At 71.3% G+C, this 57671-nt stretch carries 51 protein-coding genes (1 of these 51 running past the window's edge); 23 read left to right on the top strand and 28 right to left on the bottom strand.

The window, feature by feature from the left end; translation table 11 throughout:
- The 4 genes from KVT45_RS42535 to KVT45_RS42520 form a co-directional block, all read right to left on the bottom strand.
- On the bottom strand, positions 1–1427 hold the beginning of the coding sequence (locus KVT45_RS42535; RefSeq protein WP_217554851.1) for a caspase family protein. 3973 nt of this gene lie to the left of the window's left edge; the window shows 1427 of its 5400 coding nt (coding positions 1–1427); the start codon lies at positions 1425–1427; the stop codon falls past the left edge of the window.
- Positions 1428–1451: 24 nt separating this feature from the next.
- Positions 1452–2327, bottom strand: coding sequence for an alpha/beta hydrolase (locus KVT45_RS42530; protein ID WP_217554850.1), 876 nt, complete (start codon positions 2325–2327; stop codon positions 1452–1454).
- 67 nt (positions 2328–2394) lie between these two features.
- Positions 2395–3012 (bottom strand): TetR/AcrR family transcriptional regulator, encoded by a 618-nt coding sequence (locus KVT45_RS42525; protein ID WP_217554849.1) that lies wholly within the window; start codon positions 3010–3012, stop codon positions 2395–2397.
- 64 nt (positions 3013–3076) lie between these two features.
- Entirely contained in the window at positions 3077–3685 is a 609-nt protein-coding gene (locus KVT45_RS42520) for a hypothetical protein (protein ID WP_217554848.1), read from the bottom strand.
- 183 nt (positions 3686–3868) lie between these two features.
- On the opposite strand from KVT45_RS42520, the gene hmgA reads away from it, so the two are divergent.
- From hmgA to KVT45_RS42500, 4 genes are all read left to right on the top strand, one after another.
- Positions 3869–5224, top strand: a complete 1356-nt coding sequence (hmgA, locus tag KVT45_RS42515) for a homogentisate 1,2-dioxygenase (RefSeq protein ID WP_217554847.1) — start codon at positions 3869–3871, stop codon at positions 5222–5224.
- A gap of 26 nt (positions 5225–5250) precedes the next feature.
- Positions 5251–6000, top strand: a complete 750-nt coding sequence (locus tag KVT45_RS42510) for a GntR family transcriptional regulator (RefSeq protein WP_217554846.1) — start codon at positions 5251–5253, stop codon at positions 5998–6000.
- A 12-nt stretch (positions 6001–6012) separates the two neighbouring features.
- Positions 6013–7164 carry a type ISP restriction/modification enzyme gene (locus KVT45_RS42505; RefSeq protein ID WP_217554844.1) on the top strand — a complete coding sequence of 384 codons (1152 nt, stop codon included), beginning with the start codon at positions 6013–6015 and terminating at the stop codon, positions 7162–7164.
- 91 nt (positions 7165–7255) lie between these two features.
- A complete protein-coding gene (locus KVT45_RS42500) occupies positions 7256–8452 on the top strand; it encodes a CaiB/BaiF CoA-transferase family protein (protein ID WP_217554843.1) in 1197 nt (398 codons plus the stop codon).
- A 23-nt stretch (positions 8453–8475) separates the two neighbouring features.
- Here the strand turns inward: KVT45_RS42500 and KVT45_RS42495 are convergent, their stop codons facing one another.
- From KVT45_RS42495 to KVT45_RS42485, 3 genes are all read right to left on the bottom strand, one after another.
- On the bottom strand, positions 8476–8745 hold the full coding sequence (locus tag KVT45_RS42495; RefSeq protein WP_217554842.1) for a hypothetical protein: 270 nt from the start codon (positions 8743–8745) through the stop codon (positions 8476–8478).
- Between the two features lie 137 nt (positions 8746–8882).
- Entirely contained in the window at positions 8883–9695 is an 813-nt protein-coding gene (locus KVT45_RS42490) for an anti-sigma factor (protein ID WP_217554841.1), read from the bottom strand.
- Positions 9692–10234, bottom strand: a complete 543-nt coding sequence (locus tag KVT45_RS42485) for a sigma-70 family RNA polymerase sigma factor (protein WP_217554840.1) — start codon at positions 10232–10234, stop codon at positions 9692–9694. The genes KVT45_RS42490 and KVT45_RS42485 overlap by 4 nt, the downstream gene beginning before the upstream one ends.
- 206 nt (positions 10235–10440) lie before the next feature.
- On the opposite strand from KVT45_RS42485, the gene KVT45_RS42480 reads away from it, so the two are divergent.
- The 4 genes from KVT45_RS42480 (at position 10441) to KVT45_RS42465 (ending at position 17009) form a co-directional block, all read left to right on the top strand.
- Positions 10441–11970, top strand: a complete 1530-nt coding sequence (locus KVT45_RS42480) for a DUF4331 domain-containing protein (RefSeq protein WP_217554839.1) — start codon at positions 10441–10443, stop codon at positions 11968–11970.
- Positions 11971–12147: 177 nt separating this feature from the next.
- Complete coding sequence (locus KVT45_RS42475; protein ID WP_254648157.1) at positions 12148–13557, top strand: lipopolysaccharide assembly protein LapB; 1410 nt, start codon at positions 12148–12150, stop codon at positions 13555–13557.
- 29 nt (positions 13558–13586) lie between these two features.
- A complete protein-coding gene (locus KVT45_RS42470) occupies positions 13587–15356 on the top strand; it encodes a nickel transporter (protein ID WP_308311031.1) in 1770 nt (589 codons plus the stop codon).
- Between the two features lie 45 nt (positions 15357–15401).
- On the top strand, positions 15402–17009 hold the full coding sequence (locus KVT45_RS42465) for a protein kinase (RefSeq protein WP_308311030.1): 1608 nt from the start codon (positions 15402–15404) through the stop codon (positions 17007–17009).
- A gap of 31 nt (positions 17010–17040) precedes the next feature.
- Here the strand turns inward: KVT45_RS42465 and KVT45_RS42460 are convergent, their stop codons facing one another.
- The gene (locus KVT45_RS42460; RefSeq protein ID WP_217554832.1) at positions 17041–17844 is read right to left on the bottom strand and encodes an SGNH/GDSL hydrolase family protein; all 804 of its coding nucleotides are present in this window, start codon (positions 17842–17844) and stop codon (positions 17041–17043) included.
- A 326-nt stretch (positions 17845–18170) separates the two neighbouring features.
- Between KVT45_RS42460 and KVT45_RS42455 the strand changes: the two genes are divergently transcribed.
- The 6 genes from KVT45_RS42455 (at position 18171) to KVT45_RS42430 (ending at position 26844) form a co-directional block, all read left to right on the top strand.
- Positions 18171–19379, top strand: coding sequence for a S8 family peptidase (locus KVT45_RS42455; protein ID WP_217554830.1), 1209 nt, complete (start codon positions 18171–18173; stop codon positions 19377–19379).
- 246 nt (positions 19380–19625) lie between these two features.
- Positions 19626–19979, top strand: coding sequence for a hypothetical protein (locus KVT45_RS42450; RefSeq protein WP_308311029.1), 354 nt, complete (start codon positions 19626–19628; stop codon positions 19977–19979).
- A gap of 422 nt (positions 19980–20401) precedes the next feature.
- Positions 20402–21223 carry a glycosyltransferase family 2 protein gene (locus KVT45_RS42445; protein ID WP_089102995.1) on the top strand — a complete coding sequence of 274 codons (822 nt, stop codon included), beginning with the start codon at positions 20402–20404 and terminating at the stop codon, positions 21221–21223.
- Positions 21220–22239 carry a glycosyltransferase family 2 protein gene (locus tag KVT45_RS42440; RefSeq protein WP_217554828.1) on the top strand — a complete coding sequence of 340 codons (1020 nt, stop codon included), beginning with the start codon at positions 21220–21222 and terminating at the stop codon, positions 22237–22239. The genes KVT45_RS42445 and KVT45_RS42440 overlap by 4 nt, the downstream gene beginning before the upstream one ends.
- Positions 22236–23036, top strand: a complete 801-nt coding sequence (locus KVT45_RS42435) for a polysaccharide deacetylase family protein (RefSeq protein ID WP_217554827.1) — start codon at positions 22236–22238, stop codon at positions 23034–23036. Before KVT45_RS42440 ends, KVT45_RS42435 begins: the two co-directional genes overlap by 4 nt.
- On the top strand, positions 23029–26844 hold the full coding sequence (locus KVT45_RS42430; RefSeq protein ID WP_217554826.1) for a lipopolysaccharide biosynthesis protein: 3816 nt from the start codon (positions 23029–23031) through the stop codon (positions 26842–26844). The genes KVT45_RS42435 and KVT45_RS42430 overlap by 8 nt, the downstream gene beginning before the upstream one ends.
- A 35-nt stretch (positions 26845–26879) precedes the next feature.
- Here KVT45_RS42430 and KVT45_RS42425 read toward each other — a convergent pair whose 3' ends face one another.
- Entirely contained in the window at positions 26880–28304 is a 1425-nt protein-coding gene (locus KVT45_RS42425) for a xylan 1,4-beta-xylosidase (protein WP_217554825.1), read from the bottom strand.
- 197 nt (positions 28305–28501) lie between these two features.
- On the opposite strand from KVT45_RS42425, the gene KVT45_RS42420 reads away from it, so the two are divergent.
- Together KVT45_RS42420 and KVT45_RS42415 are read left to right on the top strand one after the other, a co-directional pair.
- Positions 28502–29596, top strand: coding sequence for a DUF5925 domain-containing protein (locus KVT45_RS42420; protein WP_217554824.1), 1095 nt, complete (start codon positions 28502–28504; stop codon positions 29594–29596).
- Between the two features lie 19 nt (positions 29597–29615).
- Complete coding sequence (locus KVT45_RS42415) at positions 29616–30386, top strand: DUF72 domain-containing protein (protein WP_217554823.1); 771 nt, start codon at positions 29616–29618, stop codon at positions 30384–30386.
- A 388-nt stretch (positions 30387–30774) separates the two neighbouring features.
- Here KVT45_RS42415 and KVT45_RS42410 read toward each other — a convergent pair whose 3' ends face one another.
- The gene (locus KVT45_RS42410) at positions 30775–31146 is read right to left on the bottom strand and encodes a GntR family transcriptional regulator (RefSeq protein ID WP_217554822.1); all 372 of its coding nucleotides are present in this window, start codon (positions 31144–31146) and stop codon (positions 30775–30777) included.
- 69 nt (positions 31147–31215) lie between these two features.
- Here KVT45_RS42410 and KVT45_RS42405 point away from each other — a divergent pair, with 69 nt between their 5' ends.
- Complete coding sequence (locus KVT45_RS42405) at positions 31216–32145, top strand: GNAT family N-acetyltransferase (protein ID WP_217554820.1); 930 nt, start codon at positions 31216–31218, stop codon at positions 32143–32145.
- Entirely contained in the window at positions 32126–32626 is a 501-nt protein-coding gene (locus KVT45_RS42400) for a DUF402 domain-containing protein (RefSeq protein ID WP_217554819.1), read from the top strand. Before KVT45_RS42405 ends, KVT45_RS42400 begins: the two co-directional genes overlap by 20 nt.
- A gap of 34 nt (positions 32627–32660) precedes the next feature.
- On the opposite strand, the gene KVT45_RS42395 is transcribed toward KVT45_RS42400, so the two are convergent.
- On the bottom strand, positions 32661–33275 hold the full coding sequence (locus KVT45_RS42395; protein ID WP_217554817.1) for a class I SAM-dependent methyltransferase: 615 nt from the start codon (positions 33273–33275) through the stop codon (positions 32661–32663).
- Between the two features lie 140 nt (positions 33276–33415).
- On the opposite strand from KVT45_RS42395, the gene KVT45_RS57855 reads away from it, so the two are divergent.
- A complete protein-coding gene (locus tag KVT45_RS57855; RefSeq protein ID WP_302832631.1) occupies positions 33416–33550 on the top strand; it encodes a hypothetical protein in 135 nt (44 codons plus the stop codon).
- A gap of 22 nt (positions 33551–33572) precedes the next feature.
- Here KVT45_RS57855 and KVT45_RS42390 read toward each other — a convergent pair whose 3' ends face one another.
- A complete protein-coding gene (locus KVT45_RS42390) occupies positions 33573–34022 on the bottom strand; it encodes a GNAT family N-acetyltransferase (RefSeq protein ID WP_217554815.1) in 450 nt (149 codons plus the stop codon).
- A 183-nt stretch (positions 34023–34205) separates the two neighbouring features.
- On the opposite strand from KVT45_RS42390, the gene KVT45_RS42385 reads away from it, so the two are divergent.
- Positions 34206–35135: a lytic polysaccharide monooxygenase gene (locus KVT45_RS42385; protein WP_217554814.1), complete on the top strand. Its 930-nt coding sequence runs from the start codon at positions 34206–34208 to the stop codon at positions 35133–35135.
- Between the two features lie 73 nt (positions 35136–35208).
- Here KVT45_RS42385 and KVT45_RS42380 read toward each other — a convergent pair whose 3' ends face one another.
- Together KVT45_RS42380 and KVT45_RS42375 are read right to left on the bottom strand one after the other, a co-directional pair.
- Complete coding sequence (locus KVT45_RS42380; RefSeq protein ID WP_217554813.1) at positions 35209–36069, bottom strand: triacylglycerol lipase; 861 nt, start codon at positions 36067–36069, stop codon at positions 35209–35211.
- A 169-nt stretch (positions 36070–36238) separates the two neighbouring features.
- Entirely contained in the window at positions 36239–36685 is a 447-nt protein-coding gene (locus KVT45_RS42375; RefSeq protein ID WP_217554812.1) for a MarR family winged helix-turn-helix transcriptional regulator, read from the bottom strand.
- A gap of 85 nt (positions 36686–36770) precedes the next feature.
- Here KVT45_RS42375 and KVT45_RS42370 point away from each other — a divergent pair, with 85 nt between their 5' ends.
- Positions 36771–37145 (top strand): cupin domain-containing protein, encoded by a 375-nt coding sequence (locus KVT45_RS42370; RefSeq protein ID WP_217554811.1) that lies wholly within the window; start codon positions 36771–36773, stop codon positions 37143–37145.
- A gap of 321 nt (positions 37146–37466) precedes the next feature.
- Here KVT45_RS42370 and KVT45_RS42365 read toward each other — a convergent pair whose 3' ends face one another.
- Positions 37467–38090 carry an NAD(P)-dependent oxidoreductase gene (locus KVT45_RS42365; RefSeq protein ID WP_217554810.1) on the bottom strand — a complete coding sequence of 208 codons (624 nt, stop codon included), beginning with the start codon at positions 38088–38090 and terminating at the stop codon, positions 37467–37469.
- A gap of 101 nt (positions 38091–38191) precedes the next feature.
- Here KVT45_RS42365 and KVT45_RS42360 point away from each other — a divergent pair, with 101 nt between their 5' ends.
- Positions 38192–38578: a helix-turn-helix domain-containing protein gene (locus KVT45_RS42360; RefSeq protein ID WP_217554809.1), complete on the top strand. Its 387-nt coding sequence runs from the start codon at positions 38192–38194 to the stop codon at positions 38576–38578.
- Between the two features lie 337 nt (positions 38579–38915).
- Here the strand turns inward: KVT45_RS42360 and KVT45_RS42355 are convergent, their stop codons facing one another.
- The 12 genes from KVT45_RS42355 to KVT45_RS42300 all read right to left on the bottom strand — a co-directional run bounded on the left by KVT45_RS42355 (position 38916) and on the right by KVT45_RS42300 (position 55071).
- Positions 38916–39896 (bottom strand): ImpB/MucB/SamB family protein, encoded by a 981-nt coding sequence (locus KVT45_RS42355; protein WP_217554808.1) that lies wholly within the window; start codon positions 39894–39896, stop codon positions 38916–38918.
- 14 nt (positions 39897–39910) lie between these two features.
- Positions 39911–43363 carry a DNA polymerase III subunit alpha gene (locus tag KVT45_RS42350; protein ID WP_217554807.1) on the bottom strand — a complete coding sequence of 1151 codons (3453 nt, stop codon included), beginning with the start codon at positions 43361–43363 and terminating at the stop codon, positions 39911–39913.
- 437 nt (positions 43364–43800) lie between these two features.
- Positions 43801–44880, bottom strand: coding sequence for a S1 family peptidase (locus tag KVT45_RS42345; RefSeq protein ID WP_217554805.1), 1080 nt, complete (start codon positions 44878–44880; stop codon positions 43801–43803).
- A gap of 261 nt (positions 44881–45141) precedes the next feature.
- On the bottom strand, positions 45142–45969 hold the full coding sequence (locus KVT45_RS42340; RefSeq protein ID WP_217554804.1) for a slipin family protein: 828 nt from the start codon (positions 45967–45969) through the stop codon (positions 45142–45144).
- A gap of 133 nt (positions 45970–46102) precedes the next feature.
- Positions 46103–47002, bottom strand: coding sequence for a S1 family peptidase (locus KVT45_RS42335; protein WP_217554803.1), 900 nt, complete (start codon positions 47000–47002; stop codon positions 46103–46105).
- Between the two features lie 249 nt (positions 47003–47251).
- On the bottom strand, positions 47252–48031 hold the full coding sequence (locus KVT45_RS42330) for a DUF1684 domain-containing protein (protein WP_217554802.1): 780 nt from the start codon (positions 48029–48031) through the stop codon (positions 47252–47254).
- A gap of 127 nt (positions 48032–48158) precedes the next feature.
- Positions 48159–48974 (bottom strand): LLM class flavin-dependent oxidoreductase, encoded by an 816-nt coding sequence (locus KVT45_RS42325; protein WP_217554801.1) that lies wholly within the window; start codon positions 48972–48974, stop codon positions 48159–48161.
- A gap of 112 nt (positions 48975–49086) precedes the next feature.
- Positions 49087–50859 (bottom strand): FAD/NAD(P)-binding domain-containing protein, encoded by a 1773-nt coding sequence (locus tag KVT45_RS42320; RefSeq protein WP_217554800.1) that lies wholly within the window; start codon positions 50857–50859, stop codon positions 49087–49089.
- A gap of 586 nt (positions 50860–51445) precedes the next feature.
- Positions 51446–52048: an ATP/GTP-binding protein gene (locus KVT45_RS42315; protein WP_217554799.1), complete on the bottom strand. Its 603-nt coding sequence runs from the start codon at positions 52046–52048 to the stop codon at positions 51446–51448.
- Positions 52032–52382, bottom strand: coding sequence for a DUF742 domain-containing protein (locus tag KVT45_RS42310; protein WP_217554797.1), 351 nt, complete (start codon positions 52380–52382; stop codon positions 52032–52034). Before KVT45_RS42310 ends, KVT45_RS42315 begins: the two co-directional genes overlap by 17 nt.
- Positions 52379–52807 carry a roadblock/LC7 domain-containing protein gene (locus KVT45_RS42305; protein WP_217554795.1) on the bottom strand — a complete coding sequence of 143 codons (429 nt, stop codon included), beginning with the start codon at positions 52805–52807 and terminating at the stop codon, positions 52379–52381. Before KVT45_RS42305 ends, KVT45_RS42310 begins: the two co-directional genes overlap by 4 nt.
- Positions 52804–55071 (bottom strand): nitrate- and nitrite sensing domain-containing protein, encoded by a 2268-nt coding sequence (locus KVT45_RS42300; RefSeq protein ID WP_217554793.1) that lies wholly within the window; start codon positions 55069–55071, stop codon positions 52804–52806. Before KVT45_RS42300 ends, KVT45_RS42305 begins: the two co-directional genes overlap by 4 nt.
- A 698-nt stretch (positions 55072–55769) precedes the next feature.
- Here KVT45_RS42300 and KVT45_RS42295 point away from each other — a divergent pair.
- Complete coding sequence (locus KVT45_RS42295) at positions 55770–56210, top strand: cell division protein SepF (protein ID WP_217554791.1); 441 nt, start codon at positions 55770–55772, stop codon at positions 56208–56210.
- Positions 56211–56247: 37 nt separating this feature from the next.
- Here KVT45_RS42295 and KVT45_RS42290 read toward each other — a convergent pair whose 3' ends face one another.
- A complete protein-coding gene (locus KVT45_RS42290) occupies positions 56248–57441 on the bottom strand; it encodes an acyl-CoA dehydrogenase family protein (RefSeq protein WP_217554789.1) in 1194 nt (397 codons plus the stop codon).
- Between the last annotated feature and the right edge of the window lie 230 nt (positions 57442–57671).

Raw genomic sequence — 57671 nt, 5'->3', positions numbered from 1 at the left:
GCGTCGGCGGGGAGCCGGGCGGCGATGTGCGGGCGGGCGCCGACCAGGAGGCGTACCGGCAGGCGGCGAGCCGGGTCGGTGAGCGGGGCGATGAGTTCGTCGACGGCCTCGTGCGGCGCCAGGGCCTCGTCGAGGGAGTCGAGGAGGACGACGAGCGGGCGGGTCCGGGTCTGGAGGTGCGCGGCGAGGGCGCCCAGCGAGTCGGCGGCGCAGCCCGCGGCGGCGGAGAGGGCGTCCAGGAGCTGCCGGGTGGAGAGGTGGCCGGCGTTGACGCGGACGTCGATGTCGTCGGGCCGGGGCAGCACGGGCGGCAGCTCCTGGCGGGGCACGGCGGCTGCGCGCTGCGGGTCGGTGAGGACGGCGGCCATGCCGAGCAGCGAGGACTTGCCGGACCCGGGGTCGCCGGTGACCACGCAGAGGCGTTCCTCGGTGCGGCGCGGGTCGAGCCAGGTGGTGAGGTCGCCCAGGGCGGCATGGCGCCCGGTGAAGTCCCAGACCTCCTCGGTGGGGACGTCGGTGCCCCGGGCGCGGGGCAGGAAGAAGCCGCGCATGTCCTGGTCCCGGGTCTCGCGTTCGCGGGTGCGGACGGCGACGATCCGGTCGATCTCGTCCAGCTTCAGCCCGGCCGCGTCGGGGATGTGTCGGGGGTTGGGCAGGAAGGCGGGGATGTCCCCGGTGGCGTGGGTGAGGGACCAGACGGGGCGCTGGGAGGGCGGGACCTCGGGGTCGACGCTGATGGCCGCCATGACCTGGTCCAGGCCGATCCGGTCGGGCGTGTGACCGGCGACGGCCTCGCGCCGTACGGCCCGGTCGAAGGCGGCGGCCAGGGCGCCGGACCAGGTCTCCTCCTTGCGGCGGGAGGACGCGACCAGGACGAGCCCGGTACCGCCGTGTCCGGTGACGGGTTCCCGGAAGCGCCGGTCCTCCAGGGCCCGGCGCAGCGCCCGGTCCGTGCCCTCCTCCGCGTAGCAGGCGTCGATGAGGACGAGCAGGCGTTCGACGGCGGTGTCCTCCCACAGGTACGACACCAGGTCCTCTGCGGGCAGGGCGGTGCCGCGCAGGTCACGTGCGTCGCTGTCGTGCAGCAGCAGGTAGTGGCGTCCGCTGTGCTCGGCGGTGACGCCGTGCGTGGCGAGATAGAGGACCACGTAGTCCTCAGGACCGCGGTCCGGGGCGGTGGCGAACGCCCTCAGCGCGTCCTGGAGTTGACGGCGGGTCGGATCGAGGGCGAGGTCCGCGCCCCGGCGGTAGCCGAGCGGCCCGAGGAAGAGTTCCTCGATCCGGCGCACGTCGTCGGCCAGTTCGGCGCGTTCCGCCTCGGGGTGCGCGGCGACGGAGGTGACGGCGGCAGCGATGAGGAACCGGCGTGAAGCACCCGTGGGGGTGCGGGCGGCCGTCGCCTCAGCGGGGTCCGGCGCCGCGCCCACGGTCCACCGCCCGGCGTCTGTCGCTCATGCCCCGGCCTCCCCCGTGTCCCGGCAGGCCTCCTCCACCGCCCGGCCCGCCTCGGCGGTGTTGAGATACCTCGTCGCGTCATGGGCCCGTGCCCCGTTGTGGACCACCTCACACCTGACCCGCTCGCCGAACAGCGGCCGCAGGTCCTTCACCAGGGCGACGACATCACCCTCGTCCGCGATATTGGTCCAGTACCGTACGGAACCGGGCCAGTCGCCGGGCGAGCCCGTGGTGCCGACGCGCAGCCGGTCGAAGACGAGGTTGCGGATGCCCAGCGGCGAGCCCAGCGTCAGCAGGGCACGCACCGGCCGGTCCGGGTGGGCGCACAGTGCCTCGTAGGCGACGACGCTGCCCAGGGAGTGGCCCACGACCACCCGGGTGCGTTCCGTGATCGCGTCGGCGACCCGCTGCTGGACGGCGTCGTGCAGCTCCGGGTCGCACAGGTAGCGGCGGACCTGCCTGAGGTCGAGGACCAGGCCGCGGAGCGCGACACCGGCGAAGAACCGGGAACGGCTGAGGGCGCCCAGGGCTCGCTGCACGGCCCGCGGGGTGCGGGCCAGGGTACGGGAGTCGGGCGGCAGCACCGCGGCGTCTGTGCGGGCCGCCTCCGCCCACCATGCCAGCAGCAGTTCGGTCTCGATGCCGTCCTCGACGTCGGAGGCGTCCAGGGGCGGGTCGCCGAGTGCGAGAGTGCGGCCCGGCGGGCGGAACAGGTCGCCGTAGAAGACACAGCGCACGTCGTCCGCCGCGAGGGCGGTGGTGGCGCCGGCCCGCAGCAGGCCGTCGGAGAGCGCGGGGTGCCAGGAGCCTCGCAACTCCTGCTCCCCGGTGTGCTGTTGCCCTATGCCGTGGATGCAGACCACCCGAGCCATGGCGTTCCCCCCGTGCGCGACCCAAGCGCCGGATCACCTTAGCAACGGGGCGGCTGCGGGAACCTGGTCAGTCCAGAACTCGGGCCAGATAAGCCCGCAGGAGTTCCCGCGTCTCCGCGATGATCTTCTCGTCGCCCTCCGGGGCCATCCGGAAGGACAGGTGGACCAGGGCGTCGGCGGACTCCACCGCCACCAGGAACGTGCGGCGCAGCGCCTCGTCGGGGGCGCGGCCGACGTACGCCGCCAGCAGGTCGGTCAGCCGGTCGGCCACCCGGTGGTTCGGCTCCGCGTCGCGGGCGCCGACCGGGATCTGGTTGCCGAAGTCGACGAGGGAGAAGCCGGGGGCGGTGCGTTTCATGGCCAGGTACTCGTCGAGCACCGCGTCCATCGCCGTCCGCCAGTCGCCCTTCGGCGCTTCCTTCAGCCGCTCGGTGACGCGCTCGGAGTAGCGCTCCAGGTTGCGCTGGGCGAGGGCGTCGGCCATCTGCCGCTTGTTGCCGAAGAAGCGGTAGACCGAGCCGATGGGCACCCCGGCGCGCACCGCGACGGCCCGGGTGCTCAGCTCGTCGTAGCCCACCTCGTCGAGGAGGTCGGCACAGGCGTCGAGAATCCTGGTCAGCCGTTCGGCGCTGCGGCGCTGCACGGGCGCTTTGCGAAGCGATGTCGCTTGGGGCACGGGCTTCATGATGCCTTTCCGCCGGGATCAGGTGAACCTCGCCCCCCAGTACGCGGACGGATGGCCCATGCACTCATCCGGCGTCCGGGCTGCTCGCGGCGCTGCCGGCAGAGGTGGAGGCGGCGGTGGCGGGGGCGGTGGGAGTAGCGGGCGCGACCCCTGATGCCGACGGCGACGCCGTCTCCGCGCCCGACGCCGTGACGTCCGCCGTGCTCTCCACCGGCTTGCCGCGCACGGCCCATACCGTGCCGTCGTCCGCGTAGAGCCGGGCGGTGATGTGGTGGGTGCCGTGCGGGACGAGGCCCGCGGGCAGGTGGTACGCGGAGGAGCGCAGCCGTGTCACCAGGCCGCCGTCCACGAAGAGGTAGGCGAGGCCGCGGCCGACGACCGCCTTCGCCGCGGTGCCCGCCGGGGAGAAGCGGAAGCGGTGCACGTCGAGCCGGACGTCCCAGCCGCCGGCCGAGTCGGGGGTGACCACCGTGCCCACCTCGGGCGCCTGCTTCTTGTCCAGCTCGCGGTAGTGGCGCCCGCTCTCGTCCGTGTCGTCGAGGATCTTGCCCACCGGCGAGGGCGACCCCGCCCCCCGCTGCCCGTGCGCCTCCCCGGTCCCGCACCCCGCCGCCGCGACCAGCAGCAGCACGCAGACCGCGAGCGCCCCCGGCAGTCCACGCGTCCACGACATGCCCGGGAGCGTAGAACAGCGCGCCGCAGACCGGATCCCCCTGAAGTCGGGTTCTCGCCATACCCCGCTCGGATGATCCCGGCCCTCTTGCACCCACCCCCGCGCAATCCTACGGTGATACATAGGAATCGATGGCACTCAGGTATCGATGGCACTCGGGTTCAGCAGGTTCAGGGAGCGATCATGAGCGATGGGGGTACCTCCCGCGCGGGCGCGTTCGAGCGCGGGGAGGCGCGGAAGACCGCCGAGAGGCTGTCGTACCTCTCCGGGTTCGGCAACGAGCACTCCTCGGAGGCGATGCCGGGCGCCCTGCCCGAGGGCCGCAACTCCCCGCAGCGCGCCCCCCTCGGCCTGTACGCGGAGCAGCTCAGCGGTACGGCCTTCACCGAGCCGCGGGCCCACAACCGCCGCTCCTGGCTGTACCGGATCCGCCCGTCGGCCGCTCACCCGGCGTTCACCCGGGCCGCCGACAACGGCGGACTGCGCACCGCGCCCTTCACGGACGTCGCCCCGGACCCGAACCGGCTGCGCTGGAACCCCCCGCCGGAGCCGCCGCCCGGCACGGACTTCCTGGCCGGCCTGTGGACCCTGGGCGGCAACGGCGACGCGACCCAGCGCACCGGCATGGCCGTGCACCTCTACCACGCCGACGCCTCCATGGAGCGGGTCTTCTCCGACGCGGACGGCGAGCTGCTCATCGTCCCGGAGCGCGGCGGACTGCTGCTGCGTACCGAGTTCGGCCTGCTACATGTGGAGCCAGGACATGTGGCGCTGATCCCCCGTGGGGTCCGCTTCCGTGTGGAGCTGCTGGAGGCCACGGCCCGGGGTTATGTGTGCGAGAACTACGGCTCGCCCTTCCGCCTCCCCGACCTGGGCCCGATCGGCGCCAACGGCCTTGCCAACGCCCGGGATTTCCTGGCCCCCGTCGCCGCCTACGAGGACGTGGAGGGCCCGGTGGAGGTGGTCAACAAGTTCTGCGGCAACCTGTGGACCGCCACATATGACCACTCCCCGCTGGACGTGGTCGCCTGGCACGGCACACATGTGCCCTACGCCTACGATCTGCGCCGCTTCAATGTGATCGGCACCATCTCCTACGACCACCCCGACCCGTCGATCTTCACGGTGCTGACGTCACCCTCCGACACCCCCGGCCTGGCCGGCGTCGACTTCGTGGTCTTCGCGCCGCGCTGGCTGGTGGGCGAGAACACCTTCCGGCCGCCGTACTTCCACCGGAACGTGATGAGCGAGTACATGGGGCTCATCGAGGGCGCATACGACGCGAAGGCCGAGGGCTTCGTGCCGGGCGGCGGGTCGCTGCACAACATGATGTCGGCGCACGGTCCGGACCGGGAGACGTTCGACCGGGCGAGCGCGGCCGAGTTGAAGCCCCAGAAGGTGGACGACGGCCTTGCATTCATGTTCGAGACCCGCTGGCCGGTGACGCTCACCCCGCAGGCGGCGACCGCCGGACACCTCCAGCAGCGCTACGACGACGTGTGGCAGGGCCTGGAACGCCACTTCCGTCCCTTGCACTGAAGATCCCCCACCGGTACGGATGACCCGTGACCTCCTTCGCCCCGGACTCGATCGTCCTCAACCGCAAGCTGCCGCTCTGGTACCAGGTGTCGCAGTCGCTGCGCGCCTCGATACTCGGCCGCTCGCCCCGGGACCCGCTCCGGCTGCCCACCGAGGAACAGCTCGCCGAGCACTACGGCGTGAGCGTGCTGACCATGCGGCAGGCGCTGAAGGAGCTGGAGGACGAGGGCCTGATCAGCCGGCACCGCCGCCGCGGCACCTTCATCGAACCGGACGCCCGCCGGGGCACCCCGGTACGGCTGCTCGGCTCGGTGGACGCGATCGTGGCCCAGCAGTCCGGGATGACGGCGGAGCTGCTGGACCACGGCACGGTACCCGTCACCGGCGAACTCGCCGACTACTTCCCGGACCTCGCCGAGGTGGCCGCGTACCACCGGCTGCGCAGTGACGAGCAGACCGGCGAGCCCACCAACCACGCCCGCAACCACGTCCGCCCCGAACTGGCCGAGCGCATCGACCCGGAGGACCTCGCCCGCCGGCCCATGACCAAGGTGCTCCGCGACCTCGTCGGCGCGGACATCAGCCGTATCACGGACACAGTGCAGGCCCGGCTGGCCGACCCGGAGACCGCCCGGTTGCTCCAGGTCCCCCTCCTCAGCCCGATCCTGCACTACACGGGCGTCACCTACGACACCGCCGGCCGGGTCCTGGACCTGGCGGTCATCCACTACCGGGGCGACCGTTTCTCCTTCACGGTCACCCTCGACGCCACCTGAACTCGTCGTACGATGCCGGGCGTGACGCACGACGACGCTCCGCTGCTGGCGGACCTCATGCCGTGGTCCGTCGCACCACTACGGCTCGGCCGGGGGTGGCCGACGGCCCCCGGCGCGGCGACCCTGAAGGCCCGCTGGGACGCCCTTCTCAAGGCCGAGGGCCCCGACCGCGAGACCCTGTTCGAGCCGACCCGCTCCCGCACGGTCCACTCCGCGGTCGCCCAGCTCCCCGGCCGGCCCAGCGGCACCGCACCGCTCGCCGAGGCGTCGGGCCCCTGCCCGGACCCGATCCGCGTCCTGGCCGCCCCCTTCGACGAACAGTGGCTGATCCCGGACCACCGCCTGATCGACACGGCCCGCCCGGAGTTGTGGCGGGTGGCCGACGACCACCAGATCTTCGCGGTGGAATCGGCGGAGGGCATGCCGTTGCTGGCGACCTCCCTCCCGCCCACCCTGCGCGCGGGCCGGATCCGCCCGCTGTACCGCCGGCCGGGGGGCGCGGAACCGAACCTGGCCCCGGGCCTGCTGGAGCACCTGGCCGACCGGCTGGGCCGGGGGGTGTCCCCACCGGACGTCCTGGCCTGGGCCCTGGCGGCGATCCGCGCCGACCACACCGTCCCGCTCACCGAGGACCCCGACCTCTGGTCGAGAGGCGTGACACTGGGCCACCGAGCCCTGTGGCTACTGCGCCGGGACGGCGAACGCCCCAAACTCCCGGGCGGCCGCCGCCCGTACGTCCGAGCCCCGCTCCCCGCCCGCCCCCTGACGATCCTCTACGACGCCGAGGAAGAGGCCCTCCACCTCGACGAGGGCCGCATCTCCCCGGTACCGCCGGAGGCGTGGGACTTCAGGATGGGCGAGGTACGGGTCCTGGAGGCGTGGTTCACCACCCGCACCCAGCAGGCGGAACCCGGCACCCTGTCGGCGATCGCCCCCACGACATGGCCACAGCAGCAGACCTCGGAACTGCTGGAACTGATCACGGTCCTGTCCTTGTTGGCGGACGTACGCGCGCAGCGGACCGCCCTGGAGATCAAGACACAGATCACGGCAGTCGACCTGGCGACAGCGGGCGTACTTCCACCCCCGGAGACGTCCCGCAGACCAGCGTCGGTTCTGGAGCACGCCGAGGAAGGCCCGGCGGGCCAACTGACGCTCATGTGACTGACTCAGGGGCGCGGGGCTGTATAGATTTGCGGCTCCGCCGCGCGGGCGCGCCAAGCCCCCACCGGCCCGCACCTGGAACGAGACCACAGTGCCCCTTCTTCCGTTGCCCCTCGAAGGCATCACCGTCGTCGCCGTCGAACAGGCGGTCGCCGCCCCCTTCGCCACCCGCCAGCTCGCGGACCTCGGCGCCCGCGTCATCAAGATCGAACGCACCGACGGCGGCGACTTCGCCCGCGGCTACGACACCGCCGCCCACGGCCTCGCCTCGCACTTCGTGTGGTGCAACCGCGGCAAGGAGTCCATCGCACTGGACCTGAAGGACCCGCGCGGCCTGGACGTCGTACGGCGGCTGATCGCGGACGCGGACGTGTTCGTGCAGAACCTGGCCCACGGTGCCGCGTCCCGGCTCGGCCTCGACGCGGCCACGCTGTGCGCCGCGCACCCCCGGCTGGTCGCCGTGGACATCTCCGGATACGGGGCGACGGGGCCGTACGCCGGCAAACGCGCGTACGACATGCTCGTGCAGTGCGAGGCGGGCCTGGTGTCGGTCACCGGGACGCCGGAGCAGCCCGTGAAGGCCGGGATCCCGGCGGCGGACATCGCGGCGGCCATGTACGCCTTCTCGGGCGTCCTCGCGGCACTGGTGCGACGCGGGACCACCGGCAGGGGCGGGCCGGTGGAGGTGTCGATGCTGGAGGCGCTGGCGGAGTGGCTCGGGCATCCGCTGCACCACACCATCCACGGCGGGACTCCGCCGGAGCGCACCGGTCTGGCGCACGCCGTGATCGCGCCCTACGACGCCTACCCGACCGCGGACGGCGGGCGGGTGCTGCTGTCGGTGCAGAACGACCGGGAGTGGCGACGGCTGGCCGAACAGGTGCTCGGACTGCCGGAGTTGGGGACGGATCCGGTGTTCGCGACGAACGCGGCCCGGGTGGCGAACCGGGCGCGGACCGACGAGCTGGTCGGGACGGCCCTGAAGGCGCTCGACGCCGACGAGGCGCTGGCACGGCTGGAGGCCGCGGGCATCGCGTGCGCGCGGCTGCGGGACCTGCGTGAACTGGCCGGGCATCCGCAGCTGGCGGCCCGGGAGCGGTGGCGGGAAGTGGGGTCGCCGGTCGGGCCGCTGCGCGCGTTGCTGCCGCCCATCACGCTGCCGGGCGGGGACGAGGCGCGGATGGGGGATGTGCCCGCGCTCGGGCAGCACACCGAGGCGCTGCTGCGTGCCGTGGGGATGACGGACGCCGAGATCGCAGCGCTGCGCCGGGACGGTGTGGCTGCCTGAGCGCGGGCGTGACGGTCAGACGGTCAGTGCTTGTTGCCGCCGAACAGCGAACGGCGCAGTCGACGCAGCGGCGCGAAGAGCGAGACACGGCTGACCCGTGCGACCCGGTCGCTGCGCTGTGCGGGTTCACGCGCGGTGAGCTCACGCATCAGTGAGGTCGCCTCGATCGCCTGCTGCTGCGGTATGGCGGGACCCGCCAGCACCGACAGATGGCGGTCCAGGCGCGAACTGCTCGCGCTGCTCCCGCAGCTGATCGCAGGAACCCGCGCCCTGCTGCGTGTTATCTGATCCATGTCACTCCCCACCCGTACGAGTCCACCCGGCCCGGGCAGGGTAACCCTATCGCCCCGATGGGGCACTCGTGTATCGCGGTCACAGGATTCACCTTCCCCGCAAGGGTGTTGACGACCCCTCTTCAATTACACTCCGACTACTCTCCGAATCCAACCGATTTCAGGGCGAGTTGGACAACCGGCTGGCTGGTGGGCTGTACTGAACCACCGGCAGGTTCGACGGTCACCGCGAGTGACGTCGCGGACTTGCCCAGACCCGTGGCGACCAGGGGGGTGTCGCCCTTGAAAAGCCCGAGGGAGCGCGGTTGCACACGGGGGCGCATGAGCCAGAGCTGGTGCACCCGGCCCTTCGACAGGGCGCCGTACCCGCTCAGTGTGACGACGGCCTGCCCCTCCGATGCGGAGGCCACCGCTCCGATACTTCGGCCCTGCGCGTCCTTGCTGCTGGTCGCACGGGCGTCGGGCGCGGACAGAACGTGGGCGATCTCACGCGACTGGGCCCGCTCGGCGTCGAGCTGGTCCTGCGTCCGGCTGGCCTGCACCGCGAACAGCGAGGCGACGACCAGCGCGGCGGCCGCGGTGGCGGTGGCGAACGGCACGAACAGGGGACGGCGCGTCCGCACCCGGGCCCGGGCCGGCGGCGGCTGGGCGCCCCAGACGTGCGGCGGCAGCTGGGGCGTGTGCTCGGGGATGGGGGCCGACTCCTGAGGGGTGGCGCGGACGGCGGCCAGCACCCGGTCGCGCATCGCGAGGGGCGGCGGGGCCGCCGTGGACCAGGCGAGCCGTACCGCGTCCTCGGTCAGCGCCCGGACCTCGTCGGCACACCGGTCGCAGTCCTTGAGGTGCTTCTCGAAGCGGCGCCGCTCACCGGGCTCCAGGGCGTCCAGGGCGTAGGGCGCGGCCAGGGAGTGCAGGTCCTCGCGGTGCAGCAGGCGGCCGACCAGGCTCACGCGGCACCTCCCAGGCAGTCGCGCAGCCGGGTGAGTCCGTCGCGCATCCGTGTCTTGACCGTGCCCAGCGGCAGCTTCAGCCGCTCGGCGACCTCACGGTACGTGTAGCCGTCGTAGTAGGCGAGGGTGACGGACTGGCGCTGGAGGGCGGTGAGCCGGTCCAGGCAGCGGCGTACCCATTCGCGCTCCAGGCCGGCTTCCACCGTTTCGGCGACCTGGTCGAAAGCGGGTTCGCCGGCGCGCAGGGCCTCGCGCTGTTCGCGTTCGCCGGCCGCGCGGGCGCTGCGCACCCGGTCGACGGCGCGGCGATGGGCGAGCGTCAGGATCCAGGAGAGGGCGCTGCCCCGCTCGGGATCGAACTTGGCTGCGGAGCGCCAGAGTTCGAGGAGCACCTCCTGGGCCACCTCCTCGGACTGGGCGGGGTCGCGCACCACACGTCGTACGAGCCCGAACACCGGCCCGGACACCAGTCCGTAGAGGTCCTCGAACGCCTTCTGGTCGCCACCGGCGACGAGCACCAGCAGTTCGTCCGCCTCCACCCCGTCCCCCCTTCTGCGGCCGCACCCGGCCCGTCCTCCCACACCAGGCATTCGCAACTGACGCACCTCCGGCAGAAGTACGTAAGCGGGCGCCCGAAACGCAGGTTGAGCATGAAAAAAAGATTTTTTTCTTCGGACCAATCCAAACGGCCCTCCTGCTCCGTATACCCGTCCGTCAAGCAAGTTGGGACCGAGGGACGGACGGCATGACACCTCTAATCTCCAGGAGCGGCACGGGGCGCAAGGGCCTTGTCACGCTCATCTGCGGGGCCCTGGCGACCGGCGCGATCACAGCCGCCAGCGTCGCCGCGCTGGAACCGGGGGCGGCCTCCGCCTCCTCCCACCGGGAGGCCCCGCTCATCTCGGGCACTCCGCAGTACGACAACACCGACCTGTACGCGTTCGTCAGCCCGGACAAGTCCGACACCACGACGATCGTGTCGGACTACATCCCCTTCGAGGAGCCGGCCGGCGGCCCGAACTTCTACCAGTTCGCGGACGACGCCCAGTACGACATCCACATCGACAACAACGGTGACGCGCTGGACGACCTGATCTTCCGCTACACCTTCCGCACCCAGATCAAGAACAAGAAGACGTTCCTCTACAACACGGGCGTGGTCGACAACCTGACCGACCCCGACCTGAACGTCACGCAGTCGTACAACCTTGACCTGATCAAGCTGAAGAACGGCAAGCAGCAGCACACGACGAGGATCGCCAGTGACATCCCGGCGGCCCCGTCGGACGTCGGCAAGGCGTCGATGCCGGACTACGCGAAGCTGCGCTCCCAGGCCATCTACAAGACCGCGGGCGGCGGCGCGACCTTCGCCGGCCAGGCCGACGACCCGTTCTTCGCCGACCTGCGCGTCTTCGACCTGCTGTACGGCGGCAACCTCTCCGAGGTCGGCCGGGACACCCTCAAGGGCTACAACGTCAACACGATCGCCCTCCAGGTGCCCAACGACCTGATCCGGCAGTCGGCTTCGCGCCCGACCGTCGGCATCTACGCGACGACCCAGCGCAGGAACGCGCAGGGCTACTACTCGCAGGTCTCGCGCCTCGGCAACCCGCTGGTCAACGAGGTCGTCAACCCGCAGAAGGACAAGGACAAGTTCAACGCGTCCCAGCCCAAGGACGACGCGCAGTTCCTGAAGAACGTCACCAACCCGGAACTGCCGAAGCTCATCCAGGCGATCTACAACATCAAGGCGCCGTCCGAGCCCCGCAACGACCTCGTCAGCGTGTTCCTCACGGGCGTCAAGGGCCTCAACACCGAGCAGCCGCAGGCGAAGCCGTCGGAGATGCTCCGCCTGAACACGTCCATCAAGCCCACCGCCAAGCCCAAGCGGCTCGGTGTCCTGGACGGTGACAACGCGGGCTTCCCGAACGGGCGCCGGCTCACCGACGACGTGATCGACGAGGCGCTGCAGGTCGTCGAGGGCGAACTGGTCGGCTCCAAGAACGACTTGGGCGACGCGGTCGACAAGAACGACAAGAGCTTCGAGAAGTACTTCCCGTACGTGGCCGAGCCGACGGCCGGTTCGCGCGGTGCGCTCGCCAAGAGCGCGGCCGGGAGCAGCACGAAGAGCGCGCTGGGCGACGCCCTGACCGGTTCCTCCGGTGACAGCAACATGACGCTGATCGCGGGATCGGCGGCCGCGGGTGCGGCGGGCGTGCTGCTGATCGGCACGGCGTTCGGCTGGTGGCGCCGCAGGATGCAGCGGCCGTACTAATCGCCGTTCCCATCAGGGCAGTCGGGTGACTGCGGGTCGGCGATGGCCGATCGCGCAGTTCCCCGCGCCCCTTGCGGGGCGCTCAACGCGCCCTCCACATACTGGCGCGGCCCGCACCCACTCAATCCCCCACGGCGCGGGCCGCGCCGCCCCGCGCGACAGCTACTAGGAGAGGGCATGGCCCCGGGTACGAACGACAAGCAGCCCGCCGAGACGAAGGACGACGAGCGCGTCACCGCCCTGCGCCGGTTCGCCGCCGCGGGGCGGAACTGGCGGCGGGCCCGGCTCGCCGGCTCCGCCGTGCTGATGGCCATCGCGCTGACCGGCGGGGCGATCGCCTTCGGGGCCGCCCGGGACGGCGGTACGGCGCCGGTGGCCACGTCGAGCGCGGTGGACCCGGCGCTGCTCGCGAGCGGTGACCTCGCCACGACGATCGCCTCCCTCCAGGCCCATCTCCGTACCCAGCCGAAGGACTCCGACAGCTGGGCCACCCTCGGCCTCGCCTACGTCGAACAGGCGCGCACCAAGGGCGACCCGTCCCGCTACCCGCAGGCCGAGAAGTCCCTCAAGCGCGCGCTCCAGATCACCCCGGACAACGACCAGGCGCTGGCCGCCGAGGCCGCGCTCGCCGCCGCCCGGCACGAGTTCGCGCAGGCGCTCACCTACGCTGACCAGGCCCTGAAGCAGAACCCGTACAGCGCGAACGCCCTCTCCTCCCGTATCGACGCCCTGGTCGAACTCGGCCGCTACGACGAGGCGAGCAAGGCGGCCGACCTCGCCGACCAACGCAAGCCGGGCGTACCGGTGTTCACCCGGTACGCGTATGTGCGGGAGCTGCGCGGTGACGTGAAGGGAGCGCGGCAGGTACTGCAGCAGGCCCTGTCCACGGCCACGTCGAAGGGCGACATCTCCTATGTGGCCGCCCAGCTCGGCCTCCTCGCCTGGAACCAGGGCGACTACAAGAGCGCGCTGGACTACTACGCCCGTGCCCTGGCCGCCGACGAGAACTACCTTCCCGCGCTGGAGGGCCGGGCCCGTGCCCAGGCGGCGAGCGGCGACCGGGCCGATGCCATCAAGGGCATGGAACTGGTCGTCTCCCGCTACCCCCTGCCCCAGCCCCTCGTCGAACTCGGTGAGTTGTACGAGGACCGGAACGCCAAGGGCGACAAGCAGAAGGCCGACGACCAGTACGCGCTCGTCGAGGCCTGGATCGCACTCGCCCGCGCCAACGGCGTCAACGCCGACCTCGACACCGCCCTCGCCGCCGCCGACCACGGCAACAAGGCCGAGGCGCTGAAGGCCGCCCGCGCCGAGTGGGCCCGCCGCCACACCGTGCACACGGCGGACGCGCTGGCCTGGGCCCTGCACGTCAACGGCAAGGACAAGGAAGCGCTCCCGTACACCCGGCAGGCCACCGCCACCGGCTACCACAACGCCTCCTTCATCTACCACCAGGGCATGATCGAGCTCGCCAACGGCGAGAAGGCGGCCGGCCGCGCCGCCCTCACCAAGGCCCTCAAGCTCAACCCCGGCTTCTCCCCGCTGGGCGCGCGTACAGCCCGCAAGGCGCTGGAGGACTCGAAGTGAACCTCCGCCGCACCGCCGCCGTCTTCATCGTGGCCTGCGCCGCGACGCTGCTGTCCGCCACGGGCGCGAGCGCGCACCCGCTCGGCAACTTCACCGTCAACAAGTACGACGGTCTGGTCGCCGCCCCCGGACAGCTCCGCGTCGACCACGTCGAGGACCTCGCCGAGATCCCGGCGACCCAGGCCAAGCCGGACCTGAAGCGGCTGGGCACGGCCAAGTGGGCCGAGCAGCGCTGCACGACGGCGGCGGACGGCAGCAGGCTCACGGTCGACGGCAAGGCGACGCCGCTCACCGTCAAAGCGAGCCACGCCGAGCTGCGGCCCGGCCAGGCCGGGCTGAACACGCTGCGCGTGGAGTGCCGGTTCACCGCGCCCCTCCCGAAGGGCGCCACCGTCACCCTCGGCTTCCACAGCGCGGGCACCGACAGCGGCCCCGGCTGGCGGGAGATCACGGCGCGCGGCGACCGGATGACGCTGACGAAGACGGACGTACCGAAGACGTCGCTCTCCCACGAACTCACCAGCTACCCCAAGGACCTGCTCTCCTCCCCGGCCGACATCACCACCGCCGCCCTCCACGTACGGCCGGGCGGCCCGGCCCTCACCGAGGAACGGCAGGACACCCCGGGCGCCGAGATCCTCCCCCGGGGCATCGACCGCTGGACCCAGGCCCTGACCGACCTGGTCGCCCGCCACCACCTCACCGTCGGCTTCGCGGTGCTCGCGCTGTTCATCTCGATCGGCCTCGGCGCGATGCACGCCCTCGCACCGGGCCACGGCAAGACCCTGATGGCGGCGACGGCGGCGGCCCGGGGCGGCCGCGCCCGCCTCCGCGACGTCCTCCCGCTCGCCGCGTCGGTCACGGTCACCCACACCCTGGGCGTGGTCGCCCTGGGCGTCCTGGTGACGGCTGGCTCGGCGGCCACGCCGTCGGTGATCGCCTGGCTGGGCATCGCGAGCGGCCTCATGGTCCTGGCGGCAGGCGCGAACCTGACCCGCAGGGCCTGGCGGAACAGGGCCCACGAACACGCCCACGGCCACGACCACGGGGACGCCCACGGCCACGACCATCACCACGGGCACGATCACGACCATGAGCACGACCACCACCACGAGGTGGCCCAGAAGCGAGAGCTGGCCCTGGTCGGGACACACGAGCACGCCCGTGCCCACGTCCACACGCGCGACGACGGCCACGGCCACACGCACGACCACGGGCACGACCACCCTCACGACCACGACCATGTTCATGGCCATGACCACGGTGCTCAGCCACACTCCCTGACCACCCGGTCGTCCGAGGACGACGGCCGGCCCGCACCCCACTCAGCCCGTCCGGCGCTTGAGGACGAGGCCGTCCAGGCCGAAGGGGGGTCCGGGGGCGCAGCCCCCGATCACGGCCACACCAACATGCCGCACAGTCATGGCGGGTTCACCCACACCCACTCCACGGCCCCCACCCTCCGCGGCACCATCCTCCTCGGCTTCGCCGGCGGCCTCGTCCCCAGCCCCTCCGCCGTCGTCGTGCTCGTCGGCGCCGCCGCCCTCGGCCAGGCCTGGTTCGGGCTGCTTCTCGTCGTCGCCTACGGTGTGGGTCTCGCGCTGACGCTGACCGCCGCCGGGTTCGCCGTCGTCAAGCTGGGTACGGGAATGACTCGGGTGATGGACAAACGCCCTCGCTGGACCACCCATCCCATGGCCACCCTGGTCCGCCGGACCACCCCGCTCGCCTCGGCGCTCGTGGTCGTGGCGCTGGGGGTGGGACTGGTGGTCAAGGGGGCCGCATCCGCACTTCTCTGAGTTACGTTTGTGATGAATCAGCGTGAGCTGCCGTGGGGGGCACCCGTGACCGAAGAGCCGGGCCGTGAGCGAGTGATCGCGGGCCGCTACAGACTGCTGTCCCCGCTCGGCGAGGGCGGCATGGGCACCGTATGGCGGGCCCGCGACGAAGTGCTGGGCCGAGACGTCGCCGTCAAGGAGGTGCGGGCGCCCTTCGGGTTGTCCGGCTCCGACGTCGAGCGGATGTACGCCCGTCTGGAACGCGAGGCCTGGGCCGCGGCCCGGGTCGCGAACCGCAATGTGGTGACGGTGTACGACGTGGCGATGGAGGGCGGACGGCCCTGGATCGTCATGGAGCTGATCCAGGGCGTGTCCCTCGCCGACGTGCTGGAGGCGGAGGGGCCGATGTCCCCGCAGCGGGCCGCGGGCGTCGGCGCCGAGGTGCTGTCCGCGCTGCGGGCCGCGCATGCCGCCGGGGTGCTGCACCGGGACGTGAAGCCCGGCAACGTGCTGCTGTCGAACGACGGCCGGGTGGTGCTCACCGACTTCGGGATCGCCACGGTCGAGGGCAGCTCGGCGCTGACCATGACCGGCGAGGTGATCGGCTCGCCGGAGTTCCTCGCCCCGGAGCGGGCGCTGGGGCGGGCGTTCGGCCCCGAGTCCGACCTGTGGTCGCTCGGTGTGCTGCTGTACGCGGCGGTCGAGGGCAGCTCGCCGTTCCGGCAGGACACCCCGCTGAGCACTCTGCGGGCCGTGGTGGACGAGGAGTTGCCGCCGCCGTACCGGGCCGGGCCGCTCGCCCCCGTCATCGAGGGGCTGCTCCGCAAGGACCCGGCGCAGCGACTGTCGGCCGAACAGGCCGAGCGCGACCTGCGGTTGGTCGCGGCCGGAGGCACCCCGAGCACGGCCGCCACGGTGCCGGTCCCGTACCAGGCCCCGACCGTCGTCTCCAGGCAGCCTCAGCCGTCCTCCCCCACAACCCCGTTGCCCACCACCCCCACCACCCCGGCGGACACCCGGCCGCCCGGCGCCGACCGGGACCGCAGGGCCGGTACCGTGCTGCTCATCGGACTGCTGCTGGTCGTCCTCGCGCTCGGCGGGCTGACGTACGCCCTCCTCAACCGCGACAACGGCAACGGCGACGGCAACAACGCGGGGGCGAGTCAGTCGGCCAGCAACCTCAGCTCCCCGGCGCCCAGCAAGAGCAGCAGCACCAAGTCGGAGACCCCGTCGGCGTCGTCGTCCGCATCCGCCAGCAGCAGCGCGGCCGCGCAGAGTGTGAAGGTCAGTGTGGCCGGGTCGCGCACGGACTATTCGGGGGCCTGCCCGCCGTCGTCCGCGCAGGCGCCCTCGTTCACGGCGACGTTCACGGTGGGGAGCGCGCCCGCGGACGTGCAGTACCGGTGGGTGCTGAAGGACGGGAAGCTCGACGACCAGGGCTGGAAGACGCTGTCCTTCCCGGACGGCGGCGGGAAGACCCGGCAGACCGGGGTGACCGTGACGACCTGGTCCGACAGCGGGACGCTGAGCGACGCGATCGCCGTCGAGGTGCGCAGCCCGGTGGAGACGACGTCCAACTCGGTGCCGTTCTCGGTCACCTGCACCAAGACGACGGAGACCCCGACCGACGGGGCCTCCGCTTCGCCTTCGCCTTCGCCTTCGAGTTCGTACTAGAGCTTTCGTACTAGAGCTCTAGTACTGGATCTCAGGACGCGTTGCTGGTCAGGGCCGGCAGATAGCCGCCGGACTGGCCGGCCGCGGTGGGGTGGTACGACTCGGTGATGTCCAGCCAGTTGACGCTGTGCAGCCATGAACTGCCGGAGCAGATCTCGTGGCTGGAGAACGCGCTGCGGACGTCGCCGAAGGTGAAGCCGTGGTCGGCGGCGCGCTTGGCGATCGCGGTGTCGATGTAGTCGGCTGCGTTGTTGATGGCGGTGCGTTTGGCCGAGGAGAGGCCGAGGCAGGTCGTGCCCAGCAGGTAGAAGCGGGGGTAGCCGAGGACGACGACCTCGGCGTTGGGGGCCTTGGCGCTGATCGCGTTGTAGACGCTGTCGAGCTTGCCGGGGAGCGTGGAGTCGACGTAGGCCTCCGCGGTGCTGATCCGGGACAGGCAGGTGCTGTCGGAGCTGAGCACACAGGTCGTCATGACGTCGGCGAAGCCCGCGTCGTTGCCGCCGATGGTGATCGAGACCAGGGCGGTGGCGGAGCTGAGCGAGCCCAGCTGGCCGGAGAGCACGTCGTCGGTGGTCGCGCCCGAACAGGCGAGGAACGAGAACGAGGACGGGCTGTGGGCGGCGTTCCACAGGTAGGGGTAGGCGTTGGTGCTGCGGTCGCAGCTGCCGCTCGAGCTGATGTAGCTGCCGGCGCCGACGCCGGACGCGTACGAGTCGCCGAGCGCCACATAGCCCCCGGTCGCGGCCTGCGCTTCCGACGCGGCCGCCCCGGTGAGGGCGAGGCCGGTGGCGAGGAGGAGTGAAGTCACGTATGCCGTAATTCGGGAACGTCTCATGGAACCTCCCTTTAGCAGGATCTCTGCCACAACTGTCGTACCAACTACGCGTGTTGACGGGAAGTGTCCATGCCAAAACCGTTCGGGTCCTCAACCAGTCCTAACCGGACCGATCCCGCGCGCTCCCGGCGCGTTTGATTGCGTGTCCATGACAGCCTTGTGACAGGTCGTCAACTCCCTTGTTCTTTGCCGGGGGAAAACCGATTCTTTACTCGGTCCGTGAGCGGAACGCGACGCTCCCGGTCCGTGTGCGCGAAGCCGCGCGCACACCCCCACATGCGTGCGCCGACCCGGGCGTGCGCTGCCTAGAGGAGGACTCCCTCGTAATGGCACATCTGCGTACCCAGAAGCTGCGGTTCGCCGCCGTCACCACCGTGGCGGCCGCCGCCCTCGTAGGCGGACTCACCGCACTCCCCGCCCAGGCCGCACCCGCCACCGGCAGGGTGCTGCACGCCGGCTCCCCCACGGCCGTCAAGGGCAGCTACATCGTCACCCTCAAGAACGGCGCCGGCTTCAAGGCCTCCTCGACCGAGGGCAGGAGCCTGGTCAAGGAGTACGGCGGCACCGTCGCGAAGACCTTCGGCAAGGTGCTCAACGGCTACTCGGCCAAGCTCTCGGCGACCCAGGCCGCGAGACTCGCCGCCGACCCGGCCGTGGCCACGGTCGAACAGGACCAGACGGTCCACCTCACCGACACCACCCAGTCCAGCGCCCCCTGGGGCCTGGACCGCATCGACCAGGCGAGCCTTCCGCTGTCCGGCACCTACACCTACCCGGACGCCGCGGGCAGTGGGGTGACCGCCTATGTCATCGACACCGGTGTGCGGATCACCCACACCCAGATCAGCGGCCGCGCCTCCTACGGCTATGACGCGGTCGACGGCGACACCACCGCCTCCGACGGCAACGGCCACGGCACCCACGTGGCGACCACCATCGCGGGCTCCACGTACGGGGTCGCCAAGAAGGCGAACATCGTCGCCGTGCGGGTGCTGGACAACAGCGGCTCGGGCACGACCGCCGGGGTGATCGCGGGCATCGACTGGGTGACGTCGAACCACACCACCCCGGCGGTCGCCAACATGTCGCTCGGCGGCTCGGCCTCCACCTCGCTGGACACCGCGGTCGCCAACTCCATAGCCAGTGGGGTGACCTACGCGATCGCGGCCGGCAACAGCAGCGCCAACGCCTCCTCGTACTCCCCGGCCCGGGTCTCGACCGCCATCACCGTCGGCGCCACCACCAGCTCCGACGCCAAGGCCAGCTACTCCAACTACGGCTCGGTCCTGGACATCTTCGCGCCCGGCTCCTCCATCACGGCCGGCTACAACACCAGCGACACCGCCACCGCCGTCCTGTCGGGCACCTCGATGGCCACCCCGCACGTGGCGGGCGCGGCCGCCGTCTACCTCGCGGGCCACACCTCGGCCACCCCGGCCCAGGTCGCCACGGCTCTGGTCAACGGGGCCACGTCCAACGTGCTCACCAGCGTGGGCACCGGCTCGCCGAACAAGCTCCTGAAGCTCGTGTCGTAACCGATCACCGGAACGCACCGGAATCGAGCGACTTGTTCCCCGGAGGCATCAGGTGTCTCCGGGGAACGGTCATGTCCGGAGACCTGCTTGACGCCTCCCGTTCGGCTGCGCGACATTGAAGCCCGGCATCCGACGCCTTGGGGGGCAAAGTCGGCCATGCAGACCATACGGCTCAAGACATCATCAACAGCGGACGAACGGGCACGGCCAGGACCGGGGAGGGACCTGGGACCCCTGCTCGCGGGGGTGGCGACGGCCGTCGCCGGGACCGGTGCGCTGCTCGCGCTCACCGACTCGGGCTCGTCGCTACGCGGGCCGTTCGCGCTGTTCTTCCTGATCGCCGCGCCGGCCGCGGCGATCGGTCTGACGCTGCGCGGACTCGATCCGTTCGCCCGCGTGCTCACCGCACTGGCGGGTGCCGTCGCCCTGGACATGTTGATCGCCCAGGGCATGCTCGCCACCCACCGCTGGTCCTGGCGCGGCGGCATCGTCGCCGTGAGCGCGATCAGCCTTCTGCTGCTTCTGCTGGTACTCCTGCGACCGGTGGAACGCATTCTCAAACGGACATCCCGGCGGGCCGGGAAAATCCGTTCGAGTTGAAGAACAAGGTCGGCCAAAATTTCGTAACGGCCAAACCAACAAAAACGTGAGGCCTACTTCCAGGCCTTGCCATACTGGTCCAATCATCAATACCGTCGTACATCTCACCCGCATCGGATCGTCATCAAGCGGCTCTAGGGGAGGGCTCAAGGACCGCGATGTTCCGGAGTGGGGCGCGGTAGGGGGGTGCCGTGCTCGGTGACCGCAATGACCACTGTCGTTTCTCGTGTGACCACTGTCGTTTCCGAGTCGTGCCGCGCGACCGGCTGCCGTTTTCCGGCAGACCGGCCAGCTTTGCCAGCTCACCTGCGGATACGGAGAACCCTTTTCCGTGCCACGGGTGAGAACCCCCCTTTCGAACCGGACACAGAAGCGGGCCGCCCAAGGGGCGGGCGGTCCACCGGACGAGAGGGACAAGACTCATGAGTTCTGTTCTGCACACACCGGCCTCGGGCCAAGATCCGTTAATGGCGCCCGAATACCGGCCGATCTCCTCTCACCTGGCCATCACACCGCCGGTGAGCGTGGTGATTCCCGCCATGAATGAGGCGGAGAATCTCCCCTACGTCTTCAAGACACTTCCCGGCTGGATACACGAAGTGGTTCTTGTGGACGGCAATTCCACCGACAACACCGTGGAAGTCGCGCGGGAGTTGTGGCCCGAAGTGAAAGTCGTCGAACAGAGTGGCAAGGGCAAGGGGGACGCCCTGATCACCGGATTCGAGGCGTGCACCGGCGACATCATCGTCATGGTGGACGCGGACGGCTCGGCCGACGGCCACGAGATCGTGTCGTACGTCTCCGCCCTGGTCTCGGGCGCCGACTTCGCCAAGGGCTCGCGCTTCGCCAACGGCGGCGGCACGGACGACATGACCTTCATCCGCAAGCTGGGCAACTGGGCGCTGTGCACGGTCGTCAACCGCAAGTTCGGCGCCCGCTACACCGACCTCTGCTACGGATACAACGCGTTCTGGCGGCACTGCCTCGACAAGATCGACCTCGACTGCACCGGCTTCGAGATCGAGACCCTGATCAACATCCGGGTGGTCAAGGCCGGCCTGAAGGTGCAGGAGATCCCCAGCTACGAGTACCTCCGCATCCACGGCACCAGCAACCTGCGCGCCGTGCGCGACGGGCTGCGGGTCCTCAAGGTGATCCTGAAGGAGCGCTCCAACCGGCGTGACCTGCGCCGGCAGGTGCGGCACTCCCCGATGCTCACCACGGGCCAGGGAGAGTCGTCTTGAGCGATCCCGACATCTCCGTCGTGATCTGCGTGTACACCGAGGACCGCTGGGAGGACATCCTCGCGGCGGTCTCCTCGGTGCGCGCCCAGTCGTATCCGGCGCTGGAGACCCTGCTGGTCGTCGACCACAACCCGGCGCTCCTGGAACGGCTCACGAAGGAGTACAAAGAGGCCACCCAGGTGCGGGTGCTCGCCAACGCGGGCCCCCGCGGCCTGTCCGCGGGCCGCAACACGGGCATCGCCGCCTCCTACGGCGAGGTGATCGCCTTCCTCGACGACGACGCCGTGGCCGAGCGCGACTGGCTGCACCGCTTCGCCGAGGGGTACGCCGACCCGAGGGTGATGGCGGTCGGCGGCCGGACCATGCCCATCTGGGCCTCGGGCCGCCGCCCGGACTGGTTCCCGGAGGAGTTCGACTGGGTGGTCGGCTGCACCTACCGGGGCCTGCCCGCGGGCCGCGTCCGGGTCCGGAACGTACTCGGCGGAAACGCTTCTTTCCGGCGTACGGCCTTCGACGCGGCGGGCGGCTTCGCCACCGGCATCGGCCGCGACGGCGACAAGCGCCCGCTGGGCTGCGAGGAGACGGAGCTGTGCATCCGGCTCACCCGGGCCCGCCCCGACGCCGTGCTGCTCATCGACGACCGCGCGGTGATCCACCACCGGGTGCCGGAAGCCCGTGAGCACTTCGGCTACTTCCGCACCCGCGCCTACGCCGAGGGCCTCTCCAAGGCCCTGGTCGCCCGCAGTGTGGGCGCCGGCAAGGGCCTGGAGTCCGAACGCCGGTACACCACGCGTGTGCTGCCCGCGGGGGTCGCTCGTGGCCTGCGGGACGCACTGCTGGCCCGGCCGGGCGGCGCCGGCCGGGCGGGCGCGATCGTCGCCGGGGTGCTGACGGCGGCGGGCGGCTATGTGGTGGGGAGCGTGCGAGCCCGGCGGGGCGGGGCGACCTTCGCCGTCGCCGGGATCGAGGGCGGACTGTCGCAGCGGTCCGCCCCTGCCGACGGAGGTGTCGCATGAGTGACACGCCGGTCCCGATCCTCATGTACCACTCGGTCGCGACCGCGCCCAACGACGCCACCCGCGCGCTGTCGGTGGCGCCGGAGGCGTTCGCCGAGCAGATGGCGCTCATCGGCGACCTGGGCCTGACCCCCGTCAACACGGCGGCCCTGGCGGCCGGTTGGCGCTCGGGCGCCCCGCTCCCCGACCGTCCTGTCCTGATCACCTTCGACGACGGCTACGAGGGCGTGCACCGGCACGCCCTGCCCGTGCTCGCCAAGCACGGCTTCGCGTCCACGCTGTTCGTCTCGACGGGCTGGATCAGGGGCGCCTACGACACCGGAGGCGGCCTGGACGCCATGCTCGACTGGGACCAGGTGCGCGAACTCGCGGGCGCCGGCTGCGAGATCGGCGGGCACAGCCACACCCACCCGCAGCTCGACCAGCTGGACGACGACCGGCTGCGCGCGGAGCTGGTGCGCTGCCGGGAGATCGTCACCGACGAACTCGACGCCGTACCCGACTCGTTCGCCTACCCGTACGGCTATTCCAGTCGCCGGGTCCGGCAGGCCGTGCGGGCGGCCGGGTACGCCCAGGCGCTCGCCGTCGGCAACGGTCTCGCCCGCCGCCGTCAGGGTCCGTTCGCGCTGCAGCGCGTCACCGTGCGCCGCAGTACGGACGCCGAGGAGTTCACGCGACTGCTCGAAGGCCGAGCGATCGCCCGCAACTTCGCCAGGGACCGTGCCCTCACCCAGGGTTACGCCGTTCTCCGCAGAGCACGCCAGGTCCGCCGGAAGGCCATCCGTTCCCGTGTCTGACACGACCACCACAACCGAGACCGCGACAACCGAGACGTCGGCGCCCGAGCAGTCGGGGCGCCGTCTTCGACTGCCCGGACGGGGCGGCTCGTCCGGCGGCAGTCCACTCTTCCGGAACGCCTATGCGCTGATGCTCAACACCGGCATCTCCGCCGTCCTGGGCCTCGGCTTCTGGCTGGCCGCGGCCCGCTACTACTCGGAGTCGGCCGTCGGCCAGGGCTCCGCCGCGATCGCCGCGATGAAGTTCCTCGCCGGCCTGACCGCGGTGACCCTCACCGGCGCCCTCGCCCGGTTCATCCCGGTGGCGGGCCGCCACACCGGGCGCCTCATCTTCCGTACCTACGCGGGCAGTTCGCTGATCGTGGCGACGGCAGCCGGTGCCTTCCTGCTGACGCTGAACGAGTGGGGGCCGTCGTACCGCTTCCTGCACGGGCCGCTCAACGGGCTCGGGTTCATCGTCGCGGTCGTCTCCTGGAACCTGCTCACCCTCCAGGACGGGGTACTGACCGGGCTGCGCAACGCACCCTGGGTGCCGGTGGGCAACACCGTGTTCTCGGCCGTCAAGCTGGGACTGCTGGTCGCCCTGTCCGTGGCGATCCCGACGGCCGGTGTCTTCGTCTCCTGGGTCGCGGCGATCGCCACCTCGTTCGTACCGCTGGGCTGGCTGGTGTTCCGGCGCCTGGTGCCCCGGCACATCAAGGCGACCGAGGACCATGCGAAACCGCCCACGCTGCGGGAGATCGGCAAGTTCCTGGCCGGCGACTACACCGGCTCGCTGTTCTCCCTCGCCGTGGTCTACCTGGTCCCGGTGATCATCGCCTCGCAGGTCAGCTCCGAGGACAACGCGTACTTCTACATCACCACCACCATCGGCGGCACCACCAACCTGCTCGCCATCAACATGGGCGCCTCGCTGACCGTCGAGGGCTCCCACGACCCGGCCCGGCTGGCCGGCAACACCCGGGCCGCGCTGAAGCGGATGGCCCGGATCATGATCCCCATCTGCGCGCTGCTGTTCTTCGGGGCGCCCTGGATCCTCGGCGTGTTCGGCCCCGGCTACGCGGACGCGGCGACCCCGCTGCTGCGCTGGTTCGCGGTCGGCGCGCTGCTCCGGGTCGTGATGGAGACGTACTTCGCGGTGCTGCGCGCGCAGAGCCGTACCGCCGGACTGGCCTGGCTGCAGGGCCTGTTGTGTGTGCTGGTGCTCGGGCTGACCCTGCTGCTGCTGCCCCGGATGGGGCTGACCGGCGCGGGCGTGGCCGAGATCTCCAGCCTCGCGGTGATCGTGACGATCGCGGCACCCCGGCTGTGGAAGACGCTCCGGACGGCCCCGGCCGAGATCCCCGAGGACACGGCACCGGACGGGGACCTCGCCGACCTGGGGGCGCGCGAGGTCCCGCCCGCCGCCGCACCGCGCAGGCGGGGCCCGGCGTGGGCGCTGGACACCGACACCCTCGCGCTCGGCATCCATGTGGACTTCGACCATGTGGAGCGGCGCCCGGACGTCCGGCCGGGTCCGGGAACTCCGCCCACGGGTACGCCCGTTGTCCGATCGGACGACCGGCCGACGTGGGCGCTGCGGCCGCCGCGGAACCTGGGGTTGCCGGTGGAGGAGAGGGAGCCGCACGCGGAGGCCTCGCTGGGGCCTGCCGAGGTCTCGCTGCTGAAGGAGGCGGAGGTCGACGCGCCGTTCGGGAAGGCGGCCGTACCGAAGCCGGAGAAGCCGGAGGAGGCGGCGGTGCCGGCCGAGGCTCCGGAGGAGTCCGCGCCCGCGCGCACGCTGCGGGAGCGGCTGACGCCGACCCGCGCGGGAGTCGTCCTCGGCTGTCTCCTGGTCGCCGCCCTGCTGCTCTACTGGGTGCCGGCGGCCCGGCTCGACGACGCCGACCTGGACCGGATGGGCGGGCTCGGGCTGATCTCGGTGCTGCCGCTGCCGACGCTGGTCGGGGCGGCGCTGCTGGTCACGGTGTTCGCCGCGCTGCTCTGGCTGCGCCGTGAGCACAAGGCGCTGTTGCTGCTCACGCTGCTGGCGACGGTCGTGTCGCTGCATGCCCTGCCCGCCGTGATCGAGACGGAGCCGCGCTTCCCGACCGCCTGGCAGCACCTCGGGTTCATCGACTACATCGACCGCACCGGCTCGGCCGTACCCGGCCTGGACGCCCGCTGGAGCTGGCCGGGCTTCTTCGCGGCGGCCGCGTTCATCGGCCGGGCGTGCGGGGTCACGGACTTCACCGAGGTCATCCGCTGGTGGCCGACGTTCATCCAACTCGCGTATCTGGCGCCGATGTTCCTGCTCGTACGGTCGCTGCGGGCGAGCTGGCGGGCGAAGTGGACCGGCATCTGGATCTTCGTGCTGTGCGGCTGGGTCGGCCAGGACTACTTCTCCCCGCAGGGCTTCACCTATCTGCTCTATCTGATGTTCGTGGCGATCCTGCTCGTCTGGTTCCGCGCCCCGCACGTCATCTGGACGAGGTTCCGGCCGGGCGAGGCGGAGGTCGAGCCGGTGAACCGCCGCCAACAGGCCGTGCTGCTCATGGTGCTGGTCGGCCTGTACGCGGCGACGGTCCCGGCGCACCAGCTCACCCCGTTCGTGATGCTGGGCGTGCTGGCGGCCCTGGTCCTGATCGGCAGGTCCGAACTGCGGGGTCTGCCCATCCTGTTCGGCGTGGTCGCGGCCGTCTGGCTGGGCTTCATGGCCGAGCCGTACTGGTCCGGGCACTTCAACGAGCTGTTCGGCGGGGTCGGCGGGGTCGGCAGCAATGTCTCCACCTCGGTCTCCGGCCGTATCCAGGGCGGGAGTTCGACCCACAAGCTGGTCCTGTACGTCCGGGTCCTGCTGGCCGGGAGCATGATGACGTTCGCCGTCTGGGGCTGGTGGCGCCGCCGCTTCCACCGCTACCGCGAGCGTTCCCTGCTGGTCCTGACCTTCGTGCCGTTCCTGGGCTTCGGCATGCAGTCCTACGGCGGCGAGATGGCGCTGCGGGTCTTCATGTTCGCCCTGCCGGGCGCGGCCCTGCTGGCCGGGCTGGCCCTGTTCCCGCGCACCGGAGCCACGGCGAAGGAACGGGAGAAGGACAAGGTCAGCCTGGCGCCGGTGGCGGCGCTCATGGCCGGGTTGCTGCTCATGGGCGGCTTCCTGGTGGCGCGTTGGGGCAACGAGTCCTTCGAGCGGGTCCGGCCCGGCGAGGTCGCCGCCATGGACTACGTCTACGCCCACGACAGGCCGACGGTACGGCTGCTGTGGCTGAGCAACGACACGGTCAACGACGTGACCCCGGCGATCCCGTGGGGCGCGAAGGACATGGAGCGGGTCGACTATGTGCCGACGCTCGCCCCGACCGACCCGGTGCTGGTGTCGAGCCTGGTCAAGGCGCTCAAGGACGCCGGTCCGAACTCGTATCTGATGGTCAACAGGAGTCAGGTCACCTATCTCCAGATGGACGCCGGCTACTCGGCGACCTGGGAGAGCCGGCTGATCCAGAACCTGGACAACCGGCAGGATCTGACGAAGGTCCTGGTCAACGACGACGCCACCATGTACGCGCTGCGCACGCAGCCCGCGGGTGCGGTGGCGAAGCCGGATCCGGGGCCGATCGGGCCGCGGATCACCTGGACGCCGTGGTCGGTGATCGGCGGTCTCGCCGCCGTCACGCTGATCCTGCTGCTGACGGCCCGCGAGGTGGTCAGGGTCGCGGTCCGGCCCGGGGTGCGTCAGCTGCGGTGGCTGCAGGGCAGCTTCTGGTTCTCGCTGCCACTCCTCGCGGTGCTGCTGGCCTCGCTGGCGCAGAGGTTCCTCACACTCAAGTGAGGGGTCCGAAGTGGCTCACCCGGTGTCACCCGGCGTCACCTGGTGAGCCACTTCACCTCGTAGGCCTTCATGTCGAACCGCTTCCCGTCCACCTGGGCGCTGATCGCCCGGTCGAGGGTGTTGACCACGAGGACGGTCCGGTCACTGGCGAGGACGCGCACGTTGGGCGCGTCGTCCTTGGCGACGGAGACCGTCTCGTACCTGGTCCCCGGCGGGAACGCCTTCCCGAACCGCGACACCAGGTCGTACATGGGCAGTGCCTGCCCGCCGTCCCCGCTGTCGGTCGTCGTCCACAGGCAGCCGGCGCAGTCGCCGCCCTTCTCGTCCTCCGGGTTCCAGTAGAAGCCGGAGTCGGCGCCGCCCTCGGCCAGGGCGATCATGCCGGTGGCCTGGACGGCGACCCGGTGGTCCTCGGTCCAGCCGTCGCGTTCGTCCCGGCCGTCGGCGGGCTCGACGTAGTACTCGGCCCACCACAGCGGCAGGTCGTGCGTCTGCTCGCGCACCCACTCGCTGACGGCGGTGAACTTGTCCGTGGCCGCGAACTCGTTCGGCAGCATGTCGTCGTCGTTGGTGTAGCTGGACCCGTCGACGACCACGAAGTCGGCGCCCGCCTTGTGGGTGTTCCAGTACTCGAAGGCGTCGACGACCCGCTGGTCCATGACGCCCCAGGCGCCCTTGAGGGTGGCGGAGGCGTTCTCGGTCTGGCGCGGGTCGAAGCTGTCCATGACGAGGTACGGCCCGCCGACCATGATGTCCTTGTCGACGGCCTTCAACGCCTTGTAGACGAGGTTGTAGAGCTCGGTGTAGCCCTCGTAGTCCCAGCGGCCCTTCGCGTTGTTCCAGAAGCCCTTGAACTCGTTCCAGACGATGAAGTGCCGTACGTCCGGATAGCGCTTGGCGACGGTCGCGGCGAGGTCGGCGTAGTCCTGGTAGTGGTCGGGGGTGGGCGCGGTCTCCAGGGCGGCCTGGCTCCAGTCGGTGTTGTTCACCCCCGCCCTGCCGCCCTTCATCCAGTCCGGAGAGCAGCACAGGGTGATCACCGGGGTGCCGCCCGACCTGCGCATGAAGTCGACGCGCCGGTCCAGCGCGCCGAAGTCGTAACGCCCCTTCACCGGCTCGGGGTTGTCGGCGCCCCAGCCCATGACGGCCTGGTCCTGCGGCAGCCCGGCGTCCTGGGACAGCAGGCCCTCGACCCGACGGGTGGCCTTCGTACTGCCCTCGTCGGCGCTGTACTGGGTGTGGGTGAAGCCCCAGCCCACGTACGGCTCGGTGGTGTCCGGCGGGGTGGCGGGGGTGCCGTGCACCTTGTCGCCGTCGCGGGTCGTGCCCGCGGTGCCGGCGCCGCCCCCGGGAAGTGTGTTGACCAGTGTCACGATCAGGGCGAGAGCGGCCACCCCCACCCCGAGCAGGGCGGTGAGCCGCCACCGCCGAGCCCCCGAATTCCACCCATGACGTCCCATCAAGGACAACAGTAGTGGCGGAAATCGTCCCCGGGGCAGGTATCGGGGATCGACAGCTGTGTAACAGGACCGGGCGCACTCCGGGGCTGCGTGCGTGACCTCTTCGGGATACTCCGGAAGCTCGGTGCGCACCCGACACTCCCCTCCCACTTCGGAAAACGGGTGCGCCGCGGGCCCCGGTGACGGATCATGGCGGCATGTCTGCCAAGCCGCACGAGACGCTGCCGATCCGGCTCAACGTCGACGACTCCGACTCCCCGTCCGATGTCGTCGACGCGCTGTTCCTCGGCCGCTTCGCGACGGGCGAGCAGCCGTACTCGCACGCGGCGAACATCGACCGGGTGCGGTCCGGGGCGACCCTGCTGCCGAAGGAGGCGCGGGTGCTGCGGGTGGCGCGCGACGACGACCGCAGCGCGACCCTCGCGGAGGGCGACGGCTGGACGCTGCTGGTCTCCCGCTGGAACCGGGGCGCCGACGTCACCGTCACCGCCACCACGGCCGAGCTGGCCGCCAAGGTGCTGAACGAGGCGACGGACGGCGCGGCGGACGAGCCGGAACCGCAGCCGGAGAACGTGACCATGGGCTTCTGGTACGTCTCACCGCGCCGCGGCCCGCACCGCACCACCCGGCAGATCTCCGCGGGCACCTGGGACGAGGTCCGCGCCAACTACACGGCACCGGTCGCGGACGCGATGGACCGCCTGATGAAGACGACGCCCGAGGACATCGCGGGCCGTCTCCTGCTGCTGCACGGCCCGCCGGGCACCGGCAAGACCTCCGCCCTGCGCACCCTCGCCCGTTCCTGGCGGGACTGGTGCCAGGTGGACTGCGTCCTCGACCCGGAACGGCTCTTCTCCGACGTCGGCTATCTGATGGACATCGCGATCGGCGAGGAGGACGGCGCCGGCAAGGGCCGCTGGCGGCTGCTGTTGCTGGAGGACTGCGACGAACTGATCCGCGGCGAGGCCAAGCACACGGCGGGCCAGGCGCTGTCCCGGCTGCTGAACCTCACCGACGGTCTGCTCGGCCAGGGCCGCAACGTCCTGGTCGGCGTCACCACCAACGAGGACCTGGAGCGGCTGCACCCCGCCGTGGTCCGCCCCGGTCGCTGCCTGGCCCGGATCGAGGTGGGCCCGCTGACCCACCGCGAGGCGGTGAACTGGCTCGGCGCGGAGGAGGGGGTGGGCCGGGACGGGGCGACCCTGGCGGAGCTGTACGCACTGCGCCGGGGCACGACGCCGACCTCGGTACCGGGGGCGCGGGAGGGCGCGGACGCGGGCCTGTACCTCTAGCCGGTGCTTTGATGGGGGTATGCCCCTCTTCGTCGGAACGTCGGGCTGGCAGTACAAGGACTGGCGGGGTGTCCTGTACCCGGCCGACGTGCCCATGCGTTCGTGGCTGGAGGCCTACGCGGAGCAGTTCACCACAGTCGAACTGAACAACGCGTTCTACCGGCTCCCGACCCGCGAGAACTTCGCGTCCTGGCGGGACCGGGTCCCACCGGACTTCGTGATCGCGGTCAAGGCGAGCCGCTACCTGACGCACATCAAGCGCCTGAAGGATCCCGCGGAGCCGGTCGACCGCCTGCTGACCCACGCGGCGGGCCTGGGCGACCGACTGGGCCCGGTCCTCCTCCAGCTCCCGCCGACGCTGAAGGCGGACCCGCCTCTGCTGGACGCCTGCCTGTCCTGTTTCCCGCACGGCACTCGCGTCGCGGTCGAACCCCGGCACGACTCCTGGTGGACGCCGGAGACCCGCGAGGTCCTTGAATCCCGGGGCGCGGCCCTGTGCTGGGCGGACATCCAGGCCCACCCCATGACCCCGCTCTGGCGCACCACCGACTGGGCCTACGTCCGCTTCCACGAGGGCCGAGCCACCCCGTGGCCCCGCTACGGCCGCCGCTCCCTGGAGACGTGGATCGACCGCATCGCCACGGCGTACCCCCGGAAGGCCGACATCTACACGTACTTCAACAACGACCCGGGCGGGGCGGCGGTCCTGGACGCGGTGGCGTTCGGGAGGGCGGCGGAGAGAGCGGACCTGACGGTGACACGCACCCCGCAGCTGAGCACGCCAAACTGACGCCACGCTTCCCACTCCGGGCCGAGCAGAGTACGGCACCGCCGGATGCGACCGCCGTGGCTGATCGCCGTTGCGGCGGAAGAAAGAGAAAGCCTTGCCAGAGGAGAAACGACCAAGGCAGCGGCCTTCGGGCTACCCCGCCGACTCACGGCCTCCCACCGACTCGACTCTCCCCGCCGACTCTCTCCTCCCCACCAGCGCGGCTCCTCCCATCGCCGCGTCCCCTCCCACCGCCGCGTCCCCTCCCACCGCCGCGTCCCCTCCCACCGCCGCGTCCCCTCCCACCGCCCCTTCCTCCCCACCAGCTCGGCTCTTCCCGCCGGCTCGTTTCCTCCCGCCGCAACGGCGACCAGCCACGACGGCGTGTTCCGGCGGTGCCGGGCTCCCCTCAGCCCTTCCCATACGCAGCCCGCAACGCATCCCGCACCGCGGCCAACGCCTCCTCCTCCCCCAGCCCCAGCCGCCGCACCCGCTCCGCGTATGCCTGTGCGGCCAGCGACGCCTCGCGGTCCGCGGCCGAGCCCGCCGCGGCGACGAACGTTCCGTTGCGGCCCCGGGTCTCGATCACCCCGTCCGTCTCCAGCGCCCGGTACGCCTTGGCCACCGTGTTCACCGCCAGGCCCAGCGACTCGGCCAGCCCCCTGACCGTCGGCAGCCGGTACCCCACCGGCAGCACCCCGCCCCGCGCCTGCTCGGAGATCTGCGCCCGCACCTGCTCGTACGGCGGCGCGCTGTCATCGATGTGGATCTTCAAGGTCACGGCCCGATTCTCCCGTACGCGCCGGAAAATGAGAGGCATCCAGCACATGTCCCGCATAGCGTGCGGCCCATGACAGTGATCGTGCGTGACCTGCGCCCCGACGTCCGGTCCGACGCCGAGGGCTTCGCCCGGGTCCGGCAGCTCGCCCTCCCTTTCATGCTGTTCACCCCGGAGTCCCTGGTCCACGACCTCACGCACACCCACCCCGACGCCCGCTTCCGCCAGCTGATCGCGGAGGAGGACGGCGAGGTCGTCGGTACCGCCCAGGTCGGCCTCGCCCACGAGAGCACGGAACCGGGCCAGGGCTTCGCCAACGTGTACGTGCATCCGCAGCGCACCGGCCGGGGCACCGGCGCCCTCCTCGTCCGTACGGCGGAGGCGCACCTGTCGGCGGTCGGCGCGAGCACCTCGTACGCCTGGGTCCTGGACGCCCCGTCCAACCGCGCCTTCGCCGAGCGGCGCGGCTACACCGCGAGCCGCTCCGCCCACTTCCTCCGTCTCGACCTCGCGCACGGCGCCCTCCCCCCGCTGCGGACTCCCCCGCCCGGCGTGGAGCTGCGCACCGCCGCCGACTTCGCCGACGACCCGCGCCCGCTCTTCGCCCTGGACGCGGAGACGACGCTGGACGAACCGAGCGACATCGACACGGAGTTCGCCGACTACGCGGCCTGGCTGGACGGGACCTGGCGGAACCCGCTGTTCAGCCGGGAGCTGACCTCGGTCGTCCTGGTCGACGGCCGCCCCGCCGCCTTCAGCGCGGCCCGCACCGACGGCGGCACCCGGTACGGCACCGTCATGACCGGCACCGCCCGTGCCTTCCGCGGCCGGGGTCTGGCCAAGCTCGCCAAGAACGACTCCCTGCACCGTGCCCGCGCGGCCGGCTGCACGGAGGCGTTCACGGGCAACGACAGCGGCAACGGCCCGATGCTGGCGATCAACAAGTGGTTCGGGTACGACATCTGCGCGACGGAGGTCAGGTATGTCCGTGAACTCGGCTGAACCGGCGGGCACGGTGGACGTCGTGCTGGTCAAGGCGGGCCGCACGAAGATCCGTTACCCCGCCGAGCTGCTGCACGACGACGGCACCCGGATCGCCGTGCGCGCCCCCTGGGCCGGCGACACGCCCCGCGACTTCGGCTTCGTCCGCTTCGAACAGGGCGATGTCTTCACCGAGTTCTACTGGCGCGACCGCTGGTACGCGGTGAAGGAGGTCCGTGCCGCCGACGGCACGCTGAAGGGCTGGTACTGCGACGTCACCCGGCCGGCGACGCTCAGCGGCGGCCGGCTGGTCGTCGAGGATCTCGACCTGGACCTGTGGCGTTCCGCCGACGGCACGGACGTACGCCGGCTGGACGAGGACGAGTTCGCCGAGAGCGGGCTGACGGAACGGGACCCGGAGGCCGCGGCGGCGGCCGTGGCCGCGCTCGACACGCTGGAGGCGCTGGCCCGCAAGCCGGATTTCGCCGCCCTGCTGTCTTGAAGCGCCCCTCACACCGTCTGTCCTGAAGCGCCCCTCACACCGTCGCCACCACCGCGTACCGCTCGTCGTCGACCTCCTTGCCCCACAGCACCGCCGCCGCGGACAGCCGCTCCACGCGCACGTCCGCGGCGAGCGGCGCGAGGAGGGCGGTGAGCCGCTCGGCGGGTATGCCGACGGGGGCGACGGCTCCCCACACGCCCTCCACCAGCACGAACCGCCCTCCGGGCCGGAGCAGCCCACGCCAGTGCCGCAGCACGCGCGCGGGGTCGGGCAGCGTCCACAGCACATGCCGTACGAGCACGGTGTCGAAGAGCCGCTCGCCCACCGGCGGTGCCGCCGCGTCGCCGAGCAGGAACACCGCGTCACGGCCGGCGAGCTTGGCGCGGGCCCGTTCCACCATCGCCGGGGAGCTGTCGACCCCGGTGACCCGGTGACCCTGCTCGGCGGCGAGGAGGGACAGGCTGCCGGTGCCGCAGCCGAGGTCGAGGACGTCGGCGGGGCGGGCGGGCAGCCACGCCCGGAGCCGCTCCGCCCAGGCCGCGCGGACCTCGGACAGACCCAGCCCATGATCGGGCTCCGCGTCGAAGGTGGCGGCCTCCGCATCCCAGTCGACACTCACCGCAACTGTCCGATCACTGTCGTTCGTCATGCCCCCAGCGTGACACCTACCACTGACACTCGATCCGTGTGACAGCGACCACTGACAGACCGGCATCGATGAGGAACTCTCGCCAAAAGCGTCTACCTCCGTGACAACACGGATCTCGGTAGGCACTGAAGGAGGCAGCCATGCGCCGCGAAACCGTGCAGAAGCCCCTGAAGAGGACGGACCGCCGCCGGACCCGCGAGGAGGCCGACGAGCGCCCCGCCGGACGCCCGGAGGTGCGGAAGGACATCGCACGAACCTGGTGGCCGGACGGCTGACCGGGCCCGCTCCCCGGGCCCTTCAGTCCAGCCGCTTGCGGTAGTGGATCCGGTCGTACGGCCCGTCCACGCGCCGCTCGACGACTTCGTAGCCGTACTTCGGGTAGATCTTCTGGTTCTCCCACATCAGCGCGTTCGTGTAGAGCCTGACCTCGGGCAGGCCGAGCGCACGCGCGCGTGCGTCCACGAACTCCAGGAGCCGTCGTCCCACCCCCTGGCCGTGCGCGTCGGGGTGGACGGCGATGCTGTCGAGGAACAGGTGGTCGTCGTGGGCCTCGATGACGACGAGCCCGATCACCGGCTCCCCGACGACGAACACCTTGCCCGCGGCCACGTTCGCCATGTGGTCCGCCTCCATGGGCTGCGGCACCACCCCGATCCGCGCGATGTAGGGGTGGTACGCCATATCGGTCACGGCCTTCACGGCCGGTACGTCGGCGGGCCGGGCGGGCCGGATCTCGTCGTTGTCCATGGCGTGAACGCTAACTACCTCAGCGCAGTCCGAACACTCCCTTAAGACGACCATAAGGATCTCCGTCGCCCGCTCCCAGCAGGCGATTTCACGGCTTCTTGGGGCTAGCTTTCTGATCGCCCCCACGGGATTCGGCCCGGCGGGACCGGGCCCGCCCCGAGGACCGCTCCGAGGAGTCGCCGCATGCTCGCAACACGCCGTCAGGCCGCCGCCGCCGTCGCGCTCGGCGTGGGTGCGGTCACGTTCGCCGCCGTACCCGCGTCCGCCCACGGCACGATGGGCGACCCGGTCAGCCGGGTCGCCCAGTGCTACGCGGAGAACCCGGAGAGCCCGAAGTCGGACGCCTGCAAGGCGGCGGTCGCCGCCGGTGGCACCCAGGCCCTCTACGACTGGAACGGCATCCGCATCGGTGACGCGAACGGGCAGCACCAGGCGCTGATCCCGGACGGCAGGCTGTGCAGCGCGGACAACGACGAGTTCAAGGGCCTCGACCTGGCCCGCGCCGACTGGCCGGCGACGAACGTCAGCGGCGGGTCGTACACCTTCAAGTACCGGGTGACCGCGCCGCACAAGGGCACCTTCAAGGTGTACCTCACCAAGGCCGGCTACGACCCGGCCAAGCCGCTGGCCTGGGCGGACCTGGACCTCGACCACCCGGTGGCGACGGCCACCGACCCGGTCGCCGCCGGCGGTTTCTACACGTTCTCCGGCACCCTTCCCGAGCGCACCGGCCGCCAGTTGCTGTATGCGATCTGGCAGCGCTCGGACAGCCCGGAGGCCTTCTACTCCTGCTCGGACGTGGACTTCGGAGCCGCCGGTACCGCCACCGGCGCCGCCCCGGCCGCCTCCGCCCCCACCGACGAGCAGATCGCGGCCGGTACCGACAAGTCGACGATCGAGCACGGCGGTCACGGCGACGACGACGCGAGCACGTCGGCCGCACCGGTCACGGAGGCCAACGCGCCCGAGCCCGCCGGAAGCCAGGGGCCGACGCTCGCCGAGACCGGCGGCGACGGCAGCACGCCGTACCTCGCGATCGGCGGGGCGGCCGCCCTGGCGCTGGGCTCCAGCACGCTCTTCCTGTCGGTACGGCGGCGAGCGCCACGCCGCTGATCCCTCATGGTTCCGGGGCCTGACCGGCGGCTCAGGCCGGACAGGCCCCGGCGGCGTTCAGTTGGGCAGCGGCTCAGCTGAACGCCGACGCACAGGTGGTGCCGGTGGCGTGCGCCGGGTCGAGCGCGTTGGCCACCTCGTGGAAGGCGATCCGGTCGAAGAGCCCGATCGCCACGTGCTCGGAGAGGTCGAGCGGGCAGAGGTCCTGCAGCAGGACGTTGTGGACGTCGGAGCCGCTCAGGTACTGGCTCTGCCAGGGCGTGGCCACCTCGTCGTACTTGGTGGCGACGACCGTGTAGTGCACTCCGGGGACGGTGTCGCCGCCCGCGTTGAGCTTGGTGAGGAAGGCGGAGCCGGGGATCTGGTCGGCGAGGCCGGGGGTGGTGGCCTTGATCAGGTCCGAGGCGCCGGGGAAGTACGGCAGCAGGTTGGTGAGGCCGCTGAGGGTGGCGCCGTGGTTGTCGGGGGCGAGGCCGACGAGGGCGTTCACCTTGGCGGCGCCGCCGAGGAACTTCAGGTAGTAGCGGGGCATCATGCCGCCCTGGGAGTGGCCGACGAGGTCGGCCTTGGCGGCGCCGGTCGCGGCGAGCACTTTGTCTACGAAGGCGGAGAGTTGCTCTGCCGACTTGTCGATGGGGCCGAGACCGTAGAAGACGGGGACGCCGTCCAGCTGGCCGTAGTCGAGGGAGAAGACGCAGTAGCCGCGGTCCTCCAGGTACGGGGCGAGGGAGAGCCAGTTGTCGACGGAGTTGCCGAGGGTGCCGTGGACCAGGATCACCGGGCGGGGGTGGGCGGTGGAGGGGCGGCAGGAGTAGTCGTTCCAGCCGGTGGTGGGGGCACTGGACGCGTGGGCGGTGGCGGCGGGAACGGTGGCGACGGCGGCGGCGAGGAGCACTGCGGTCAGGGGTCTGAGCACTCGTTTCCAGGGCAGCATCGGGTGATCTCCTTGCGGCTCAAGGGAGGTGCGACGGCCTTACGCCCTGTGATCCGGATCACGAGGATGCTGTTCACTCATCAAGTTACGGACGAGTAGTGCAAGCGTGAAGTTACGCGTCGGTAAAACTTCCGGGTAACCGGCGGCACACCACTCGCCTGACGGGATGTCACCAGCCGGGCCTGAGGGGACCATAGGGCGCGATACGGGCCAAACAGTCCCGCAACACGCGCACTTCCCCCTCCCCCAGCACATCCCCCCAGCCCCGCACGACCTCCGCGGCCGCCGCCTCCGCGGCCCGCGTGCACGCCCACCCCCGCTCGGTGAGCACGATCAGCCGCGCCCGCGCGTCCCTGGGGTGCGGCCTGCGCTCGGCATACCCCCTACGCACGATGTCATCGACAAGCTGACTTGCCGCCTGCTTGGTCACCCCGAGGTGCGCGGCGAGTTCGGTGACGGTGGCCCCGTCCGGGGCGAGCCGCGCGAAGGCGAAGCCATGAGCGGGCCTGATCCCCTCGAAACCGCGGGCGACGACCCCTTCATTGATGCGCTGGGTCAGCTCACCGGCTGTGGCGAGCAGGGCTGCGGACAGGGCCATGGCCTCGGAGTTCTGCACGGAGGCATTGAAACACCCTTGACGAATCGGTCAAGCAGCTTGACCATATAGTCAAGCTGCTTGACCATCTCTCCAGGAGGCACCCATGCCCGTCGTCCGCTCCGCCGAGGCCACCACCCACGAGACCCACGGCGCCCGCTTCGTCTCGTACGCCACTCCCCGCACCGGCAGCAAGGAACTGTGCGCCTGGCGAGGGGAGATACCGGCCGGGACCAGGGCCCCCGCCCACACCGTCACCCGGGAGGAGATCTTCCACCTGCTCGTCGGCGAACTCCTGATCACCCTCGACGGCCGTACCGACCGCGTCCGCGCCGGCGACACCGTCATCGTCAACCCCGGCGCCACCCTCGCCATCGAGAACCCGACCGACCACACCGCGCTCTCCTGGGTCACCACGTCCATCGGCCTGGAGGCCGAACTGAGCGACGGCACCAAGATCGTGCCGCCGTGGGCCAACTGACGTAGCGGCGCGGCGGCCGGCCCCTCCGGGTGCGTGACCAGCGGCAGGTGGCCCGCGGCGACCTCGATGAGGAGCATGCCCGAGGCGGCGACCACGGCGTGCAGCGGCTTGTTGTGAGCGGGATCGGGTGCGGCTACGGGCCGGGACCGTAAACAGCGAGGGCACGGGATGCCGTCCGCTCGTCGCCCCCGCCCGGTTCCGCCGGCAGGAACAGCCGGTATTCGTTGCGGGTGTGCCCGGCGATCAGCTGGATGCCTCGCCCGGCGTGATCGCTTCGCTGGAGCGGCTCCCCACGCTCCGGGCGGTCGTGGACCTCGGACCTCATGCCTCCCGCACGCTGACGGCGGCTTGGTGATGGCGGGGCGCGTCGATCTCGTCGATCAGTGCGATCGCCAGGTCCGCGTACGTGATCCGGCTGGCCGGGTCGCCGTGCTCAGCGATCCGGTACCGGCCCGTGCGCGTGCCCTCGTGGTCGAAGTCGCCCGCCGGGGCCACGTATGCCCAGTCCAGGTCACACCTTCGCAACTCATCGAGGCCCGCCGCGTGGCCGAGGGAGAAGGAGCGGTACTCGTTCGGGTAGCCCGGCTCGTCCATCAGGGGAGCGCCGGACGCACCAGGCATGACCGATGCGAGCCCGACCACCACGAGGCGGTGCACGCCCGCGTTGGCCAGGCCGGTGGTCAGGGCGCGCGACGACGCCGTGAAGAATTCGTGCGGTGGCACGGACAGATCCGCGGCGGCACTGATGGCGGCGTCGTGCGCAACGGCCACATGCTCGATGCTCGCCGTGTCCGTGACATCGCCTGCCACGACCCGCACGTCGGTCAGGTCGTGGTGGCCGGAAGGGTCACGCACCACGGCGGTGACCTGGTGTCCACGTCGGTGCGCCTCCGCGACAGCCCGCCGCCCGGCCCGGCCGCCGGCACCGAAGACCACAATGTTCATGACGAACCGCCTCTCACCAGGGCCGGAGCCCGTGCCCAGGCCAGTTCTCGAAGGCTATCGAGGGCCCCGGTTACCACTGGGATACCGGCTAGGGTGAGGCCATGAGGGAACCGCTGCCCGCCGACATGTTCGACGAACTGTGCCCGTCCTCGCTCAATCCGATCCGATTCGGCGACAAGTGGGCAGCGCTCATCATCCGCTGTCTCGAGCACGGGCCGCGCCGGTTCTCCGAGCTGCGCGTGCCGCTGAGCCGCGTCACCCCCAAGGTCCTGACCCGGTCGCTGCGGGCCCTCGAACGAGATGGTCTGGTCAAGCGCACCGTCTACGCCGAGGCCACCCCACATGTCGAGTACGAACTGACGCCGCTGGGCCGCAGCATGCTCCGACCGATAGCGGTCGCTTGCGCCTGGACGGAGAAACACTGGGACGAACTGCTTGACGCCCGGGAGTCGTACGACAAGGCCATCCGCCTCGACCACGCCGGATAACGAGGCAACCGGTGGTCCCGCGCCGCAAAAAAAGGGGCCGGGCTCACGCGAATCGCAGCTTGCGGCCGCTCCCACGAACCTGATCCACGTGCCGACCGACAGCTTGCGCCGCTCCTTCTGGGTGAGCTTGAGCTCGCAGCCGCCGTCCGGCCACTCGGCGCATCGCAGACGCAGGCGTGTTCCCGCCAGATAGCGGTCGGTGATCATCCGGGTGCTGTCACCACGGATGGAATGCGGGAAGCTCAACCCGGACGGTGCCGAGGCTGATGCGGACGGCTCCGTCCAACCCGCCGGCGCGGGGCGAAGATTCGCCGCTGGCAGGACGAGAACCGCGCGGTCAGTTCGCCAGAGCGGCAGGACGTACAGCCCCTGGCCCGAAACGTCGACGGGCACGGTCCGCGGCGGCCTCGGCCGCGCGAGCGCGGGCATCACCGGGATCCAGGGAGAGCTGCCGGTAGGCACTGCCGGCCGGCCGCAGCCCGTCGGCACGGATCGAGAAGGCACGGACTCTTGCGCGCTGCAGCCCGAGCGAGGCCAGCAGTCCCAGGGCTGCCCCGGCAAGGGCGGGTGAGTGGTCGGTGGGCTCCGGCAGGGCACGTGTGCGGGTGGTGGAGCTGCGGTCGGCGTACCGCACCGTGAGGGTGAGCCGGCTCGTGATCTGATGTTCGCCGCGCAGGCGCCTGCCGATCTGTTCGGTGAGTCCCAGAACTGCACGGTGGTGTTGTGCCGGGTCGAGGCAGTCCCGTTCCAGCACGAGGTCGGCCAGCAGATGCGCTGCCGGTTCCGAAGGAGTGACCGGGCGGGGGTCGCGGCCGCGGGCACGCTCGGCCAGCAGCCGGGCGGGGCCCGTGCCGAGAAGTCGCTGCAGGGTTCCCAGAGGCAGGTCGACGACCTGGCCGATGGTGTGCAGGCCGTATCTGCCGAGCGTCTGCGCCGTGGCACGGCCGATCCCCGGGAGCGCGGTGACCGGCCGCGGATACAGCCAGTCGGCCGCGTCGGCGGTGGGAACCCAGGTGGTCTCTCCCGGCGCGGAGGCGTCGGCCGCCATCGCTGCCAGCATGCGGTTGCCCGCGAGCCCGGCACTGCTGTCGATGCCGTAGAGCGCCTTCAGCCTCATCATCGTCGTCTGGACCATGTCGTACGGGGACAGGTCGAAGTACCGGAGCGCCGAGGTCAGGTCGAGTTGGACGGCGTTGGGCGGGACGGCCTGGACGTGCGGCGTAATTCCGGACACCAGTTCGATTGTGTCGGCGTACTGATCCTCAGTCATCGAGGCGTGCAGGTGGAGGTGGGCGATATGCCGCTGCCGTGTGCTCATTCCACTCGTTCCGCTCATCCCGCACTCCCTGGGCTTCGGTGGCCGAACTTCTTCAGGTCGGCCGAGCGGGTGCCGGCGGGCTGGAGGTCGGCGTACGGGTGGAGGCGGGCGCCCGCGGTGCCGTCGGCCAGGGTGCGCTGTGGCTGGGCGGGGGTCGGGTGCGGGCGGCTACGGCCGAGGAGGGCGAGGGCGGCCTGCGGGCCGTGGTCGCGGCGGGCGGCGGCGATCTCGTCCAGGTCCCAGGCCATCGTGCCGACGACGGTACGACGGGTGCCGCGCACCTGGACCGTGCCACGGACCAAGAGCAACCCGCTGTGGAACACGGTGTGCGCGCAGGCCGGGTGGGAGTCCTCGAAGAACGCCAGGTCGACCAGCCCTGACCCGTCCTCCAGAGTGACGAAGATGATCCGCTTGCCGCTCGCGATCGGCGGCGTCTGGGTCGAGGCCCGCACCCCGGCCACGAGGACCTGCTGACCGGCACGCATCCCGGCCAGATGCGCCGCGTCGGTCGCACCGGTCTCGCGCAGCAACCGGTGGTGGTGCTCCATCAGGTGCCGGGAGACATCGATGCCCAGCGTGCTCAGTTCGGCGCTCAGGGCTTCACGTCCGGTCATCTCCGGCAGCCCGCTCGGCTCGGCTCCGCCGACGGCGCCCGCGTCGATGGGCAGCTGGCCCTTGCCCGCGGACCGCACCCGGGAGGCCCGGTGGAGTTCGGCGATCTGGAGCAGCAGGTCGCGCCGGGTGAGACTGCCGTCGTGCAGACAGGTGAGCGCACCGATCTCGGCGAGGCGTTCGGCGACCGGTCTGCTGGGCCGGGCCCGCTGCCAGAAGTCCGACAGCGATCCGTACGGCTGCCCCTCCTCGATCCGGGCACACTCCTCGTCACTGATGCCGTGCACCGCGGACAGGGCGAGGCGTACGCCCCACCGGTCTCCGTCGGCCTTCTCCACGGTGTGCCGCACCCGGGAGTTGTTGACGTCGACGGGCAGCACGGGAACCCCGCCCCGGCGGGCGTCGGCGACCAGGACCCGCTTGGGCCACATCCCGGGGTCGTGTTCGAGGAGGCCCGCCAGCAGGAACGCCGGGTAGTGCGCCTTGAGCCAGGCGCTCTGGAGGGCGGGTACGGCGAAGGCGACCGCGTGGGCGCGGCAGAAGCCGTACGCCCCGAAGGCCTCGACGGTCTTCCAGACCTCGTCCCGTACGGCCGAGCTGTAGCCACGCGCGCGGGCCCGCTCGTGGAACCAGTCCCTGATCCTGGGCAGTTGCTCCTTGTCGCCGAGCGCCCGCCGGGTGATCTCCCCGAAGGCCCGGTCGCAGCCGGTCAGCACCCGCAGCGTCTCGATGATCTGCTCGTGCCAGATGGTCACGCCGTAGGTGTCGGAAAGCACCGGCTCCAGGTCCGGGTGGGCGTAGGAGGGTGTGCCGCCGTGGCGCGCGGCGATATAGCGCTCGGGCATGCCACCGGCGACCGGCCCCGGACGGAAGAGGCTGATGTCGGCGATGACGTCCTGCACGTCACGCGGCTGCAGCCGGGACAGCAGGTCCTGCTGGCCGGGCGACTCCAGCTGGAACAGGCCCAGCGTCTGGCTGGCCTGGATGAGCTTGAAGGCGAAGACGTCGTCGAGCGGGACCTGCCCGGGGTCGTCCAGGTCGATGTGGTCGCCGGTGGTGCGTTCGATCTCCGCGACCGCGTGGGCCATCGCGGACTGCATCCGGACGCCCAGGACGTCGAGTTTGATGTTGCCCAGCGCCTCGATCTCCTCCTTCGCGGCCATGGCCATGGGGTAGTCGCCCTGCGGAGTGGGCTGCACCGGCAGCCGGTCCAGCAGGGTGGCGTCGCTGATGACCACGCCGCAGGGGTGCATGGCCATGCCGTGGACCAGGGAGTCGAGGCCCTCGGCGAGCTCCCACAGGGGGCCGTAGCGGTGCGCCTCGGCGGCCAGTTGCCGTAGCTCGGGCAGTTCGGCGAGGGCGCCGGTGATGTCGGAGGCGCGCAGGTGCGGGAAGCTCTTGGCGATCCGGTCGATGTCCGCGGGCGGGATGCCCAACGCAAGACCGGTATCCCGCAGCGCCCGGCGCGCCCGGTAGGTCTCGGGCATCGCGGTGACGGCCACCCGCTCCTTGCCGAAGCGTTCGAAGATCGTGTCGTAGCACTCCAGACGGCGGGCGGACTCCACGTCGATGTCGATGTCGGGCAGTGACTCCCGGCGTCTGCTCAGAAAGCGTTCGAACAGCAGGCTGTGGTCGAGCGGGTTGGCGGTGGCGATGTCCAGGGCGTGGCAGACCAGGGAGCCGGCGCCGGAGCCGCGGGCCGCGACCCTGATGCCCTTGGCCCGGATGTCGGCGACGACCTGTCCGACGGCGAGGAAGTACGCGTCGTAGTTCCAGTGGGAGATGACGGCGAGTTCCTCGTCCAGTCGGGCGAGCGCCTCCCGGTCACGGTCGAGGCCGCGCCGGACCAGGCCGGCCTCGCAGCGCAGGCGGAGCAGCCGGGCCGCGCCGTCGGCTCCGGGTCCGGCGCCGAAGAGCGACGGTTCGGGGAGGTGCGGGGTGCCGAGGCCGAGGTCGGCCGCCGGGTCGACGGTGCACGCGGTCGCCGTGGCCGCGGTGTCCGCCAGCAGCCGGCGGGCCCTGCGGGGGTCCGTTCCGGCGCATTCGGCGATCATGCGGGCGACGGCCGCCATTCCTCTCTCGTCCTTGAGCCAGCGCTGCCCGCTGTCCAGGCGGCGCCGGTCGACGGGTCGCAGCAGCCTCGCGGCGTCCAGGACATCAGCGAGTCGATGTTGTCCGGGGTCGGCGTAGCGGACGGCGTTGGAGAGTACGGCGGTGGTACGGGTGCGGTCGGCCAGGGCGAGGGTGCGGGCGGCCAGGCGCAGGGATCCGGGATCCACGCCGGAACGTTTCTGCGCGACGGCTTCCAATCGAACATCCCTTCCGAAGATCTCCTGCCAGGGCGCCAGCAGCCCCATCGCCACGTCCTCCCGGCCCACCGACAGCGCCCGCACCGGTTCCGAGAGCGGCCCCAGCAGCACGGTCAGGCCGGGGCCGCCGTACTCGCGCAGCGCCTCCCACGGCACCACCGGCGGTGTACCGGACACGGCGCCGACGTGGGCGGCCGACGTGATCCGGCACAGCCGCGCCCAGCCCGCCCGGTCCTGGGCGAGCAGCACGAACCGCAGCGGCGGCTCGACCACGTGCGCACCGCCGCGCGCCGGGGTGCGGCGGCGCCGGGTGGGCGGCGGGGGCGCCAGGGCCGCCACCGCCAGGTCGATGCCGAAGACCGGCCGGACCCCCTCCTTCGCACACGCCTGCGCGAATCGAACAGCCCCGGTGACCGTGTCCCGGTCGGTGAGCGCGAGCGCGGACATGCCCCGCTCGGCCGCCCGCTGCACGAGCTGCTCGGGGTGGGATGCGCCGTAGCGGGCGGAGTAACCGGACGCGACGTGCAGATGGGCGAAGCCCGTCATGCCGCACCTCCATCACTCCGCCCCTTTTCAGCCATGCGCCCGATATGTTCATCGTACGCTCGTTCGATTACTCTAGCCTCATCAGCCCCGGTCAGCGACCTGCATTCGAACACATCAGCGATTCTTTGGGGAGGTGGGCGACGTCCGAAACAGGCACCGTCCCGTCAGCTCCTCAGCCGGCCACCGCAGTTGGGGAAAACCGCCGCCATGACACATATCTCGCCGCAGCCACCCGACCGACCGGGAGAACACGCCCGCGACGCTCTGCAGTACATACAGCACTCTCCGTAACGCACGGCCGGCTCTCGGGGTGGTCCGGACGCCCCGCGGTCAGGGCCCGGCCGGTGTCGGCGCACGCCAAAGGGCCCCGCCCCCTCGGAGGGGCGGGGCCCAGCAGGGATACGGCGAGTGTCAGCCGATCCGGGGCACCGGGGCCGTCAGCCGATCCGGGCGCCCGTCGCCGACAGCGCCTCCGTCACCGGCTGGAAGAACGTCTCCCCGCCGGAGGTGCAGTCGCCGCTGCCGCCGGAGGTCAGGCCGATCGCGTTGCTGCCCGAGAAGAGCGAGCCGCCGCTGTCGCCGGGCTCGGCGCACACGTCGGTCTGGATGAGACCGCTCACCGTGCCCTCGGAGTAGTTCACGGTGGCGTTGAGACCGGTGACCGTGCCGTCGTGGACCTGGGTGGTGGAGCCGCTGCGGGTCACCCTCATACCGACGGTGGCCTCGGCCGCGCCGGTGATCTGCTGGGCGGAGCCGTTGTAGAGGTCGACCTCACTCGGGTGGTCCACCTCCGAGGTGTACTTGACCAGGCCGAAGTCGTTGCCCGGGAAGCTGGACTGGGCGTTCTGGCCGATCACGGTCCCGGAGGAGTCCGACCAGGTGGAGATGGCCTCGGTGCAGTGCCCGGCGGTCAGGAAGTACGGCTCGCCGCCCTTGACCACGTTGAAGCCGAGCGAACAGCGGCCGCCCGAGCCGGTGATCGCGTCGCCGCCGGCGATGAAGGGCTTGAACTCCCCCTCGGAGTGCCGCAGTTCGACCTTCTCGCCGAGCCCGTCGACAACCTTGGTGAGCTTGGCCAGCTCGGCCCCGGTGACCGTCCTGTCGGCGGTGACGACGACCTTGTTGCCGACCGGGTCGGTCGCCCACGAGGTGCCGGGGATGGTCGCGTCCTGCTTCAGCGCGGTGCGCGCGCCGTCGAGCTCGGCGAGGGAGTTGGCGACGAGTCTCGCCTTGGCCCCGGCCGCCTCGACGGCCTTGGCGGCGGTGTCGTCGAGCACGTTGACGACGAGGTTCTTCGACCGGGCGTCGTAGTAGGTGCCCGCCGCGTCGGTGCCGAGGTCGGCGGCGAGCGTCGAGGCGAGCTTTCCGGCCGCCGGGGCGGACAGGATCTGCGGTGCGGCGGCCCTGGCGGGCTCGCTGGCGTTCGCACTCTGGAAGGTCACTCCGGCGGCGACGAGCGCGGCGACACCCGCGCCGGCGAGCGCCGCCCGGCGCCCGGGTATGCGTCGGTGCTTCAACTCATGTCCTCCTGTGGGGGGTCGGCCCGCAAGGTTGTGGGGACCTCAAGGGCCGGAAGGCTGGTTGACGGCCGCCTACTATTCCGAGCCCCACAGGGAGCACACAAGGTCGACTTCAGGTCTCGCGTGCGCGGATGTTGTGCGCCCCCTGTGCACGGGTCGTGCACAGCCGCCAGTCGCCCCAGGAGGATTCGCACTGCAAACAACGCGTGCGAGCAACGGGCGGCCGACAGCGACGTCTGCCCTTGCCTGCCTCTCTGGCTATCCCTGGCCGGAATTCGCCCCCGCCGACCCGCCGGCATCATCAGCCCCTGCCGCCGGGGGCAGAGGCTGCTGTGCCCGCTCCAGGAACCTCAGCAGCTCCACCGGGAACGGCAGCACCAGCGTCGAGTTCTTCTCGGCGGCGACCGCCACCACCGTCTGCAGCAGCCGCAGTTGGAGCGCGGCGGGCTGCTCCGACATCTCCTTGGCGGCCTCCGCGAGCTTCTTGGAGGCCTGGAGTTCGGCGTCGGCGTTGATGACGCGGGCCCGGCGCTCCCGGTCTGCCTCGGCCTGCCGGGCCATGGACCGCTTCATGGTCTCGGGCAGCGAGACGTCCTTGATCTCGACGCGGTCGATGGTGACGCCCCATTCCACGGCCGGACTGTCGATCATCAACTCCAGGCCCTGGTTGAGCTTTTCGCGATTCGACAGCAGGTCGTCCAGCTCGCTCTTGCCGATGATGGACCGGAGCGAGGTCTGCGCCATCTGCGCGACCGCGAACCGGTAGTCCTCGACCCGGACGACCGCCTCGGCGGGCGAGGTCACCCGGAAGTAGACGACGGCGTCGACGCGCACGGTCACGTTGTCCCGGGTGATGCCCTCCTGCCCGGGCACCGGCATCGTGACGATCTGCATGTTGACCTTCTGGAGCCGGTCCACGAACGGGAGGATCATGGTGAACCCGGGTCCACGCACCTCCGGTCGGAGCCGGCCGAGGCGGAACACCACGCCCCGTTCGTACTGTTTGACGACCCGTGCCGCGGACATCGCGTAGACCGCTCCGACGGACACGAGAGCGGCTGCGGCCGCCACCAGCGCCTCGACCATGCCGGCCCCCAAGGGGTGACTGACTTCAACGGTCCTTCGACGGTAACCCCGGGGTCGTACAAGGGCGAGCCCCCGTACGCCGGTTGCGTACGGGAGCTCGCCGGGAGTCGACGGAAGTCGATCCGAAGGGTCGTCAGCCGACGCTCACGCCGTAGTAGCTCAGCGCCTCGGTGACGGGCTGGAAGAAGGTCGTACCGCCGGAGGTGCAGTCGCCGCTGCCGCCGGAGGTCAGACCGTAGGCCACGGTACCGCCGTAGAGCGGGCCGCCGCTGTCGCCGCCCTCGGCGCAGACCGTGGTCTGGATCATGCCGTAGACGATGTCACCGCTGCCGTAGTTGACGGTGGCGTTGAGCGCGGTGACCCGGCCGCTGTGCGTGCCGGTGGTCGAACCGCGGCGGTACACCGTCGTCCCGACGCTGGGCGTGGCCGCGCTGGAGATGGTCTGGCTGCCGACCGCGCTCGGGTGCGCGATCGCGGTGTTGGTGTACTTCACCAGCGCGAAGTCGTTCGTCGGGAAGCTGTAGCCGACGTTCGTGCCCAGGACGGTGGTGTGGCCGGAGTTGCTGTACCAGGTCGAGGCCACCTCACCGCAGTGCCCGGCGGTCAGGAAGTAGTACGTGCTCCCGCTGTGCACGTTGAAGCCGAGCGAGCAGCGGTAGGCGCCGCCGTAGATGGCGTCGCCGCCGGTGATCAGCTTCTTGAAGGTGCCGTTGGTGTGCTTGATGGTGAGCGCTCCGGCGTCGGCGCCCGCCTGCCGCTTGATCTTGGCGATCTCGGCCTTGGACACCGTGGCGTCGACGGTGACGACGACACGGTTGGTCTTGCTGTCCACGGACCAGGCGGTGCCGGGGACGTCTGCCTTCAGAACAGAGCTGTTCACGGCCTTCAGCTGGGTCGTACTGAAGGTCTGTGCGTCGCTCGCGCTCGCGGTGGGGACGGCGAACGCTGCCGCGGCCAGGAAGCCGGTGCCCACGGCGATCAGCCGGGTCCGTCTTGTGATACCGCTGCGTGGGGTGGTGCGCTTGATCCTCACTTGTCGTTCCCTCCCAGGGGAAGTCGGAGGCCCGCGTGGGGTCGGGGCCTGTGAGGCGCAGCCAGGGGTGGCGCCCGGATTTCGGACACACATGCCCCTGACAAGCGCTGAGGGGGAGTATTCGGGCGAACGACCGGTAGCCGCAAGGGGGCCTTTCGGCCGTGCGACCGTGTTCGAACCATGCCGACTTTGGGTGATCTCGTCGCGGTCCGGGCGAGTTGACACCTTGTCACATTCCCCGCGAAAGCCTCAGCCGAGCTTGCGCTCCCCCGCCTCGACCGCGAGGTCCAGCGTGTTGCCGGGCGGCGGGAACGGGCAGATGAAATGGTCCGCGAAGGCGCACTGCGGCAGCTGTGCCCGGTTGAAGTCGACGGTGGTGGAGCCGTCGGCGGCCGGGGCGGCCGAATAGAGGAACCTGAACCGGAAGCTGCTGCCCCCGCTGGTGGTGTCGGCGAACACCGCCCACAGCCGGCCGTCGGCCTGCTCGGCGACCTGGAGCGTCAGCTCACGGCCGGCCACGGTGAAGCCGAGTTCCCCGGCGAGCACGAGCGCGCGCTCCACTCCGTCCGCGGTGCCGACGCGGACGCTGCGCGGGTCGCCGCCGTACCGCGTGAAGCGCCCCGGCACCGACCAGCGCGGGTCGTAGGGGGTGGCGTCGATACCCCGGAAGGCGCGGCGGGTCGCGGCGGCCGGGTCGTAGTCCCGCACGCCCCAGACGCCCTCGCGGACCAGCACGACCAGCCGGCGATCGCCGAAGGTGACGCGGGCCGAGGGTTCGCGGTCGGCGGCGAGCCGGATCTCACCGGCGAAGGGCTCGCCGTCCAGGGCCAGGCCGTCGGCCGCCGTCGCGGTGAGCCGGACGCCGTCCCCGTCGACCGCCCAGCTTCCGGGGACGGCCGGCAGCCGGCCGTCCGGATGGTCCTCGATCCAGTGGCTGCCGACCAGCGCGAGCGGCCCGTACGGCGCCGACACCGTCTCCTCGCGGTTTTCGTGCCAGCGCTTCCAGTCTCCGGACGCGTCCGCGTTCATACGATCAGTCCTTCCATGGCTTTCGTCATGACGTCATGACTCACGCCATGACTCGCGCCATGGCTCACGTCATGTCTCTCTCATATGCGCTCGGACCGTCCCCAACGGCGGGAGAGCGCAGGGTATTTCACGGTGCCGCGAGCTGCCCGGCGGGCCGGGCGAGGCCGAGGTGCTCGCGCAGGGTGCTGCCCGGGTAGAAGGTGCGGAACAGGCCGCGGTGCTGGAGCAGCGCCACGGTGCCGTTGACCAGCCGTTCCAGGTCGCGGCGCGGTTCTGCGGGGACCAGGTGGAAGCCGTCGGTGGCACCCTCACCGTGCCAGCCCGCGACCAGCTCCGCCAGATCCACCGGGCCGCCCCGGTACAGCGGTCCCTGCACGGTCTGCCGGGGCCCGCCGCCACCGTGCCCCGGCTCGGCCGCGCGCTCCCCGTCGCCCAGGTCCACCACGAGGCTCACCAGCACCCGCAGCGCTTCCGGATCCCGCCCGAACTCCCCTGCGTGCGCCCGCAGTTCCTCTCGTACGGCGGCGGCCTGCGCGGAGCTCGCGGCCCGCACCAGGGCGACATCGGCGTACCGGGCGGCGGCCTGCCGGGCGGCGGGCTCGGTGGCGTCGGCCACCCGGACCGGCTGCTCCGGCGCGGGCCCCGGGTCCTCGCTCCACCGGCCGGCCCGGCCCCGGCTGACCCGGTCGAGGTGGGCGACGGCGTCCTCGGGGGCGGTCGCCATCGGCACCAGCCCGATCCGCCGGGTGGCCGGGGCCACCTGCGCCAGTACGGTGAGCGGGTCGGTCTCCGTCCACCCGAACCGGCCGTCGAGCGTCACGAAGTCCAGGCCCCCGCTCTCGGCGAGCCGCACCAGCTCGACGTAGCGCTCCGCGTCGAACACGCCGACCTGATCCACGGCGGCGGCCAGATGCAGCAGCCCCCGGCCGTACGAGCCGGTCATCACCACGAACCTCCCTGTAAGACACCCTTTTCACACAAGCCGCCGCGATCCCTTCTCAACAGTGCTGAAACACCTTTCGGGGTGGTGGCCTCTCAGCTCGCCGCAACCTCGCTCAGCCATGACGGGGCTCCGCCGCGGTCCCGCCCGCCAGGTCGGCCAGGAAGGCCAGTGCCGCGCGTGCCGTGGCGTCGTTCTGGCGGAACGCGGGGCCTCCGGTGCGCGGCCGGGTGAACGCCCCGGGCGTACGGCCGTTCGTGAACGGCCCGAGCGCGAACCGCCGGGGATGCGGCCGCCCGCCCCCGTCGAGGATCCGCCCGTCGGCGGGGTCCACCCTGAGCAGTCCGTCGGGTGTCTCGGCGGCCTCGCCGACGTGCAGCTCGCGCAGCAGCGTGTCCCGGGCGCGCCCCACGGTCGGTTCGGGCAGCCTCGCCTCGACAAGGGCCCGCGCCTCGACGGAGAACCCGGGCACGGTGTCCGCGGACGCCCGGAACACCCCGTCCTCGGCCGTCACCGTCATCCCGGCGCCGACGAACCGCAGCACTCCGGCCCGGGACAGCGCGAGCATCTGCCGCAGCCGGGGGCCGGGCGGCCCGGAGGCGAGGTAGCTGAAGAACCCGTGCCACCAGGACCCGATGTCGCCGAGCCGCACCAGCTGCCCGTAGACGGAGAGCAGTCCGAGGAACACCGCCAGGTCGGGGCTGTACGCGGGATCGTGCCGGCGGTCCAGATCCGCCTCGATGTAGCCGCGCAGCCCTTCCTGGAACTCCTCGTGCGATCCGTACCGCACCCCGTCCAGCGGGTGGTCCAGCACCGCGAGATCGAGCCGGTCGGCAGGATCCGGTACGGCGGCCGCCACCAGCGCCCGTACCTCGGCGTCGCCCTCCGCCGCGGCGTACTTCTCCTCGAAGTCCCGCCAGGCGACGGCCGTCCGCTCGGGATGGACGGTGAACAGCCGGTGGTAGTGGGCGAAGCCCAACTCCTTTTCCACCAGCGGCCACACGTCCCGCCGGAAGTCGAATCCTCCCGGCCGGGCGACGAGTTCGTCGATCTCTCCGGGTCCGAGGAACCGGGGCAGCGGCGGCCGCTCGCCGGTCCAGTCGTACCCGATCTTCGAGTGGTACGGCACGCCGCGCCGCGACCCGACGTACAGCACCGGCTCCTGCCCGGACGGCACATAGGTGTCGCCGTCGTAGCGTCCGCCCCGTCCCTCGGTGAGCAGCACCATCAGGTCGACGAAGGCGAGTCCGAACCCCCGCACGAGCACCGGTTCGCCGGGCCGCAGTGCGGACAGGTCGCTGTCGGCGGTGAAGTCGGGCGGCAGGTGGAGCAGGCCGTGCGCGTCGGCATACGCGGCCAACGCGGCCTGTTCCGGGTCGAGTTCGGCGTCCAGGTGGCCGAGGGCGAGGACGACGAGGTCGGCGAGGAGCGGGCGTGACCGGCCCTCCAGCCAGACCTGCTGACGGCCCTCGCGCGACCCGCTCACCCGCAGGGCACGGCGCGGGTGGTGGTGGACGGTGACGCCGTCCGGGAGGTCGGCGACAGCCTGGTCGTAGACGTGGCGCAGATAGCGGCCCTGGATCGGCCGGTCGGCGAAGGTACGGCCGTCCAGGCCCGCCCACTCGTGCAGGGTGGGGCCCTCCCGCACCGGCCCGGCCATCCGCACCGTCTCGTCCGTGAACATGGTGACGTCCTCGGCGTGCGAGTTCATCCACAGCAGCGGCGACTGGGCGGCCCGCCAGATGCGTCCGGCGCCCGGCGGATGCGGGTCGACCAGATGGATGTCGAGGCCCGAGCCGGCGTACAGCTCGGGCGCGTTGGCGGCGATGCGCTCCAGGAGACCGGTCCCCCGCGGCCCGGCCCCCACGATCACCAGTTGCGGCCTCATCGGACCGCCTCGGAGGTGAGGCGGTCGGCCGCGGGCGCGGATATGCCGGGGGTGGGGATGGTGGTGGTTCTGGCAAGGGTCTCGGAAGACATGCGAAGGCTCCGTGGCGGATCAATCGAACACGGTGGACGCGCACACGGGGGTGCGGGTGCCTTCACACGGAACGCCGGAGTACGGCGCTCTTACGGCCGAGCCCCTCAGCAGGGCCGTTCGTCGACTCTACGGTGCCGTTTCCCCTCGTTGTCAAGGATGTCCAGAGTGTGGTCAGCGCGTCTCAGCTCAGTTGACGGAAAACCGGAGACCTGTTCCACTTGGCCCATGCATCCACAGCAGTGGCTGGTCAAGCGCTCCCACATCGACTTCGGTCGCGTGTGGTCCTGTTCCTGTTGAGCTGACCCCCTGCGCGCCCCGCGGACAGCGGGGACTCTTCGCGTTCTCCGCCGCGCCCCACCCTTCGCCTTCACACGCGCACCCCTCCCCTCGCGCTCCGTACGCCCGCTGATCCCGCGCCCCGCAGGGGCGCGGGGGACTGCGCGACCAGCCACGCCGAACCCGGGGTCGCCACGCCCCCCCCCCGCCCCCCCCCCTACCGCGAAACCACCGCAACCCTCCTCCTCGCGGGCCCGACCCGCTGCCCGATCACCCGGTCCATCAGCGCGCCCAGCACATCCCGCACCGACCCCCGGTCCCGCGCGTCGCACGCCAGCACCGGCACATCGGCCCCCAGCCCCAACGCCTCCCGGACCTCGTCCAGTTCGAACCGCTCGGCGCCATCGAAGCGGTTCACGGCGAGGACGAAAGGCGCCCCATGGGCCTCGAAGTAGTCGACGGCGGGAAAGCAGTCCTCGATCCGGCGGGTGTCCGCGAGGACCACCGTGCCCAACGCTCCCTCCACCAGGTCGTCCCACAGGAACGAGAACCGGTCCTGCCCGGGCGTCCCGAACAGGTACAGCGCGATGGACGGATCCAGCGTGATCCGGCCGAAGTCGAGCGCCACGGTCGTCGTGGTCTTGGACTCGACCCCGGCGAGCGAGTCGACGCCGACCGACACCTGGGTGATCGCCGCCTCCGTGTCCAGCGGCTCGATCTCCGAGATCGCCCCGATGAACGTCGTCTTGCCGACCCCGAGTCCCCCGCTCACCACGATCTTCACGGCGAGCGGGACGACCCTCTCAGAGCGCCCGGACATGATCCCTGATCCTTTCGAGCAGCTGGAGCGGCAGCTCCGCGGGTTGCCGGCAGGCGAGCTGCCCGGCGACGACGAGATCGGAGATCAGCACCTTGGCGACTCCGAGGGGTACGCCGACCCGGTGCGCCACCTCGGCGACCGTCGTCGGCTGTGCGCACACCGCCACGATGTGCCGGCGTTCGAACACGAGCGACTCGTCCGGCGCGCCCACTGCCATGACCAGCGTCTCCAGCCGCAGATCGGTCTGGAGCGGCTCGGCCCGCCCGCCCGTGATGATGAACGGCCGTACGAAGGACGGGTCCTCGACGGGCTCGGCAGGCTCCTGCGCACTCATCGCGGCAACGCCTGCCGCAGATCGGCGATGAGCATCGGCGTCAGCAGGTCACCGGCCCGCTCCGCGAGCACCGCCATCTCGTAGCCGACGAGGCCCAGTTCGCCGCTGGAGTCGGCGAGGACGCCGAGGCAGCTGCCGTCCCGGATCGCGGAGACCAGCAGGAAGCCGCGCCCCATCTCGATCATGATGAGCTTGACCCCGTCGAAGCCGTACCGCTTGGACGCGCTGCGCGCGAGCGACGAGAGCCCCGACACGATCGCCGCGAGATGGTCGGCCTCGGTGCGCCCGAGCCCGTCCGAGACGGCGATCAGCAGCCCGTCGGAGGAGACGGCGACCGCGTCCCGTACCCCGTCCGTGGACCTGACGAAGTTCGCGAGCAGCCAGTTGAAGGTCCGCGATTCGCTGGGGGTGTCGACGGTGGTCACTCGCCGTCCTCCTCGGTGCGCGCCTCGGACGTCTGCGCCTGCTCCTGTTCTTTCTCTTTTTGCTTCTCCTTCTCCACGCTGATCCCGCCCCGCATGTGCGCGCTGCGCAGGGTGGCGAGCATTCCGGAGACCTCTTCGGGGCTGCGGTCGGGGGTGCGCTCGGCGGGCGCCGGGCGGCTGGGCCGGTCCGTCTCGCTGACGGCCTCCGAGATCGCGCTGCGCTGCGGCCGCTTCACGAGCCCGTTGCGGGTCCGGGCGGCCGAAGCCCCCTTCTTCTGCGGCTGCTCGGGCCTGGCCTCGGCGGCGACGGAGACGAGCTGCGTCTCGTCGGACTCCTTGCGCGGGGCCGGCACGGTGGCCGGTTCGGCGGCGGCCGCCTGCTTCGGGGTGGCCGTCGCCTCCGTGAGCAGGTTGACCGGGACGAGCACGCGGGCGACCACGCCGGCGGCGGGCGCCTCCCCCAGCCGTACCTCGATCCCGCACTTGCGGGCGAGCGCGCCGACCACGAAGTGGCCGAGGAACCGGGTGGGTTCGGCCATGAAGCTGGCGGTGCCGGAGAGCCGTACGTTGGCCTCGGCGATCGCCTGGGCGTCCATGCCGAGGCCGTGGTCGACGATGGCGACCAGATAGCCGGCGCTGGTGCGGCGGCCCTCGATCTCCACGTCCGAGTCCGGCGGCGAGAAGCTCAGCGCGTTCTCGATCAGCTCGGCGAGGAGGTGGGCGATCTCGGCGACGACCGAACCGGTGAGGTGGGCCGGCTCGACCCGGCGCAGGGTGACCCGGCGGTACTCCTCGACCTCCGCGAGGGAGGCGCGCAGCACGTCCGTGATGGACAGCGGGGTGGACCAGGGCCGGGGGCTGGACTCCCCGGCGAGGACGAGCAGGCTCTCGGCGTTGCGGCGCATGCGGGTGGCGAGGTGGTCCAGTTCGAAGAGGTTGGCGAGGGTCGCGGGGTCGGCGTCCTCGTGCTCCAGTCTGTTGATGAAGCTGATCTGCCGGCGCACCAGGTTCTGGTTGCGGCGGCCGAGGCTGACCAGCGAGTCGGTGGTGTTGCGGCGCAGCACGGCCTGCTCGGTGGCGAGGTCGTAGGCGGCCTGCTGCACCCGGTCGAAGGCCTCGGCGACCTCCTTGACCTCGGCGCCGGCCCGGCCGGAGACGGCGAGCGGGGCCGGCGGCCCGGGGTGCTCGCCCGAGGAGCCGTCCTGGACGGCGGAGACGGCCTTCGGCAGCCGCTCCCCGGCGACCTCACGGGCCTGCTGGGCGAGTTCGGCGAGCGGCGCGGAGACGGACCGTACACAGTCGAGGGCGAGCGCGCCGAGCGCGGCGACGGTGCCGAGCGCGAGCAGCAGGAAGAGCAGCAGGTCGCGCTGGGCGGTGCCCTCCAGGGCCGAGGCCCGGTCCTCGACGTCGGTGCCGAGCGAGACCTGGACGTCCCGCAGCCCGTTGATGGTGGAGGTCATCGCGTCCCACCACTGCATGGGCGGGATGTCGTTCCACTTCAGCTTCCCGCCGCCCTTGACGGCGGTGTCCTCGTACGCCAGCGCGCGCTCGGCGTCCGGGGTGGTCATGGCCGCGTCCAGGCGGCGCTGCTGGGCGTCGGTGGCCGAGCGCGGGAAGGCGTCGAGGGCGGCGAGGCGGCCGGCCCGGATCTCCATGAACCGGCTGTAGTCGTCGCCCTGGAACTGCCCGGCGCGCACCGAGCCGAGCACGATGGCGCGCTCCTCGCCGGTGAACTCCTTGGCGTTGCCGAGGATCTGCAGCACCTGGTAGGCGTCGCGCAGGGTGGCGTCGTGGACGTCACCGATGCCCAGGTCGAGCCGGTCGAGGACGGTGATGGTGGTGGTGAAGTAGTCGAAGGTGTCCTTGACCACGCCGGTGTGGTCGTCCGCGTGCTTGCGGATCCCGGCGAGTCCGCCGAGCCGTCCGAGGGACTCGCGCACCGAGCCGGCGGCCGCGTCGGAGCGGCCCCGGAGCGCCTGGTCGAGCCGGTCGCGGGCGGTGTCGGTGGCCTTGCGCTGCGCGGGCAGCTTGCCCGCGAACTCCTTGACACCGCCGACGTATCCGGTGGTGAGACCGCGTTCCTTCTGGAGTTCGTGGATCAGGCCCTGAAGCGTGATCTCCAGCCGGGCGTTGTCCGCGGTGGCGGAGGCATTGCGATAGGCGGAGACCTGCCCGGCGGCCGCGACGCCCAGCAGCGTCAGCAGGACGGCGAGGGCCAGGACCAGAATCCTCAGGAGCCGGGTGCGAATGGTGGCTGCTTGCACGGAAGTGCCTTAATCATGAGGCGAGTTGATGGATGCGCAGAACCGGGGCAGAAATGGTTCTGCGCTCCGGCCAACGACCCTCTCCGGGCAGCGGTCACCCGATCATGTTTTTGTTTTACGTCGCGGAAACAGGATCAAGGCGAATCCCGAGGCGACCGCCCTGGCACCCTGATTCCGTATACGGTGACGCGCCCGCACGCCGGTTGACGCCACCGGTCGCCCCCGGGTCGGCCGCGGCTCCTGAACCGCTGTCAGAGCCGGACGGCGAAGCCCGTGATGGCCCTGACGCCCCGCACGGGCCGCCCGCCATCACCCCGGCGGACCGGACCCGGCCCCGGCCGACCACGCCCCCGGCCACGCGAGTAAGCCGCCCACCAGGCCTTTCTCCCCGCCACCGCGCCGGACGACCGCGCGACCCGACCGCCCCGACGACACCTCGAAGACACCCCGAACCGCCTCGCCCTGTTCACCCGGACGCACTGCTCATCACCCACACGCCGGAAACAATCATATTTCACTCCCAGTCAGCAGCCGTGTGAGCTATGGCCCTTGGCACACCTGGGCTCTCGACGTATGGGCTCTGCACCAGTACCGTCACAAACCCCCCGTGCGGCGTCTATCCACTTGGCGCACCATCCGCATCATGGACGACCATAGGGATGCGGAAGCAAGAAGGACCGCTGTGAGAGGAGGCGTCCATGGGATCGGTACGCAAGGCGAGTGCCTGGCTTGGCCTCGTCGACGACAACGATGACGAGCGCTACTACGACGACGACTACTCCGAAGGGACCGAGCAGCCCGGGGATGCCTGGGTCACCGACCCCCGGGTCAAGGTGGCCTCGGACACCGCCGAGGAGAAGGGCCGCCGGATCGGCACGGTCACCCCGGACAGCTTCCGGGACGCCCGTGCGATCGGCGAGCTGTTCCGTGAGGGCGTGCCGGTCATCGTGAACCTCACGGCCATGGAGCCGGGCGACGCCAAGCGCGTCGTCGACTTCGCGGCCGGGCTGACCTTCGGCCTGCACGGCACCATCGAGCGGGTCGCCAACCGGGTCTTCCTGCTGACCCCCGCGAACACCGAGATCGTCAGCGGCGAGCCGGCCAGGCGCCGGGAGGACGGCTTCTTCAACCAGAGCTGAGGCAGGGCCGCTCACCGGCCCTGCCCCCGCGCGGGGTTCACCGGAAGGCGTCGAGTCCGGTGAGTGCCTTGCCCAGCACCAGCTGGTGCATCTCGACGGTGCCCTCGTAGGTGAGCACCGATTCGAGGTTGGTCGCGTGCCGCATCACGGGGTACTCCAGCGAAATCCCGTTCGCACCGAGGATCGTCCGCGCCGTACGGCAGATCTCGATCGCCTCTCGTACGTTGTTGAGCTTGCCGAAGCTGACCTGCTCGGGACGCAGGCGGCCGGCATCCATCCGCCGCCCCAGGTGATGGGCGAGCAGGATTCCCTTGTGCAGTTCGACCGCCATGTCGGCGAGTTTGGCCTGGGTGAGCTGGAAGCCGCCGATGGGCCGACCGAACTGCTCCCGCGACTTCGCGTAGTCGACGGCCGCCTCGAAGCAGGTGCGTGCCGCGCCCATCGCGCCCCACACGATCCCGTAGCGGGCGTGCGACAGGCAGCTGAGCGGGCCCTTGAGGCCAGTGACCTCGGGCAGTACGGCATCGGCGGGCAACCGCACGTCGTCCATCACCAGCTCACTGGTGACACTCGCCCGCAGCGACCACTTGTGCTTGATCTCCGGCGCCGAGAACCCGGGTGTGTCGGTGGGCACGACGAACCCCCGGATCCCGTTCTCGCTCTGCGCCCATACGACGGCGACGCCCGCCACCGAACCATTGGTGATCCACATCTTCCGCCCGTTGAGCACCCAGTCGCCGCCGGCGTCGCGCCGGGCGTGCGTGCGCATGGCGGCCGGGTCGGACCCGTGATCCGGTTCGGTGAGCCCGAAGCACCCGATGACATCGCCGGCGGCCATGGCCGGCAGCCACCGCGACTTCTGCTCCTCGCTCCCGAACCGGTGAATGGCGTACATGGCGAGCGACCCCTGTACGGACACGAGCGACCGGATGCCCGAGTCGGCGGCCTCCAGCTCCAGGCAGGCGAGCCCGTACTGCACGGCGGACGCGCCGGCGCAGCCGTACCCGCTGAGCGACATCCCGAGCGCCCCGATCGACCCGAGCTCCTTGGCGAGCTCCCTGATGCCGGGCAGCTCCCCGCTCTCGTACCAATCGGCGACGAACGGCAGCACCCGATCCGCCGCCCAGCTCCGCACGGTCTCCCGTACGGCGAGATCCTCCGGCTCCAGAAGATCGTCGATACCCAGTGGGTCACCGGCATCGAACGGAGGCAACTTCACGGACGCGGACATCAGAACCCTCCCAAAACTAGCACCGCTAGTTACAACAGGTTACGCGCAGTCTGCCCTGTCCTCCCACCCACGCACCACCCGTGCGAGTCGGACGAGGGGCGGGCCAACCTGCGGGGGTGCTGCGCCGCCGGCGGCAGGCGGACGGTGGGGGCGAACAGTGGTGACGGTGGGGGCGAACAGTGGTGGGCGAACGGTGGGGGACGGATAGCGGGGGGGCGGGGGGCGGGGGG

It is taken from the genome of Streptomyces sp. GbtcB6 (assembly GCF_019091475.1).
GTDB lineage: Bacteria > Actinomycetota > Actinomycetes > Streptomycetales > Streptomycetaceae > Streptomyces > Streptomyces hyaluromycini.
This window is presented reverse-complemented; position numbering and strand designations above follow the sequence as displayed.

Bases quoted from the DNA above. Each gene is read 5' to 3' on its own strand.
- KVT45_RS42530 (WP_217554850.1), bottom strand. From the start codon at position 2,327: ATGGCTCGGGTGGTCTGCATCCACGGCATAGGGCAACAGCACACCGGG.
- KVT45_RS42525 (WP_217554849.1), bottom strand. From the start codon at position 3,012: ATGAAGCCCGTGCCCCAAGCGACATCGCTTCGCAAAGCGCCCGTGCAG.
- KVT45_RS42520 (WP_217554848.1), bottom strand. From the start codon at position 3,685: ATGTCGTGGACGCGTGGACTGCCGGGGGCGCTCGCGGTCTGCGTGCTG.
- hmgA (WP_217554847.1), top strand. From the start codon at position 3,869: ATGAGCGATGGGGGTACCTCCCGCGCGGGCGCGTTCGAGCGCGGGGAG.
- KVT45_RS42505 (WP_217554844.1), top strand. From the start codon at position 6,013: ATGCCGGGCGTGACGCACGACGACGCTCCGCTGCTGGCGGACCTCATG.
- KVT45_RS42495 (WP_217554842.1), bottom strand. From the start codon at position 8,745: ATGGATCAGATAACACGCAGCAGGGCGCGGGTTCCTGCGATCAGCTGC.
- KVT45_RS42480 (WP_217554839.1), top strand. From the start codon at position 10,441: ATGACACCTCTAATCTCCAGGAGCGGCACGGGGCGCAAGGGCCTTGTC.
- KVT45_RS42475 (WP_254648157.1), top strand. From the start codon at position 12,148: ATGGCCCCGGGTACGAACGACAAGCAGCCCGCCGAGACGAAGGACGAC.
- KVT45_RS42460 (WP_217554832.1), bottom strand. From the start codon at position 17,844: ATGAGACGTTCCCGAATTACGGCATACGTGACTTCACTCCTCCTCGCC.
- KVT45_RS42455 (WP_217554830.1), top strand. From the start codon at position 18,171: ATGGCACATCTGCGTACCCAGAAGCTGCGGTTCGCCGCCGTCACCACC.
- KVT45_RS42445 (WP_089102995.1), top strand. From the start codon at position 20,402: ATGAGTTCTGTTCTGCACACACCGGCCTCGGGCCAAGATCCGTTAATG.
- KVT45_RS42435 (WP_217554827.1), top strand. From the start codon at position 22,236: ATGAGTGACACGCCGGTCCCGATCCTCATGTACCACTCGGTCGCGACC.
- KVT45_RS42425 (WP_217554825.1), bottom strand. From the start codon at position 28,304: ATGGGACGTCATGGGTGGAATTCGGGGGCTCGGCGGTGGCGGCTCACC.
- KVT45_RS42420 (WP_217554824.1), top strand. From the start codon at position 28,502: ATGTCTGCCAAGCCGCACGAGACGCTGCCGATCCGGCTCAACGTCGAC.
- KVT45_RS42415 (WP_217554823.1), top strand. From the start codon at position 29,616: ATGCCCCTCTTCGTCGGAACGTCGGGCTGGCAGTACAAGGACTGGCGG.
- KVT45_RS42405 (WP_217554820.1), top strand. From the start codon at position 31,216: ATGACAGTGATCGTGCGTGACCTGCGCCCCGACGTCCGGTCCGACGCC.
- KVT45_RS42400 (WP_217554819.1), top strand. From the start codon at position 32,126: ATGTCCGTGAACTCGGCTGAACCGGCGGGCACGGTGGACGTCGTGCTG.
- KVT45_RS42395 (WP_217554817.1), bottom strand. From the start codon at position 33,275: ATGACGAACGACAGTGATCGGACAGTTGCGGTGAGTGTCGACTGGGAT.
- KVT45_RS57855 (WP_302832631.1), top strand. From the start codon at position 33,416: ATGCGCCGCGAAACCGTGCAGAAGCCCCTGAAGAGGACGGACCGCCGC.
- KVT45_RS42390 (WP_217554815.1), bottom strand. From the start codon at position 34,022: ATGGACAACGACGAGATCCGGCCCGCCCGGCCCGCCGACGTACCGGCC.
- KVT45_RS42385 (WP_217554814.1), top strand. From the start codon at position 34,206: ATGCTCGCAACACGCCGTCAGGCCGCCGCCGCCGTCGCGCTCGGCGTG.
- KVT45_RS42380 (WP_217554813.1), bottom strand. From the start codon at position 36,069: ATGCTGCCCTGGAAACGAGTGCTCAGACCCCTGACCGCAGTGCTCCTC.
- KVT45_RS42370 (WP_217554811.1), top strand. From the start codon at position 36,771: ATGCCCGTCGTCCGCTCCGCCGAGGCCACCACCCACGAGACCCACGGC.
- KVT45_RS42365 (WP_217554810.1), bottom strand. From the start codon at position 38,090: ATGAACATTGTGGTCTTCGGTGCCGGCGGCCGGGCCGGGCGGCGGGCT.
- KVT45_RS42360 (WP_217554809.1), top strand. From the start codon at position 38,192: ATGAGGGAACCGCTGCCCGCCGACATGTTCGACGAACTGTGCCCGTCC.
- KVT45_RS42355 (WP_217554808.1), bottom strand. From the start codon at position 39,896: ATGAGCACACGGCAGCGGCATATCGCCCACCTCCACCTGCACGCCTCG.
- KVT45_RS42350 (WP_217554807.1), bottom strand. From the start codon at position 43,363: ATGACGGGCTTCGCCCATCTGCACGTCGCGTCCGGTTACTCCGCCCGC.
- KVT45_RS42340 (WP_217554804.1), bottom strand. From the start codon at position 45,969: ATGGTCGAGGCGCTGGTGGCGGCCGCAGCCGCTCTCGTGTCCGTCGGA.
- KVT45_RS42330 (WP_217554802.1), bottom strand. From the start codon at position 48,031: ATGAACGCGGACGCGTCCGGAGACTGGAAGCGCTGGCACGAAAACCGC.
- KVT45_RS42325 (WP_217554801.1), bottom strand. From the start codon at position 48,974: ATGACCGGCTCGTACGGCCGGGGGCTGCTGCATCTGGCCGCCGCCGTG.
- KVT45_RS42320 (WP_217554800.1), bottom strand. From the start codon at position 50,859: ATGAGGCCGCAACTGGTGATCGTGGGGGCCGGGCCGCGGGGGACCGGT.
- KVT45_RS42315 (WP_217554799.1), bottom strand. From the start codon at position 52,048: ATGTCCGGGCGCTCTGAGAGGGTCGTCCCGCTCGCCGTGAAGATCGTG.
- KVT45_RS42310 (WP_217554797.1), bottom strand. From the start codon at position 52,382: ATGAGTGCGCAGGAGCCTGCCGAGCCCGTCGAGGACCCGTCCTTCGTA.
- KVT45_RS42295 (WP_217554791.1), top strand. From the start codon at position 55,770: ATGGGATCGGTACGCAAGGCGAGTGCCTGGCTTGGCCTCGTCGACGAC.
- KVT45_RS42290 (WP_217554789.1), bottom strand. From the start codon at position 57,441: ATGTCCGCGTCCGTGAAGTTGCCTCCGTTCGATGCCGGTGACCCACTG.